Annotated in this window: 44 protein-coding genes (2 of these 44 running past the window's edge); 23 read left to right on the top strand and 21 right to left on the bottom strand. The window is 70.1% G+C overall.

Annotation, left to right across the window (positions count from 1 at the left end; translation table 11 throughout):
* From OG709_RS32680 to OG709_RS32670, 3 genes are all read right to left on the bottom strand, one after another.
* Positions 1-363 carry the beginning of a non-ribosomal peptide synthase/polyketide synthase gene (locus tag OG709_RS32680; RefSeq protein ID WP_329168719.1) on the bottom strand. Its footprint begins 23,580 nt before the window's first position, so 363 of the gene's 23,943 nt are visible here — the first part of the coding sequence; its start codon is at positions 361-363; its stop codon lies off the left edge, out of view.
* Positions 364-467: 104 nt separating this feature from the next.
* Complete coding sequence (locus OG709_RS32675) at positions 468-2,762, bottom strand: ABC transporter ATP-binding protein/permease (protein WP_329168717.1); 2,295 nt, start codon at positions 2,760-2,762, stop codon at positions 468-470.
* A gap of 191 nt (positions 2,763-2,953) precedes the next feature.
* Entirely contained in the window at positions 2,954-3,280 is a 327-nt protein-coding gene (locus OG709_RS32670) for a DUF5132 domain-containing protein (protein WP_250303134.1), read from the bottom strand.
* 580 nt (positions 3,281-3,860) lie between these two features.
* Here OG709_RS32670 and OG709_RS32665 point away from each other — a divergent pair.
* The 6 genes from OG709_RS32665 (at position 3,861) to OG709_RS32640 (ending at position 12,519) form a co-directional block, all read left to right on the top strand.
* Entirely contained in the window at positions 3,861-5,444 is a 1,584-nt protein-coding gene (locus OG709_RS32665; RefSeq protein ID WP_329168715.1) for an ABC transporter substrate-binding protein, read from the top strand.
* 13 nt (positions 5,445-5,457) lie between these two features.
* The gene (locus OG709_RS32660) at positions 5,458-6,426 is read left to right on the top strand and encodes an ABC transporter permease (protein WP_250303132.1); all 969 of its coding nucleotides are present in this window, start codon (positions 5,458-5,460) and stop codon (positions 6,424-6,426) included.
* 2 nt (positions 6,427-6,428) lie between these two features.
* On the top strand, positions 6,429-8,294 hold the full coding sequence (locus OG709_RS32655; RefSeq protein WP_329168713.1) for a dipeptide/oligopeptide/nickel ABC transporter permease/ATP-binding protein: 1,866 nt from the start codon (positions 6,429-6,431) through the stop codon (positions 8,292-8,294).
* Positions 8,291-9,082, top strand: a complete 792-nt coding sequence (locus OG709_RS32650; protein ID WP_250303130.1) for an ABC transporter ATP-binding protein — start codon at positions 8,291-8,293, stop codon at positions 9,080-9,082. Before OG709_RS32655 ends, OG709_RS32650 begins: the two co-directional genes overlap by 4 nt.
* An 842-nt stretch (positions 9,083-9,924) precedes the next feature.
* The gene (locus OG709_RS32645) at positions 9,925-10,959 is read left to right on the top strand and encodes a 3-oxoacyl-ACP synthase III family protein (protein ID WP_329168711.1); all 1,035 of its coding nucleotides are present in this window, start codon (positions 9,925-9,927) and stop codon (positions 10,957-10,959) included.
* A 219-nt stretch (positions 10,960-11,178) separates the two neighbouring features.
* Positions 11,179-12,519 (top strand): glutamine synthetase family protein, encoded by a 1,341-nt coding sequence (locus OG709_RS32640; RefSeq protein WP_329168710.1) that lies wholly within the window; start codon positions 11,179-11,181, stop codon positions 12,517-12,519.
* Between the two features lie 362 nt (positions 12,520-12,881).
* Here the strand turns inward: OG709_RS32640 and OG709_RS32635 are convergent, their stop codons facing one another.
* From OG709_RS32635 to OG709_RS32605, 7 genes are all read right to left on the bottom strand, one after another.
* Positions 12,882-13,427, bottom strand: coding sequence for a GNAT family N-acetyltransferase (locus OG709_RS32635; RefSeq protein ID WP_329168708.1), 546 nt, complete (start codon positions 13,425-13,427; stop codon positions 12,882-12,884).
* Positions 13,424-14,641 carry a type III PLP-dependent enzyme gene (locus OG709_RS32630; RefSeq protein ID WP_329169251.1) on the bottom strand — a complete coding sequence of 406 codons (1,218 nt, stop codon included), beginning with the start codon at positions 14,639-14,641 and terminating at the stop codon, positions 13,424-13,426. The genes OG709_RS32635 and OG709_RS32630 overlap by 4 nt, the downstream gene beginning before the upstream one ends.
* Positions 14,642-15,573: 932 nt before the next feature.
* Complete coding sequence (locus tag OG709_RS32625; RefSeq protein WP_329168706.1) at positions 15,574-16,614, bottom strand: LacI family DNA-binding transcriptional regulator; 1,041 nt, start codon at positions 16,612-16,614, stop codon at positions 15,574-15,576.
* Between the two features lie 22 nt (positions 16,615-16,636).
* Positions 16,637-18,394: a glycoside hydrolase family 36 protein gene (locus tag OG709_RS32620; RefSeq protein ID WP_329168704.1), complete on the bottom strand. Its 1,758-nt coding sequence runs from the start codon at positions 18,392-18,394 to the stop codon at positions 16,637-16,639.
* Between the two features lie 2 nt (positions 18,395-18,396).
* A complete protein-coding gene (locus tag OG709_RS32615; RefSeq protein WP_250303123.1) occupies positions 18,397-19,269 on the bottom strand; it encodes a carbohydrate ABC transporter permease in 873 nt (290 codons plus the stop codon).
* Positions 19,266-20,195 carry a carbohydrate ABC transporter permease gene (locus OG709_RS32610; RefSeq protein ID WP_250303122.1) on the bottom strand — a complete coding sequence of 310 codons (930 nt, stop codon included), beginning with the start codon at positions 20,193-20,195 and terminating at the stop codon, positions 19,266-19,268. Before OG709_RS32610 ends, OG709_RS32615 begins: the two co-directional genes overlap by 4 nt.
* Entirely contained in the window at positions 20,192-21,529 is a 1,338-nt protein-coding gene (locus OG709_RS32605; RefSeq protein ID WP_329168702.1) for an ABC transporter substrate-binding protein, read from the bottom strand. Before OG709_RS32605 ends, OG709_RS32610 begins: the two co-directional genes overlap by 4 nt.
* Before the next feature lie 216 nt (positions 21,530-21,745).
* Here OG709_RS32605 and OG709_RS32600 point away from each other — a divergent pair, with 216 nt between their 5' ends.
* Together OG709_RS32600 and OG709_RS32595 are read left to right on the top strand one after the other, a co-directional pair.
* Positions 21,746-23,701: a hypothetical protein gene (locus OG709_RS32600; RefSeq protein WP_250303120.1), complete on the top strand. Its 1,956-nt coding sequence runs from the start codon at positions 21,746-21,748 to the stop codon at positions 23,699-23,701.
* A gap of 301 nt (positions 23,702-24,002) precedes the next feature.
* Positions 24,003-26,177, top strand: coding sequence for an alpha-galactosidase (locus tag OG709_RS32595; protein ID WP_329168700.1), 2,175 nt, complete (start codon positions 24,003-24,005; stop codon positions 26,175-26,177).
* A gap of 132 nt (positions 26,178-26,309) precedes the next feature.
* Here OG709_RS32595 and OG709_RS32590 read toward each other — a convergent pair whose 3' ends face one another.
* On the bottom strand, positions 26,310-28,559 hold the full coding sequence (locus tag OG709_RS32590; protein ID WP_329168699.1) for a serine/threonine-protein kinase: 2,250 nt from the start codon (positions 28,557-28,559) through the stop codon (positions 26,310-26,312).
* Between the two features lie 246 nt (positions 28,560-28,805).
* A complete protein-coding gene (locus OG709_RS32585) occupies positions 28,806-29,996 on the bottom strand; it encodes an ROK family protein (RefSeq protein ID WP_250303117.1) in 1,191 nt (396 codons plus the stop codon).
* A 129-nt stretch (positions 29,997-30,125) separates the two neighbouring features.
* On the opposite strand from OG709_RS32585, the gene OG709_RS32580 reads away from it, so the two are divergent.
* From OG709_RS32580 to OG709_RS32565, 4 genes are read left to right on the top strand one after another with little or no spacing between them, the layout of a single operon-like run.
* Entirely contained in the window at positions 30,126-31,424 is a 1,299-nt protein-coding gene (locus OG709_RS32580) for an ABC transporter substrate-binding protein (RefSeq protein WP_329168697.1), read from the top strand.
* The gene (locus tag OG709_RS32575; RefSeq protein ID WP_250303115.1) at positions 31,421-32,356 is read left to right on the top strand and encodes a carbohydrate ABC transporter permease; all 936 of its coding nucleotides are present in this window, start codon (positions 31,421-31,423) and stop codon (positions 32,354-32,356) included. The genes OG709_RS32580 and OG709_RS32575 overlap by 4 nt, the downstream gene beginning before the upstream one ends.
* Positions 32,357-32,412: 56 nt before the next feature.
* Positions 32,413-33,231 carry a carbohydrate ABC transporter permease gene (locus OG709_RS32570; protein WP_250303152.1) on the top strand — a complete coding sequence of 273 codons (819 nt, stop codon included), beginning with the start codon at positions 32,413-32,415 and terminating at the stop codon, positions 33,229-33,231.
* Positions 33,228-34,544, top strand: coding sequence for a Gfo/Idh/MocA family oxidoreductase (locus tag OG709_RS32565; RefSeq protein ID WP_266645683.1), 1,317 nt, complete (start codon positions 33,228-33,230; stop codon positions 34,542-34,544). Before OG709_RS32570 ends, OG709_RS32565 begins: the two co-directional genes overlap by 4 nt.
* 26 nt (positions 34,545-34,570) lie before the next feature.
* Here the strand turns inward: OG709_RS32565 and acs are convergent, their stop codons facing one another.
* The 3 genes from acs to OG709_RS32550 all read right to left on the bottom strand — a co-directional run bounded on the left by acs (position 34,571) and on the right by OG709_RS32550 (position 38,073).
* Complete coding sequence (acs, locus tag OG709_RS32560) at positions 34,571-36,532, bottom strand: acetate--CoA ligase (RefSeq protein WP_329168695.1); 1,962 nt, start codon at positions 36,530-36,532, stop codon at positions 34,571-34,573.
* Positions 36,533-36,647: 115 nt separating this feature from the next.
* Positions 36,648-37,295, bottom strand: coding sequence for an acetate uptake transporter (locus OG709_RS32555; RefSeq protein ID WP_250303112.1), 648 nt, complete (start codon positions 37,293-37,295; stop codon positions 36,648-36,650).
* 208 nt (positions 37,296-37,503) lie between these two features.
* Positions 37,504-38,073, bottom strand: coding sequence for a DoxX family protein (locus tag OG709_RS32550; protein ID WP_250303111.1), 570 nt, complete (start codon positions 38,071-38,073; stop codon positions 37,504-37,506).
* Positions 38,074-38,319: 246 nt separating this feature from the next.
* Here OG709_RS32550 and OG709_RS32545 point away from each other — a divergent pair, with 246 nt between their 5' ends.
* Positions 38,320-38,994, top strand: a complete 675-nt coding sequence (locus OG709_RS32545) for an endonuclease V (protein WP_250303110.1) — start codon at positions 38,320-38,322, stop codon at positions 38,992-38,994.
* A 22-nt stretch (positions 38,995-39,016) separates the two neighbouring features.
* Here OG709_RS32545 and OG709_RS32540 read toward each other — a convergent pair whose 3' ends face one another.
* The 4 genes from OG709_RS32540 to OG709_RS32525 are packed head-to-tail and all read right to left on the bottom strand — an operon-like array spanning position 39,017 to position 44,783.
* Positions 39,017-41,038: an ABC transporter ATP-binding protein gene (locus OG709_RS32540; protein WP_329168693.1), complete on the bottom strand. Its 2,022-nt coding sequence runs from the start codon at positions 41,036-41,038 to the stop codon at positions 39,017-39,019.
* A 51-nt stretch (positions 41,039-41,089) separates the two neighbouring features.
* A complete protein-coding gene (locus tag OG709_RS32535; protein ID WP_250303108.1) occupies positions 41,090-41,989 on the bottom strand; it encodes an ABC transporter permease in 900 nt (299 codons plus the stop codon).
* Positions 41,986-42,936 (bottom strand): ABC transporter permease, encoded by a 951-nt coding sequence (locus OG709_RS32530; RefSeq protein WP_250303107.1) that lies wholly within the window; start codon positions 42,934-42,936, stop codon positions 41,986-41,988. Before OG709_RS32530 ends, OG709_RS32535 begins: the two co-directional genes overlap by 4 nt.
* Positions 42,933-44,783, bottom strand: coding sequence for a peptide ABC transporter substrate-binding protein (locus OG709_RS32525; protein WP_250303106.1), 1,851 nt, complete (start codon positions 44,781-44,783; stop codon positions 42,933-42,935). The genes OG709_RS32530 and OG709_RS32525 overlap by 4 nt, the downstream gene beginning before the upstream one ends.
* A gap of 298 nt (positions 44,784-45,081) precedes the next feature.
* On the opposite strand from OG709_RS32525, the gene OG709_RS32520 reads away from it, so the two are divergent.
* The 8 genes from OG709_RS32520 (at position 45,082) to OG709_RS32485 (ending at position 55,800) form a co-directional block, all read left to right on the top strand.
* The gene (locus OG709_RS32520) at positions 45,082-46,227 is read left to right on the top strand and encodes an ROK family transcriptional regulator (protein WP_250303105.1); all 1,146 of its coding nucleotides are present in this window, start codon (positions 45,082-45,084) and stop codon (positions 46,225-46,227) included.
* Positions 46,228-46,329: 102 nt separating this feature from the next.
* Complete coding sequence (locus OG709_RS32515; RefSeq protein WP_266645691.1) at positions 46,330-47,907, top strand: M81 family metallopeptidase; 1,578 nt, start codon at positions 46,330-46,332, stop codon at positions 47,905-47,907.
* A 216-nt stretch (positions 47,908-48,123) separates the two neighbouring features.
* The gene (locus tag OG709_RS32510; protein ID WP_250303103.1) at positions 48,124-49,305 is read left to right on the top strand and encodes a substrate-binding domain-containing protein; all 1,182 of its coding nucleotides are present in this window, start codon (positions 48,124-48,126) and stop codon (positions 49,303-49,305) included.
* A gap of 103 nt (positions 49,306-49,408) precedes the next feature.
* A complete protein-coding gene (locus tag OG709_RS32505; protein WP_250303102.1) occupies positions 49,409-50,755 on the top strand; it encodes an ABC transporter substrate-binding protein in 1,347 nt (448 codons plus the stop codon).
* Between the two features lie 100 nt (positions 50,756-50,855).
* On the top strand, positions 50,856-51,860 hold the full coding sequence (locus OG709_RS32500) for a carbohydrate ABC transporter permease (RefSeq protein WP_250303101.1): 1,005 nt from the start codon (positions 50,856-50,858) through the stop codon (positions 51,858-51,860).
* Positions 51,857-52,732 carry a carbohydrate ABC transporter permease gene (locus OG709_RS32495; RefSeq protein ID WP_266645698.1) on the top strand — a complete coding sequence of 292 codons (876 nt, stop codon included), beginning with the start codon at positions 51,857-51,859 and terminating at the stop codon, positions 52,730-52,732. Before OG709_RS32500 ends, OG709_RS32495 begins: the two co-directional genes overlap by 4 nt.
* A gap of 87 nt (positions 52,733-52,819) precedes the next feature.
* On the top strand, positions 52,820-53,851 hold the full coding sequence (locus OG709_RS32490; protein ID WP_329168690.1) for a hydroxyacid dehydrogenase: 1,032 nt from the start codon (positions 52,820-52,822) through the stop codon (positions 53,849-53,851).
* A 41-nt stretch (positions 53,852-53,892) separates the two neighbouring features.
* Entirely contained in the window at positions 53,893-55,800 is a 1,908-nt protein-coding gene (locus OG709_RS32485) for a DUF2264 domain-containing protein (RefSeq protein ID WP_329168689.1), read from the top strand.
* A 51-nt stretch (positions 55,801-55,851) separates the two neighbouring features.
* Here the strand turns inward: OG709_RS32485 and OG709_RS32480 are convergent, their stop codons facing one another.
* A complete protein-coding gene (locus tag OG709_RS32480; protein WP_329168687.1) occupies positions 55,852-56,364 on the bottom strand; it encodes a MarR family winged helix-turn-helix transcriptional regulator in 513 nt (170 codons plus the stop codon).
* Positions 56,365-56,412: 48 nt separating this feature from the next.
* Between OG709_RS32480 and OG709_RS32475 the strand changes: the two genes are divergently transcribed.
* Positions 56,413-57,156, top strand: a complete 744-nt coding sequence (locus OG709_RS32475; RefSeq protein WP_329168685.1) for a dienelactone hydrolase family protein — start codon at positions 56,413-56,415, stop codon at positions 57,154-57,156.
* Between the two features lie 2 nt (positions 57,157-57,158).
* Complete coding sequence (locus OG709_RS32470) at positions 57,159-57,425, top strand: DUF6295 family protein (RefSeq protein WP_250303095.1); 267 nt, start codon at positions 57,159-57,161, stop codon at positions 57,423-57,425.
* Between the two features lie 142 nt (positions 57,426-57,567).
* On the opposite strand, the gene OG709_RS32465 is transcribed toward OG709_RS32470, so the two are convergent.
* Positions 57,568-57,671: the 3' end of an enoyl-CoA hydratase/isomerase family protein gene (locus OG709_RS32465; RefSeq protein WP_266645704.1), read on the bottom strand. 940 nt of this gene lie beyond the right edge of the window; only the last 104 of its 1,044 coding nucleotides appear in the window; the start codon falls outside the window, past its right edge — the gene reads right to left on this strand; the stop codon is at positions 57,568-57,570.

The raw sequence follows: 57,671 nt of genomic DNA, 5'->3' as shown, positions 1-57,671 counted from the left end.
GAACAGCGGATCACGGGAGAGGTCCAGCGGACGGGCCAGGTCCCGCTCCATCCAGTCCATGGCCGCCGCCCGGGGATCTGGCTCCGTGCCGAGGTCGAGGTGGACGGGCGCCCAGTCCCAGGTCTCGCGGAGGATCTGACGCGGGCCTTCACCGTCGTCGACGAAGGTCACGTGCAGGGCGTCGACCTCGTCGACCACTCGGCGCAGCGCGGCTTCGAACAGCTCCGGGTCGACCGGCCCGTGGATCTCCAGGCATTCACCGACGCGGTAGCCCGGGATCGGTGTCCGGGAGCGCTGCTCGGCGAGCCAGATCTCCCGCTGGGCCGCGGTCAGGGGAAGGACGTCTCCGTCGCGACGGGACATGGGGGTACCTCCAGAAGTATGGGCGGGCATGCGCGCAGGGCGTGCCGGGCCGCGCCGACCACGGTGGTGTCACGCGATCGGCGGGCGGGGCGGCTTTTCTGCGGTCAGGCGGCGAGTTCGCCGGCCTGGAGCTGCCAGAGAGATGCGTAGAGTCCGTGCTGGGCGAGGAGTTCGTCATGGGTGCCCTGTTCGGCGACGATGCCGCCCTTGTCCATGACGTAGATGCGGTCGGCGTGGCGGACCGTGGAGAGGCGGTGGGCGATGACGACCATCGTGCGGTCGGCCGCGAAGCCACGCAGTGTGCGCTGGATGGCGGCCTCGGTCTCGTTGTCCACGGCGGAGGTGGCCTCGTCGAGGACCACGACCGGCGAGTCCTTGAGGATCGCGCGAGCCAGGGCGATCCGCTGCCGCTGGCCGCCGGAGAGCGCGGCACCGCGTTCACCGATCAGAGTGTCGTAGCCGTCCGGAAGCGTCGCGATGAAGGTGTCCGCCTCGGCCATGGCGGCGGCTTGGAGCACTGCCTCGTCCGAGGCTTCGAAGCTGCCGTAGCGGATGTTGTCGGCAATGCTGCCGTCGAAGAGGAACGGGTCCTGGGCGACGAAGCCGATGGCGTGGCGCAAGCTGTGTCGCCGCAGGTCCCGGATGTCCTGTCCGTCGATCAGCACTCTTCCGAACTGGGCGTCCTGGAAGCGCATCAGCAGTCTGGCGATCGTCGTCTTACCGGAGCCGGTGGCGCCCACCAGGGCGGTCACCTGCCCGGCCGGGATGGTCAGCGAGAGGTCCTCCAGTGCCGTCGGTCGGCCGGGGTAGGCGAAGGTGACCCCGTCGAGGACGATCTCGCCCCGCACCTCGGCAAGGTCGAGCGTCCCGTCGCCGCCGTCGGCCTCGACGGGCAGGGCGCGCAGCCTCTGGACCCGGTCGTAGGAGGCGAGGGTGCGCTGGTACTGGTCGGCGATGCCGCCGATCCGGCTCATCCGCATCAACAGCATCTGGGGCAGCCCGATCAGCGGGCTGAACACCTCGAAGCGCAGGGTGCCGTTGAGTACCGAACGACCGCCGATCAGCAGGGTGCCTGCCATCGATGCGGTGGTGCAGGACCGGACGATCTCGGCGTGGCGGATCGTGCTCCGGTCGGTCTGTCGGCTGCTCTCCTGGACCGCTTCGCTCAGCTCGTCGATGCGTTCGGCCTCGTAGTCCTCGGTGCAGAAGCTCTTGACGGTCGCACCGGCTTCGAGCGAGTTGATCACCTGGCTGCCCAGCCCGGCCCGGCACTCGCCGGTGACGGCGTAGTCCGCCGCGGCCTTCTCCTGGTGGTGCAGCGACAGCCAGGCGATGACCGGGATCGGCAGGAACGCGATCCAGGCGATCTGCGGTGCCAGCAGGAGGAACGCCGGCACCAGGAGGGCCAGGCTGGTGCCGAGTTGCAGCACGTCGTTGGCCGGGCCGGCGAAGAAGGCGCCCAGCTGGCCGACGTCGTTGGTGAGCGTGCCGGCCACCCGGCTGGTCCGCTCACCCTCCAGGTGTCCCAGTTCGAGGTGCTGGACGTGTCGGTACGTGCGGCCCCGCCAATCGTGCTCGATGTCCTGGCCGAGTCGGCGCCACTGCAGGTTCGAGGCGTACGAGAGACCCGCCACCGCGGCACAGGCGGCGGCCACCAGCCCGGCCAGGCCCCACAGTTGAGCGGAGGCCGTGGTCAGGCCGAGGCTGACCAGCGGAGCTGCCTCGCCCTTGATGAGGACCAGGCCGGTCCATCCGAGGAAGGTGCCGAGTGCCATCTCCGCAGCCTGGCAGGCGACGGACAGGGAGGCGGCCCGGTAGAGGCGGCGTCGGTGCGGACCGACGATCTCCAGCAAGGGGTGGCGTTCGGCACCGGGCCCGGCCGCGTCCCGGGACGCGTCGACGGTTCCGCGCCATGCCTTGCGGAGGACGACCGCGGTCGCCGCGGCAACCCCGCCCGCGGCCACCAGTTGCCTGCTCAGCGTCGACCCCTTGATCAGTGCGACCCCGGCCGCTACCCCGCCGACGACGGCGAGCACCGGGCGCACGACCAGGCCGCGGTCCGCCCGCGGGGCCGGCGCGGGGGCGTGGCGGACCGGATCCGGACACCCCACTCCGGTCGGTCCCTCCGCGACCCGGGTGACGACCCTGCGGACGATCCGGCCGATGTCCGTGGCGCGCAACCGCGCATCATGCCGGACGAGCACCCCGCCGGTGACCGGGTTGGCCCGGGCCTCGGTGATCCCGGGAATGTGGCGCAGCGCGGCGGCGAGGATCTCGGCCGTCCGCGGTCGTCCCAGGACCAGCTTGACGTCCCAGCGCTGGCGGCCCGGTGCGACCGAGCGTGGGCTCGCACCCAATTCCACGGAGCGGAATCCGGCGACACCCAGTAGCGATGGCATGTGTACGTTCACCTGTTTGCGGAGGTCGCGGAAAACCGCCACGGACACGACGGATTACGGCGACGGAGCGGGAAATTCTGGACAGCAAATCTCTGCGGCCGAACGGCCTGCGAACGGCCGCCACCCGGACGCATTCCGCCGAAATCTATCGGCATACGCGCCTGGCGGCGGCCGTGAGTCCTTACGGACCGTCAGGGCGTCTTTCCGGAGGAACTACCGGTGGTCGCGCGGATCTTCGGGATCCTCGGTTCCCCCTTGCCGCCGTTTCCGGTGGTGTGCTGACCGTCACCGGAGTGACCTTCGGTTTCCGCGGCGGCGATCTGGGCGGCCACCACATCGGCAGCCACTTCGGCCGCGAGGTCGTGGATGTTCTCCCCGGCCTCCTGAGCCGCCTTCTTCACCTCCATCGCGATGCCGACGGATGCTTTGACGACTCCACCCACCAGTGGCTTGAGCAGGCGTTTGGCCAGAGGCGCGACAATGAGGCCGACCAGGAAGGGCGGTACTACAGGCGGCATGATGCTCCATCCTCTCTACGCATACGTATGACAGGGAACCCGGGCACGGCGAACACCGAGCAGCGCACAGCCGGGCGGATATGAAGCATTCCATCTCGAATATCCGGGATTCCTCATCTGACGAATCGAATTCCCGGACACCGGAACGCGCCGTCCGATCCCATGGTCACAGTAGTTGAATCACACCCACCTGGGCCAAATTACTCCCTCCGGGTTCATCCGTCCGAGTGTTTTGGTTCACTCGTCCGAGTGCTTTCATCGTTCCCGCGTAACCCGAGTTATGGCGCATTCGAACACCATTTAGCACGAGTATCTGATTATCTTCTCGAATAAGTGCCACGTCCCCATGCCCACCGCACCTCGGAGGCGCCCCGCCCCTCGCCGCCGGACAGCCGGACCCGGTCCGGACCGCCCGTCGCGAGCCACGCCCGTCCCCCTCGTACGGGTGAATCAGGATCGTCGCCCCAGTCACCCCTGACGGCTCCCGACCATGCCACCAGGCGGCTCGGGACGTTCGAACATGCCTTTCATGTACGTGAGTTGAGCCACCACGACCAAGTCCCGGTGGGACCATGAGGCCATGCTCCGACGCACCCCGCCGGTCGCTCTGGCGGCCGCTCTCACGGCTTCGGCCGTCGCGCTGGGTGGCTGCGGCGGCGTCGCCACCTCCTCGACGACCACCCCTCTGGTAGACCACGGCACCGTCCGGATCGCCGAGTCCAGCGAGACGCCGAGCTTCGATCCGTACTCAGCCTTCGGTGCCTCCCAGGCCCGCTACGCCTACGACTCCCTGGTCAACCTCGCCCCCGACGGCACCCTGGTCACCGGCTTGGCCTCCTCCTGGCAGGCCACGGCCACCACGGCCGCCTTCACCCTCCGCCCGGGTGTCACCTGCTCCGACGGCACTCCGCTCACCGCCTCGGCGGTGGCCCGGGCACTCACTTACGCGGGCGACCCGGCCAACCAGCTCGCCGGCGCCCGGACCGTCCTTCCGAACGTTCCGTTCACCGCGAGCGCCGACGACGGGACCGGCACGGTGTCGGCGACCGCCGCCGCCCCTTTCCCCTTCCTCACCCGCACCATCGGCCTGCTGCCGATCGTCTGCCCCGCCGGCCTCGACCGGCCCGGTTCGCTGGACCGCGCCACCCAGGGAACCGGCCCCTACGTGCTGACCCGCTACACCCCCGGCGGACCGTACGAGTTCACCGTCCGCGACAACTACTCCTGGGGGCCCGCCGGGGCGACGACCGCGGAACTCGGTCTCCCCGCGCGCATCGTCATGTCGGTGGTGCCCCAGACCTCCACGGCGGCGAACCTGCTGCTCACCGGGGACATCGACATCGCGCACGTGAGCGGGCCGGACCGCGCCCGGCTCACCGGCCACGGTCTGGCCACCGCCGACGTGGCGACCGTGGTCGGGCTGACCTTCTTCAACCAGCGCCCCGGCCGGGCACTCGCCGACCGGGCGCTGCGCCGTGCCCTGGTCTCCGCCCTCGATCGCCGGGGCCTCGCCGACGTCGCCGTCGGTGGCACCGGCATCCCCGCCACCGACTTCGGCGCCGAGGGCGCCGTCTGCCACGCCGACCTCGCCGACGCCAACCTGCCCGCGCAGAACGCTGTCGAGGCCCTGCGCGCCGCCGGCTGGACGCGCTCCGCCGACGGCCCGCTGACCAAGAACGGCCAGTCGCTCCGGCTCCGCCTGATCACCAGCCCCGACCTCGGCCCGACCCTGGCCTCCGTCGCCGAGCTGATGGCCCGGGAGTGGACGGCGCTCGGCGTCGAGGTCGACCTGGTCACCGAGACCCTGCCCGCCCTCGTCAACGCCATGTACCAGAGCGCCGACTTCGACGTGGTGGTCGGCAGTACCCCGGGTTTCGCCCTGCCGGTCGGCTTCATCCCCTTCTTCTCCGGCTCCACCCCCGCCCGTGGCCTCAACTTCGCGGGGGTGACCAATCCCGAGTACGACGCCCTGGTCGCCCAGGCTCTCCGGGAGACCGACACAACCGGATGCGCCACCTGGAACCGGGCCGCCGCCGCGCTCTTCCGATCGGCCGAAGCGCTGCCGATCGCCGAAGGCCGGAGCAGCGTGTACGGCTACCGCACCACCTTCGCCACCACCTTCGGCGGCCAGCTCGTTCCCACCAGCATCCGTCTCCACCAGTGATCCGGGGCCCACCATGTCCGTACCCCAGCTGCTGCGGCACCCCTGGACGGTGTTCCTCGGCCGCCGCAGCCTCCGGCTGTTTCTCTCTCTCGGGGTCGTGGTCACCGCGTCATTCGTGATGATCCGCCTCATCCCCGGCGATCCGGTCCGGGCCGCGCTCGGCGTCGACGCCGCCCCCGACCTGGTGGCCGCTCGCAGGCACGCCCTCGGGCTCGACGCGCCCTTCCTGTCCCAGTACCGGCACTACCTCGGCAATCTCCTGCACGGCGACCTCGGTACCTCGCTGGTCACCGGGGCGCCGGTCGCGGAGCTGGTCCGCACCCGGTTGCCGACCACCCTGGAGATCGCCGGCCTCGCTTTCCTGGTCACTCTCGCCGTCGCCCTGCCCGTCGGCCTGCTGGCGGCGGTCCGCACCCGCGACGGCCGCCGCCCGCGCACCGAGCTTGTGTTCATCGCGGTCACCGCCGGCCTGGCCGGAGTGCCGGACTTCGTCCTGGCCGCCGGACTCACCGCGCTGCTGGCCGTCGGCCTCCAACTGCTCCCGGTGGCCGGTGCGGCGGGCGTCGAGTCCTTTGTCCTGCCCGTCCTCGCGCTCTCCCTCGCCCCCACCGCCGTCCTGCTGCGCATCGTCCGGGTGGAGGCGCTGAAGGTGCTGAACGAGGACTACCTGCGCACCGCCCGGAGCAAACGGCTGTCTTCCGCACGCCGCTGCCTCCGGCACGCGGCACCGAACATGGCCCCCGCCGTACTCACCGTCGCCGGGAGCCTGCTGCCTGCCCTGATCGCCGGCACCGTGCTGGTCGAGAAGGTCTTCGCCTGGCCCGGCATCGGCTCCGCCATGGCCCAGTCAGTGGTCGCACAGGACTACCCGGTGGTCCAGGCCATGGTGCTGGTACTGGGCACCGCCGTGCTGCTCGCAGGCCTTCTGGTCGACGTGCTGCTAGCCGTACTCGACCCTCGTTCGGCGATCCGGGAGATGTGATCATGAGCCTTCCATCCGGCCTCCGGCGCTCGCCCATGGCCTGGGCCACCGCGGCCATGCTGGTGTCGCTCGTCGCGCTCGCGCTGGTCGGCCCGCTGCTCTGGGGCGCGGCAGCCGACCGCCCGGACCCCTCGGCCGTGCTCCAGGGCCCCTCTGCGGAACACCTGATCGGCACCGACAGCCTCGGCCGGGACCTGCTCGCCCGGGTCCTGACGGCCACCCGGCCCTCCCTGTTGCTCGCGCTGGCGGCCACCCTGCTCGGTGCGACCGCGGGAGTCCTCATCGGGGCCTGCACCGCCGTCCTCGGCCGGCGCGGTCGTCGGCTGACCGCCGGGCTGATCAACCTCCTGCTCGCCTTCCCGGCGCTCCTCGTCGCGATGTTCCTCGCGGTCGTGTTCGGCGCGGGCGCCGCCGGGGCGGTGCTGGCCCTCGCAGCGGCGGGCGTCCCCGGATTCGCCCGGCTCGCCCAGACCCTCGCCGCAGGCGTCGCGGGCACCGACCACCTGGCCGCGGCCCGGGTCCTCGGCCTGCGCCGCCACCAGTTGCTGTGGCGGCACGTCCTGCCCAACATCGCCGAGCCATTGCTCCTGAGCACCACCACAGCGGCGGGCACCGCCCTGGTCGCGCTCTCCGGGCTGAGTTTCCTCGGTCTGGGCGTCCAACCGCCCGGCTACGACTGGGGGCAGCTGCTCAGCCAGGGGCTCGACCGGATCTACGCCGAGCCGCTGCCCGCGCTCGCCCCGGGCCTGGCGGTTCTCTACGCGGCCCTGGCTTTCCAGCTGCTCGGCGAGGTCCTGGCCGGGAGCGTCGCCCGGCGCGGCCGGGCGCCGCGCACACCCGCGCCGACGCCCGCCCCGAGCGGCCCTGCCGAGGACGGGCTGGTCCTCCAGGTCGAGGACCTCTCCGTCGAACTCCCCACCCCGGGCGGCACGATCCGGCCAGTGCGTGGTGTGTGCCTCTCGCTGCGGCCGGGCGAGGTCGTCGGACTCGTCGGCGAGTCGGGGTCGGGCAAGTCGCTCACCGCGCTCGCCATCGCCGACCTGCTCCCGTACGGCGCCCGGGTGTCCCGGCGCACTCTGCGCCTGCTCGGAGCCGACCTCGCCGCCCTGACGCCGAAGGAGCGGAACCGGCACCTCGCGACGGGCCTGTCGGTGATCTTCCAGAATCCCGCCTCGGCGCTCAACCCGTCCCTGCGGATCGGCACCCAGCTCACCGAGGCCGTCCGGGCCCACCGCGGTGCCAGCCGCGCGCAGGCCGCTGCGGAGGCTGCCGACGCCCTGCGCCGGGTCGCCCTGCCCCCGGCACTGCTGCGCTCACGTCCTCACCAGCTCTCCGGCGGCCAGCGCCAGCGCGTGATGATCGCCTCCGGGCTGATGGTACGGCCGGGACTGATCATCGCCGACGAACCGACCACCGCGCTCGACGTCACCGTGCAGCGGCAGATCACCCGGCTGCTCACCGACCTGCGACGGGACACCTCCGCCGCGATCCTGTTCATCAGCCACGACGTCGCGCTCGTAGGCGAGTTCTGCGAACGGGTCCTGGTGATGTACGCGGGCACCATCGTCGAGAGCCTGCCCGCCGACCGCCTCGCCGACAGCGCCCGGCACCCCTACACCCGGGCCCTGGTCGCATCGGTACCGGACCTCACCGCCGACCGCGGCCGACCGCTGCCGACCGTCGAGGGTGCGCCGCCCGATCCGCTCGCACCCGAACCGGGATGCCCGTTCGAGCCCCGCTGCTCGCTCCGCCAAGACCGCTGCACCGAACAGGCTCCACCACTGGAGGACCTCGATGCCGACCACCGCGTCGCCTGCTGGTATCCGGTACCGGTTGCAGTGGCCCCGGAGACGGTGACCGCGTCATGACCACCCTTCAGGTGACCGACCTCACCGTCCGCCACCCCGTCCCCCGCGACTCCCCAGCCGCCGTGGACGGTGTCTCGCTGGAGATCCCGTCCGGCACCACACTCGGTCTGGTCGGGGAGTCCGGCTCCGGAAAATCCAGTCTGGCCGGCGCAATCGTCGGCCTCGTCCCCGTGCAGGGTGGCCGGGTCCTGATCGACGGCCAGGAGGTCCGCACCCGCACCGTCCGCGACCGGCGTCGACTCGGCCGCCTCGTCCAGGTCGTCCTCCAGGACCCGGACACCGCGCTCGACCCCCGGATGACGGTTCGCCAGACGCTCGTCGAAGCCGCCACGGTCTTCCGCCGGCTCGACCGGGCCGCCGGCGCCGAGCGCGCCGCCGAACTGCTCGGCCTCGTCGGCCTGGACCCCCGGCTCGCCGATCGCCTGCCGCGGCAGCTGTCCGGCGGCCAGCGCCAGCGAGTCGCCCTCGCCCGCTCCCTGTCCGTCGAGCCCGGGCTGCTGATCGCCGATGAGATCACCTCGGCGCTCGACGTATCGGTGCAGGCATCCGTCCTCAACACGATCCGCGAACTCCAGCGACGGCTCGGGCTGTCCATGCTGTTCATCGGCCACAACCTGCCGGCGGTCTGCCACGTTTCCGACGTCGTGGCGGTCATGCGGCACGGCAGGATCGTCGAGACCGCCCCCACCGAGACGATCCTGCGCACACCGAGGCACCCCTACACCCGAACCCTGCTCGCCTCCGTGCCGTCCCTGCGCACATCCCCGCCCGAGGAAAGGCCGTCATGACCGTTAAGCCGCGGCCCGTTCCCTCCGGCGTGTGCACCAGCCGTGACGACGTCGACGTCGACAGGTACCGGACCCGGCTCCGGCGGTAGAAGCGGCTGATCCGTTCTGCCCTCGGCAGCGTCCTGGGTGGCAGCCAACACCGCCTCACCGCCGATGAGATCCCGGGGTATCACCAGCACCAGCGGCAGGTCCCCGAGATCCCCGTCGTACACCACGGTCTCCCAGCCGACTCTCGCCGACCCGGACGGCGACAGCTCGGCGAAGACCGACGCTGCGGCGCAGCCCGGCCCGGCTCCCGGGGCCGCGATGGGCGCCGAACAACTACCGCACCGCCGACAACAGGAAGCCGCGACGCATCCGCGCGAGCTGCCGGCTGCGCGGCGCGAAGGCGACAACCTCGGGGGGGGCGGATCGAGCAGCACGAGACCGGCCACCAGATCCGGCCGACGCCTGGCCGCGGTCGCGACCAGCAACTCCGCCCCGGCCAGCCCTCCGCCCGCCCCCGCCACCAGCACAGCAGGGAATCCGCGACTCGTCCGTCCCGTCCATCCCGTCGCATCGGCCCTCCGCGCAGGTATTCGAAAACCGATCACCCTCAGCATTCGCCCCCCACCCACTCGAAGCACAGAAAGGACTTTCCAACAATGCGATGTCAATCAGTTAAATCTTTCCTCACTCTTAATGATTAAAGAGCGAACTTCAGATCCGTGTCCCGTGAGATGCTGCGGCGGCATTGCAATGCGACGGACCTGGCGGTGCCGGGCATTCGCAAACCGATATCGAGGACGGAAAATGGAAATTCTTCGAGGAACACCGAACGCGCCCGAGCGGAGCGCCGCGGAGTGACCGTCGCCCTGGACCAGACCCTGTTCCACCAGACCGGTACCGGCCTGTCCGTGCCGTTCGCCATCGCCGGAACCGGGATGCACCTGCCGCCGACGGTCGTCACCAATCAGGAGCTCACCCGCACCCTGGACACCAGCGACGAATGGATCACCAGCCGCACCGGTATCCGCGAACGCCGCCGTCTGGCCCCGCGTCTGGCGACCTCCGACATGTGCGTCGCCGCCGCCCAACCGGCCCTGGACGCAGCCGGCATCGAGCCCGCGCGTCTGGACGCGGTCATCGTCGCCACCTATACCTGGGACCAGCCGCTCGTGTCGACCGCGCTGATCGTGAAAGACGCCCTCGGTGCCCACCGCGCTCTGTCCTTGGACGTCACCCAAGCCGCCTGCGCCTCCGGCATCCAGGCCATGCTGATCGCCGCCCACCTCCTGCAGAACCCCTCCATCACCACCATCCTGCTCCTCGCGGCCGACTGCGCTTCCAGGATCACCGATCCCACCGACCGCACCACAGGTGTCTTCTTCGGGGACGCCGCAGCAGCCGTCGTCCTCACCCGTGCCGACACCCCTGGAGCAGGCCTGCTCTCCTACAACCTGGGCTCCCAGCTCTCCTACGACGTCCAGATCCCCGCGGGAGGCTCCCGGCTGCCCGCCAGCACCGCCACCGTCGCCGCCGGAGACCACTACCTGTCCATGGACGGCCGCGCCGTCTGGAACGCTGCAACCACACGCCTGCCCGAGAGCATCATGAGCGCCACCCACCGCGCCGGTGTGCCGGTCGACCAGGTCCGGCACTTCTTCCTGCACCAGGCCAACTTGAACATCCTCACGGAGACCATGGCCGCCCTGGGCGTTCCCCGTGAGCGTGCACCCATCACCATCGACCGACTGGGCAACACCGGATCGGCCGGCCTGTTCACCGCACTGCACACCACCATCGCCGAGGGCTCCCTGCTCCCGGGAGACACCTACGTACTGTCCGGAATCGGCGCAGGCTTCCAGTGGGGAACCCTCTGCCTCCGGCACGCCTGACCGATCCACAGAACTGATAGGCACCCAGGTGGGTTGTCGAACCCCGTCGATCCCGGACGAGGCGAGCCTCCGGAATGCGAACACCCGGGCACAGGAAACGCATCATGTTTCGCGGTCGTTGCCCGTCCCATGTCGCGTCTCTGCTCCGTCCGTTCACGGACGGGTGAACTCCCGGTGATTCCTGACGCACCCGCTGCCGCGAGCACCAGCATGGGCGGCATGACCACCACACACTCCCGGGCCGAACGGGTCGCCCAGGCCCGGGCGACCGAAGCTCAGCTCACTGCCGACGGAATCGACGGGGTAGTGTTCGGCTGGGTCGACAACGCCGGGCTCACCCGGGTGAAGTCCGTCCCGCTCACCCAACTCGAACACGCCGCCGGGTACGGTGTCGGCGCCGTACCGTGCTTCGACGTCTCCCTGGTGGACGACTCCTTCACCACCGCACCTTCGAGTACCGGCCCGATGGGCGACCTGCGGCTCGTCCCCGACCTCGACAGGCTCACCCCGCTCGCCGCACAGCCCGGTTGGGCCTGGGCTCCGGCCGACCGCTATGCCCAGGACGGCACCCCGCATCCCGGCTGCCAGCGTGGCTTCGCCCGCCGGGTCACCGAGGCGGTCGAGCGGCGCGGGCTCTCGGTGCGAGCCGGGATCGAGATCGAGTGGGTGGTGGCAGACGCCGCCGGAGACCCCGCAACAGCCGGGCCCGGGTTCGGGATGACCCGCTTCATCGAGCACTCCGACTACCTTCGGGATGTGCTGCGCGCCCTCACCAAGCAGGGGTTGGCCGTGCTGCAGCTCCACCCCGAGTACGCCGCCGGGCAGTTCGAGGTCTCGGTCGCCGCCGAGGGGCCGGTCGAGGCGGCCGACACCACGATGCTGGTACGCCACACCATCCGGGCCGTCTCCGCCCGGCACGGCCTGCGGGTCTCGTACTCGCCCGTCTTCACCGAGGGCTCGCTCGGCAACGGCGGTCACCTGCACCTCAGCCTCTGGCGACAGGGCCAGAACCTCGGACACGGCGGCCCCGGCCGTCACGGACTGCACCCCGACGCCGAGCAGTTCCTCGCGGGCGTACTGGCCGAGTTGCCCGCCCTGCTCGCTCTCGGCGCGCCCAGCGCCGCCTCCTACCTGCGTCTGGTCCCCTCCCGCTTTGCTGGAGCTTACCGATGCTGGGGCCTGGAGAACCGTGAGGCAGCGCTGCGCCTGATCGCCGGCTCCACCGCCGGGCAGGCCAACGCCGAGTTCAAGTGCTTCGACGCCGCCGCCAACCCCTACCTGGAGATCGGTGGCGTGCTGGCCGCCGGACTCGCCGGTCTCGACGCCGGCCTGCCCCTGCCTCCCGAGACCCGGAGCGACCCCGCCGCTCTCGGCAGCGCCGAGCGCCTCCCTGCGAGCCTGTCGGAGACGACCGACGCGTACGAGAAGTCCGCACTGCTGCGGCAGGCACTCGGCCCCGAACTGTACGAGGCCGTGCTGTCCGTCCGGCGGGCGGAGGCAGAGCTGTTCGCGACGCACACGGATGCGGAGGTCATCGAGGCTGTCCGTTGGAGGTACTGACGGGGCATCATTGTCGCTCTCCAGCTCGCGGGCGCTGATCACCGCGACGGTGGTCGCTCGTCGCGCGTGGTGGACAACGAGGCCCGCTCGGTGTCCGACAACTCGTGCGCTCGGCTCGCTGCCAGGGGACTCCCCCCTGGCAGTGAGCCGGCCAACCAGTCCGCAGGCATTGCGCCGGGTGTCTGCCACGCACTCAGTCCCGTGTCAGCCCGACAGATGGCCCGGCGCACCTGGCTCCCACGGTGCACCTGTGCGGGGAGTAACCGGGAGCCGAGGTGGTGTACTGGAATCCGAGCATGAAGGACAGTGCCCGATGGCCAGTTGGGAGCGGCGGAACACATCGGGGACGGGGAGCATCCGCATCAGCCTACTTCGGCTCCGGATGAGGACTCGAGAGCCGGATCGGTGACAGCGTGTTCCAGCGGCTTCGCCATGTAGACCGCCTCGGCACCGTAGCTCGCGGGCAACCCGATCTCGGGCCGGGCGCGGTAGCCCAGCGTGGTCCACAGCACCTGTGAGCCGTGCACGGCTACCAGAGAGAGCGTCCGGTACCGGGCCGCACGCCCCGTCTCCTCCAGGTGCTGTTGCATCAGGCCGGCCAAGCCCCGACCACGTGCCCGCTCGGCGATCACCAGGTCGTGGAGGTGCAGGTTGCTCCCCTGTGCCGCGCGTTCCTCGGCCAGGCTCAGGTCCGGGCAGCGGAAGAGTGGGTACGGCAGTGCGAGCAGGTAGCCGCCGAAGCCGCCCGCGTCCTCCAGCACGAAACAGGTCGAGGGCGAGGCACGGTGCCGGGAGCGCAGTGCTGCCTCTCCCTCGGACAGGCCGCTCGCCGCGTAGGCGCGTTCCTCCAGCACGACCACCTCATCCCAGTCCTCCTCCCGGAGCAACCGGAGCCGGGTGCCGGTCATGTGCCGCCTCCGTCCGGAGCCGGGCCACCGATGCAGGTGTACGGCAGCGGTGCGAAGCCGTTGAATCCCTGGGTGGTGTAGGCGGCGGCGTACGCACCGCAGGAGTGGACCCAGACCGGGTCGCCGGAGACGATCGTGCGCGGAACCCGCACCATGCCGTCCTGCGCGTACGCGTCGTCGCTGTCGCAGGTCGGGCCGGCAACCACGGCGTTGACGAACTGCCCCCCGGGGCGGGTGGGAAACTCCAGCCGGTACTGCAACTGGTCCATCTCGTAGAGCCCGTTGAACTTTCCGCAGCTGAGGTAGAGCCAGTTCTCACGGATGCCGTCGAGCCGATGGCGGGAGGTGAGCCGGGCGACGTGGGCACGGATCGCACCGTGGTCAGCGACGAGGTGGCGGCCGGGCTCCAGCAGGAAGTCCAGCGGGGCGGCGTTGACGGCGCGCAGCCGTTCCACACCTTCGCGGATCACCGTGAGCATCTTGTCCAGCGGCGGTTCCAGCGGCCGGCCACGCCGGTCGAGGACGCTGAGCGCGGGCAGACCACCACCGAGGTTGATCCGGTCCGGAACGATGCCGTGCCAGTTGAGTGTCTCCAGCAGAGCGGCCAGCGTCTCGATCGCCTCGCCCCATGCTTCGGCTGTCATCTGCTGGGAGCCGACATGTACCGACAGGCCGGAGGGCACCAGCCCGGCGGCCCGGGCGGCACCGAGCACCCGCAGGGCATCCTCGGGCGAGCAGCCGAACTTGTGGCTCAGGCCCCACAGCGCACCATCGCCGGTGGTCGCGATCCGACAGAACACCCGTGAGCCGGGCGCGTGTTCGGCGATCGCGGCGACGTCCTCCCGGCTGTCAGTGGCAAAGTCACGCACGCCCAGCCGATAGGCCTCGGCGATGTTGCGGTCGGACTTGACGGTGTTGCCGTAGTGGATCAGTTCGGGGGCTACCCCGGTGCGCAGCGCCTGGGCGATCTCCTGCGGGCTGGCCGCGTCGAAGCCGGAACCGAGCCGGGCGAGATGGTCGAGCACCTCGTCCACCGGGCATGCTTTCATCGCGAACCGAATAGCAGCACCCGGCAGTTCGGCGCACAGGGCTGCGTACTGGCGACCGATGCCGTCCAGGTCGTAGATGATGGCGTCCTCGGCGGCGGCGGCGAGCGCGTCACGCAGGGCGGAATGGTCGTGCCGGCCGAAGAATGGCGCGGTGGACGCGTGCACGGTGGCCGACGCGGTCAGGGTGCGGTGGCCGGTTCTGCCACGGTCGGCCGTCCGGCGCTGTTCGGCGATCTGACATATGTCGGTGGCCTGAGGCCTCACGTGTGAACTCCCCATCCAACTTGATGATCGATGCCAAGGACTTCCCGGCACCCGAGAGATGAACGAGGCAGTACAAAGCTTGGTTATGACATCGGACATGGATTTCCTCTTCGCCACACTCTGTGCGGTTATGGCGCCTTCGTCTGCTGTGCACCCTGTACGGCCGACGAGTGCCAGACCGTGATCCTCGAAGAGCGCACCCGTAGCGAGGCGAGGACCTGCCCCAGAAGGAGCGGGTGATCTGGCTTCGACCATCGGGGGCTTCGCTGACGGCGGCCGAAGGTCGGGCCAGGACCTCGGCTTAGACCAACTTGCCAGGGCATGGACGGCGGGGGCAGGAGGCCGCGGCCACCCAGGGCACAGACCTCGGCCGCCGCATACCCGCTCGGGTAAAGGGCATGGAAGAGCCCCAGGTCACGGCAAGTGAGTCCTGGGGCTGATCCGAGCCTCCTTCGGGATTCGAACCCGAGACCTACGCCTATTGACCCTCGACGCCGTGACACCCGGTCCAACAAGTGCCGTTCAGTCCACTCACGCATCACTCACGCAATCGCGGCCACTTCCGACAGCGTGCAGCTCGTCCTGGTCGAGCGAGCCCATCGCCCCGCCGCCCGGCGGCGAGCACGATCGGCGGCGGTCCTTGGCCGTGCACGACGGCCGGGTGCAGTTGCTGTTCGACCCGCCAGGGGGGTCGGCGGCTGTTCATGAACGGCTTGCACCCGTCCCGGCGTGACGACGACGCCGGCGCCGAGCGAAGCCGCGCGAGCGCACACAGCCGGCCGGTCACGGCACGGGGTCGAGGGCCGAGCCGGCGATCAGGCGCCGCAAGGGACTCACGTTCCGCGCAGCGTTTCCTCACGACTCCGGCCGACCGCTGTACCGTGCGGCGGCGGCCCGGTCGTGCTCCGGATGACCAGTTCAGGGTCGAAGAGGAGTTCGCCGGTGGGTACGTCGCGACCGCTGACCAGCGACAGGACGCTCCGGCCGACCTCGAGAGCGAGTCGTTCACCCGGCTGGCGAACGGTCGTCAGCGGAGGGTCGACGAATTCGGTGATCATGGAGCCGTCGTATCCGACGACGGAGACGTCGTGGGGCACCGTGTACCCCTGACGGCGAATCCCCCGGATCGCGCCCAACGCCATGTAGTCACTGGCGGCGACGATGGCGGTGGCACCGAGTTGAAGCAGCGCCTGTGCTGCCGCCTGACCGCCCTCGACCGAGTAGGACTGCCGCATCACCCAGCTTTCGGCATCCTTGCTCCCCCGCTGCTCCATCGCATCGAGGAACCCCCGCACTCTCCGGTCGGCCGGGTGGTTGCCCAGCGGACCGGAGGCCATGCCGATGGCACGGTGGCCGAGCCGGTACAGATGATCGACGGCCAGCTCGGCGGCCAGGGCGTCATCGGTGGAGTAGACGGGGGCCGGCACCTTGTCGGCGAACCCCCCGTTGATACCGAGGTAAGGGATGCGCCTGGCGCGCAGCATCCCGTACGCCTCGGTGTCGGCGCCTTCCACCGTGTTGGAGGAGGAGAGGTACACCACCGCGGCGATGCCTTTGTCGATGATCGACGCGATGAAGTCCCGTTCCTGGACGCCACCGGGAAAGGCGGGGCAGAGCACCGTCTTGAGGCCGTGGGGCGCGAGGAACGCCTCGATGCGCTCGGCGAGATCGGCGAAGAAGGGGTTGGAGACATGCTCGGTGATCACTGCGACGAGCTGTCCCTCCACCACGCGCTCGTAGCCGAGTTCCGTCATGGCCGCCTCGACCGCGTCCCTGGTTTTCTTCGCCACTCCCTGGCGACGGTTGATGACCCGGCTGACTGTCGCCTCGCTCACTCCCGCACGGGCCGCGATCTCAACGATGCCGACCTTCATTCTCTCCCTCTCCCGTGACAGGTCACGAGGTCTTCGTCAGCAGAGCCAGACCCATCGTCGGGACCGGAATGCTGTGCAGGCCGGGTACGAGCGACATCTGGGTCCGCTCGATGATACGTCCGTCCGGACCGCGGACATCGACCTCCACCTGTGCTCCCGTGTCCTGCACATCGACGACTACACGGTTCGCGGCCGTGGCGTTGACCAGGACTGTTTCCCGGTGGGTGGCGGGCAGCACGGAAACGGCACGTTCGTCGTGCACGGACAGCACGATCACGCCGTCGGACTCCGACCGGACCAGCGTGTAGAGGCCGTCGGGACGCCCGGGTTCGACTGTCCCGTCGAGCAACTGGGGGCGCAGTCGGCGCCATTGGCCCAGCCAGAAGCGGACCGCGTCAGCCTGCTCCGCGCTGAGTGCGTCGAGGCGGACGGAGACCTGCGGCACCGCGTGCAAGGCGCCGATGAGCTGCCGCGCAGCCGCCTCGACCGGGCCGGAGGTGTCCCACATCAGAGGGTCGGAGTGGACGACACCTCCTACGGCCAGCAGGGAGGTGTCGATCGTGCGGACGCGGTTGGCCGTGGAGTCGGCCGGGCAGTCGAAGGACCTGAGCATGTTGCCGAAAGCCGCCATGCCGGGGCCGACGTAGGGCTGGCGCAACTCCAGCAGCAGGTCGGTGCGTTCGGTGAGCAGCGCGTCGCGCAGTTCGGTGAGCAGGAGCAGCAGGGCCTGCCCGACGTCACCGCGCCCATCGCCGGCGTAGACCATGGCCTCGTTCAGGAAGTCGACCTTGAGGCCGTCCAGGCCGTAGTCACGCACCAGACGCAGGCATGTGCGGACGACGTGGGTACGCACTTCCGGGTGGCGGGGATCGAGGACATGGGCTCCGGGCACACCGGAGTCGGCGGGGGCGAACGGGGCCCATGTCTCGTGGCACTCCGCCTGGGGGCCCAGGAGCAGGGGTGCGACCCAGATCATGTAGCGCAGTCCACTGCGGCGTACGCGTGCGACATGGCCGGCGAAGTCGGGGAACGTGTCGGTGTCCGGGGTCCAGTCCCCCGCTCCCGCATAGCCGCGGCCGGTGCCGAAACGCTGCCAGCCGTCGTCCACGATCAGTGTGCCGAAGCCCATGTCCACGGCGAGTTCGGCCTGCCGCTCGACCTGGGCCGCGTCGATCTGCTGGTTGAAGGCGTACCAGGTGCAGTACAAGGGCAGCCGGGCCGCCTCCGGAACGGGCAGGGGCGCCGGCATCTCCGTCGTGTACCAATCGCGCAGCACGCTCATGGCCGATGCCACCGACGGGCTGCGGGGCACGAAGAGGAAGCGGTGCGGTGCGGCGGAAGGCGGAAGCTGGAGGTGCACCACGTGGGTGTCGTTCTCCTCGGACACTCCGAAGCGCAGCGCGACGTCCGGCACCGGATCGGCGGCGGCGAAGGTGAGGAGGGTGGCGCCGGTGTAGTCGTAGAGGCACCCGGCGGCCAGCCCGTCGATGAGGCTGACCTTGGACCGTCCTTCCCAGTCGGCGACCAGGGTGCGGCTCCAGTTGGCCTTGGGGTGCCAGTATCCGGCGGTGTCACCGAGAGGGACCGACAGCCGTACCTCGACCGCGGTGTCAGGGGCTTCGATCTGCAGCATGCGCAGGCCGCCGGGGACCTCGGACAGGGTCCAGGCGGGTTCCGCGCCGTCGGCGACAACCGCCATCTCCACCGTGTCGAGCAGCGGCACGAAGGGGGCCGGGGCCAGTTCGGCTGTGGTGACGGCCTCGGAGGACAGGGTGCTCACATTCACTCCTTGACGGCTCCGGCGAGCAGGCCGGAGACGAAGTGGCGTTGAAGGGCCAGGAAGACGAGTGCCATGGGGATGGCGGCGATGGCGGTTCCGGTGAGGATGGCGCCGTAGTCGGTGTCGTTCACTCCCTGCAGCGCGGAGAGTGCGACGGGGATCGTGAAGGAGGCGTTGTCGCGGAGGACGATCAGCGGCCAGATGAAGTCGTTCCACTGGAAGAGGAAGAGGAAGATGGCCAGGGCGGCCAGGGATGGCTTCATGGGCGGCAGGACGACCCGCAGGAAGAGCCGGAACTCTCCGCAGCCGTCCATTCGTCCCGAGTCGAGGAGTTCGTCGGGGAGAGCGGCCATCGACTGGCGCATCAGGAAGATCCCGAAGGGCAGTGCCAGGTTGGGCATGATCACGGCCTGGTAGGTGTTGAGCCACTCCCACTCCGCCATCATCTTGAACAGCGGGACCAGGGTGACCTGACTGGGGATGACCAGTCCCAGCATCAGCAGACCGAACATCCAGTTGCTGCCCTTGAAGCGGTACTTGGCGAAGGCGTAACCGGCCAAGGTGCACACGAGGCCCGCACAGACGGTGTAGATGACCGCGATGAGCAGAGAGTTGAGCACGACCTGCCCGAAGGATGCCGTCTCCTGGAGGCTGGAGAGGTTCTCACCCAAGTGGTCACCGGGCACCAGCGGTGGCGGCGAGCCGAAGATCTCGGCGGAGCTGTGGGTGCTGGCGATGACGAGCCAGTAGAAGGGAATGAGCACGGCGGCAAGGGCTATCGCGAGCCCCGAAGTGAGCAGGATGCTGTTGCCTGCGGAACGGCGCCGGGCACGGGCCCTCAAGGGCAGGACGGCACCACTGGAGGGTTGCTTCATGACTTGTCTCCCAGGACCCGGAACTGGATCAGGCCGAGCACTCCGATGAGCACGGCGAGCACGTAGGCGATGGCCGAGGCGTAGCCGAAGTCGAAGTAGGTGAAGGCATTCTGGTACAGGTACACGCCGATGGTGAGCGTGGCGTTGTCCGGACCGCCTCCGGTCAGGATGAACGGCTCGTCGAAGATCTGCAGGGTGCCGATGGTGGAGAGCACCGTGGTCAGCAGGATCGCCGGCCTCAGCCCCGGGAGCGTCACGTGACGGAAGGACTTCCACGCACCCGCGCCGTCGACCGAGGCGGCATCGTAGAGCTCACCCGGGATCGTCTGCAGTCTCGCGAGCAGAATGACCGCGTTGTAGCCGGTGTAGTGCCAGGTCAGTACCAGGCCGAGGGAGATCTGCGCCCACAGCGGGTCGGTGAGCCATGGAACCTCGCCTATGCCGACGTTCGACAGCAGCCAATTGACCAGCCCGTACTGCTGGTTGAGAAGTACGGAGAAGATGACCCCGTAGGCGACGAGGCCGGTGACCATCGGCAGGAAGAATCCGAGACGGAAGATCGCACGCGCCCGCAGGAAGGCGGAGTTGAGTGCGACGGCCAGGCCGGTGGAGAGGGCAAGCATCACCGGCACCTGGATCAACAGGATGGTTCCTGTGTTCTTCAGGGCGGTCCAGAAGAGCGGATCGCGGAACAGGCGCCCGTAGTTGTCGAAGCCGACATAGGTGTCGACCCCGTCGACCGACTTGAAGAGGCTGAGGACGAAGGACCAGCCGATGGGGTAGAGCTTGAACACGGCGAACAGAAGCGCGGCGGGAAACACGAAGGCGTACGGCGCGAGACGGCGCGCGGTCAGACGCGACCGTGGCCTCGGCCCCTTTCCCTGCGGTGCCGGCGCGGGACGTGTCTTGGTGACGGTCGTGGTCATCGGGCCACCTTGCGTGCGGTCTGCGCGGCGAGCTGGTCGGCGGCTCCGCGCAGTTCGGTGGCCGGGTCGGCCCCTCGGAGCAGAACCCTGGTCTGTGCGTCGGTGACCGCCTTGAGCGCCCGCGCGTAGTCGGACGTGTAGTTGAAGGCCGGGGAGTCGGCATTGAGGGCCTTGAGGAAGACCTCGCCCTTGTGCTGACCGCTGAAGAATTTCGACGGTTGATGGAAGACGGGGTCCTCGTACGCCCCCATCAGGGCCGGCGCGATGCCCTTGGCCTTGTAGATCTGGACCTGGGACTGCGGACGGGTGAGGACGAACTCGACGAACTTCCAGGCCGCGGCCTGATGGTGGCTGGTGCCCGAGATGGCGAGGTGGGTGGAGTTCACGGTGGCGGCGTTGGTGCCGCCGCGCCGAACAGCCGGCGGAAGGCGCACACGCCAGAGCCCGGCCTGGTCCGGAACGCTGTCCTCGATGACACCGCCGAACCAGGTCGGCCAGGGCAGTACCGCAGCAGTGCCACTCTTGATCGAGGTGATCAGGGCGTTCCACCCACCGGAGATGTCGTTCACCAAGCCGGCATCGTTCATCTTCTTGATGAGCGTCATGGCTCTGACGGCTTCGGGCGAGCTGACCATGATGTCGCCGTCGAGATTGAAGTACATGGTGCCCTGCAACTGGAGCAGCAGTTGGAAGAGGTTCGCCGAGTCCTGTTGAGAGGCGGGCTTGTCGATACCGAGCAGGTACTTGCCGGTCTTCTTCTTGATCTTCAAGCCCGCCTCGACGACGTCGTCCCAGGTGTCGAGCGCGTCCGCGTCCACACCGGCGTCCTCGAAGACGTCGGCACGGTAGTAGAAGCCTCCCGAATTGGCCTCCCAGGGCAGGGCGTCAACGCGCGAGCCATCCCGTGAGACCGTCCCCCACAGACCGTCGGCGAAGGCTGTCCGGTACTTCCCGGCGCCGAGTCGGCTGAGGTCCGCGAGCTGCCCGGGGAATCGGTCCGTGTACGCGGGAAGGTAGTCGACGCCGATGTGCAGGACGTCCGCGAGCCCAGCGCCGTTCGCCGCCATCGAGGTAGTGATCTTGTCCCAGATGGCCGGATTGCCGATGTCCTGGACCGTGACCTCGATGCCCGGGTACAGCTTGTTGAACTTCGGCACCAGCGCCCGCATCTCAGCGGCCGGCCCTGCCCAGCTCCATACCGTGATGTCACCTTTCGCGGGGTTCCCGGCCGAGCCGGACCTCGCGCCGGACGAGCAACCGGTCAGCCCGCCCAACCCGGCACTCGCGGCGAGAGCCCCGCCAAGCCCCATCACTCTGCGACGACTCACGTTCATGCGCGACCACCTCTGTATGCGGCTCGAACACCCACTCCTCACGACAGAAGAGCGGCCGACGTAGGGAAGTTAGCCATGCGCCACATACGCTTGCAAGACATCTATGAAATTTTTCTGCTTGGTTTTCTTTCAATGTCTGTACGGCGCTTGAAAGCGGGTGGGTTGGAGGGCTAGCTTCCAGGCATCCGTCCTCCACCGCTCTGGAGTGAGTCCGCCATGAGACGCACCCGCCCCACACGCCTCGCGACCATCGCCGCGCTGGCCGTCCTCGCCCCGCTGACGCCCCTGCTCCTCGCGGAACCCGCCACGGCAGCTCCCGCACCCCTCACCATCGAGAACCCCGGCTTCGAGGAGGGAACCGACGGCTGGACCCTCACATCCGGCGCCGGAGTGGCCTCGAACAAGCCTCACGGTGGCTCGAAGCTGGCTTACCTCGACGCGGGACACGGAAAGCAGGTCTCGCAGAAGATCAAGGTGCCCGGTGACGGGACGTACGACTTCTCCGCCTGGATCGCCACCGGTGGCACCGCCGGAACGTTCTTCGCACGCGTCAACGGCAGCACAGCCGCCTCGGTGGTCCTGCCCGAGCGGCCCACCTACGCCCGCTACACCCTCAGCCGGATCTCCCTGAAGCGCGGCGACGAGCTGGAGCTCGCCTTCGGGTCGGGCAACGGATGGATCAACGCCGACGACCTCATGGTCTCGCCCTCCGCACCTGTCGACCCCGTGGTCTCGTCCTCCGATCCAGAGATCGTCGAGATGTTCAACTGGGCGAAGCGCAAGGCCAACAGCTGGGTACAGCAGCCCGGCACGAACGGGCCGCTCAACGTCGACGAGAACAACAGCGCCGGAACCGGTACGGGCACCTACGGCCCCTCCTACTGGGCGGGCTACGCCCATCGCAGCGGCTACTACTCACGCGACATGGCCCACCAGCTCAGCGGCGCCTCGGTCCTCGGCCTGCACGACGCGAACAAGGCCATGCTCAGCGCGTTCGCCGCGTCCGCGACCGAGGAACACGGCTACTACCCGGCCTGGTCCTTCAATTTCGACAACAAGACCAAGCTGTCCATCGACTATCACAGCCCCACGTCCTTCGTCCGCGAAGTGCCGGCCACCTTCGAACTGGTCGAAAAGGCGAACGAGGCGTACCGGTGGAGCGGCGACAGCGCATACGTCGACGACGACATCCTCTGGGACTTCTACCGCCACGCGACGAAGGAGTTCATCGAACTCCACGACGGCGGCAGGCCCAACGGCGTCGCGGAGGGCACGGGCAAGGGCATATTCGCCGGAGCTGCCAGCTACAACGAAGCCGGCGACGAACCGCTCGCCGAAGCGGGCGACGCCATCGGCGCCCAGTACCAGGCGTTCCGGGCGATGTCCGCGCTGGCCCGGAGCAAGGGTGACGGCAGCCTGGCCGAGGAGTTCCGGAAGAAGGCCGACAAGCTCAAGTCGTACTTCAACTCCACCTGGAGCGGCACTGGTTCCGGGGAATCCATGATCCGCGCCTACACCACGGACGGGGAGCCGGTCACGGGCTGGGGCAAGGAGAACAGCTGGTTCATGCCGATGAAGCAGATCATGGAACCGGGTGCGCGCACCGACGCCTACCTCGACTACATCGACCAACAGGCGAGCGGCGAGGGGAAGCCCGACAACATCGAGGCGATCTCCTACCTCCCCGACACCTTCTTCGCCTACGAGCACAGCGACACCGCGTGGAAGTGGATGCGGTACGTCTACGACAAGCGCAACGACCAACACCCCGTCAGCAAGCAGGGTCCCAACGGCGACTATCCCGAGGTCTCCTACACGCTGCTCGGTCAGACCGTCGAGGGGCTCATGGGCGTCGAACCCGACGCCCCGTCCAAGTCCCTCAGCACCCGCTCCCGCATGCCGTCCGGCATGAACTGGCTGCAGATCAAGGACATCAAGGTCGGCGGCAACACGTTCACCCTGCGCCACGACAGGGCGAGCAGGTCGACCCTGACGAACGACACCGGCTCGGACAGTTACACGTGGGAGGCCCAGTTCCCGGGCAAACACCCCGTGATCAAGATCGACGGCAAGAAGCGGGCTGCCCATACCAAGAGGGTGAACGGAAAGACCTACAGCTATGTCAGGGTCTCCGTGGCCCCGAACCAGAGCGTCAGCGCCGAAGTCGCGTAGTGAACCCGCCTCGTCCGTCGGCCACCACCGGGGTGGCCGACAGGTCCCCGGCCACGGAACAGGCCCGGGAAGAGACCGAGCTCGACGCACGCGGGAGTGTACGCACGCGTGGCGCGCCCGATGCAGCGGGAAACACGCGTGAATGCCATGGAGCCGGGTGACTTCTCCGGGGCAGCGAGGCCGCCGCTCATGAGCCGGCCCGCTGTCTCCCACCACATCCGCAAGCTGGAGCGGTCCACGGTCGTACTCTCCGGCAGCGCCCGGAGAAGAACCGCGCACCGCCGTGCAACAAGGGAGAAACGTGACCGACCGCCTCTCCGGAACACCCGTCGTAGTGCACTTGCGCTCAGCGGGATGCTCCTTTCTGCTTGAATGCCCAGCCGAGCAGCTGCCGATCGTCCGTCACTGGGGTGCCGATCTGGGTGCGCTCGACGCGGCCTCGGCACGTTCGACGTGCCTGGCCGGGGCGGCCCAGGGCCGCCTGCCCGGAGAGCTGGACGCCGGGCCGGCCGCCCTGATCCCCGAGCCGTGGACCGGCTGGATGGGCCGCCCCGGGCTGCTGGGCTCCCGTCAGGGACGCAACTGGTCCCCGCGCTTCGCCGTCACCACCGTCCGAGTCGACGGCGTCGAAGCGGCCGGGTACACCGAGGCCGGCGCGACAACCGTGGAGATCACCGCCTTCGACGCCGAGAGCCTCATCCGGCTCGTCCTCGTCGTCGAGATGCTGGAATCCGGTCTGGTCCGGATGCGCGGACGCGTCATCAACGAGGGTGAGGAGTACGAACTCTCGGAACTCTCCCTCTACCTGCCGGTTCCGGCACACGCGGTCGAGCTGCTCGACTTCTCCGGCCGGTGGGGCATGGAACGTCAGGTCCAGCGCCAACCGTTCGGCATCGGAACCCATGCGAGGGAGAACCGCCGGGGCCGCACCGGTCTGGACTCCGCATACGTCCTCCACGCCACCGAGCGCGGCAGCGACTTCGCACACGGTGAGACCTGGGGCGTCCATGTGGCGTGGAGCGGCAACCACCGCCATGTCGCCGAGCACGACAGCACCGGCATCCGGCTCCTCGGCGGCGGCGAGCTCTTCCTGCCGGGCGAGATGCGGCTCGCAGGCGGCGAGGAGTATCTGGGTCCGTGGATCTACGCGGCGTACGGAGACGGCCTCGACCGCGTGGCACACCGCTTCCACGACTACCTGCGCAGCCGCCCGCATCACGTCTCACCGCGCCGGCCCGTCACGCTCAACACCTGGGAAGCCGTCTACTTCGAGCACGACCAGAAGCGGCTCGTCGAACTCGTCCGGCTGGCGGGCGAGATCGGCATCGAACGGTTCGTCCTCGACGACGGCTGGTTCGGCGGGCGCCGCAACTCACGTGCGGGACTCGGCGACTGGACCGTGTCCGCGGATGTGTGGCCGCACGGACTGCACCCGCTGGTGGACGCCGTCCACCAGCACGGGATGGAGTTCGGCATCTGGATGGAACCGGAGATGGTCAATCCGGACTCCGACCTGGCCCGTGCCCACCCGGAGTGGATCATGGCGGCGCGCCGGGAACTCCCCGTCGAGCAGCGCACCCAGCACGTCCTGAACCTCTCCATCCCCGAGTGCTACGACGCGGTGCTCGAACAGATCCTGGCGATCCTGGCGGAGTATCCCGTCGCCTTCGTCAAATGGGACCACAACCGCGACCACGTCGAGGCGGGTGTACAACCCCGCGCGGGAGTCCCCGGCGAGCACGCTCAGACCTCGGCCCTCTACCGGATGCTCCACGAGATCAAGGCAGCCCATCCCGCCCTGGAGATCGAGAGCTGTGCCGCCGGCGGCGGCCGGATCGACCTCGGCATCCTCGAACTGACCGATCGGGTCTGGGTATCGGACGTGAGCGACCCGTTGGAGCGGCAGCGGCTCATGCGCTGGACCGGTCAGCTGCTGCCTCCGGAACTGCTCGGCTCCCACATCGCCTCACCGCACTCGCACACGACGAGCCGGCACCACGATCTCTCCTTCCGCGGCGCCACCGCGTTCTTCGGACACCTCGGCGTCGAGTGGGACCTCGGGGACACGACGCCCGAGGAGCGCGCGGTGCTCGCCCGGTGGATCGCACTCCACCGGAAGCACCGTGACCTGCTCCACACCGGGACCGTGTGGCGCGGCCCGGACCCGGCCCACGGCATCTGGAGTCACGGGGTGGTGGCCAAGGACCGGACACAAGCCCTGTACGAGATCGTGTCACTCACCTGGTGCACGACCGGCGCTCCGCCTCACGCACGCCTCAGCGGTCTTGATCCCCAGCGCCGCTACCGCGTGCGACCGTTGGTCGTCGGTACGCCGCCCGGCGGCTTCTCGCCCCCGGCATGGTGGTCCGAGGAGGGCATCGAGGTACCTGGTGCCGCGCTGACACACATCGGGCTTCAGGTTCCGGTCATGCACCCCGAGCACTCCGTTGTCATCCACGTCGAACAGGTCGGGTGAACGGGGCACCCCGCATGACACACGCGAAGGTCGGCGCCGCACGGCGGCGTCGACCGGGAGCGGGGAGCGACGCGGCACACGTCCATCGGGCCTGCGGTCGGGAGGAAGGCGGCCGGCGGCGGTGTCGCCGGGTCAGCCCGACCGTGGTGGCTTCTGCGCGTCGAAGGCGAAGAGGGAGTTCTTGGCCGCGGCCACGACCACCGCACGCCCCACGACAGTCACCCGCGGGCTTGCGCCCTGCTCGCCCGTCAGACCATCGGCCTGCGGATCCGTCGTCCACAGGGGTTCGCCGTCCTGCGGCGACAGGGCGACCACCCGGCCGGTGGCCGAGCTGAAGTACAGCGCTCCGCCTCCCGACACCGGACCGGACGCGCCTTCCACGTCCGTCTGCCGCGACCACTTCTTCCGGCCGGTCGCGGGGTCGAGCGCCGTGACGAGACCGGTCTGCCCGCTCAGGTAGACGATGCCGCCTGCCATGCCGGGCGTCCCCGCGTAGGTCTGTGACAGCCGGGAGTACGTGACCTTCCGCGAAGCCGGGTCGAACCGCGCCACCCCGTCGTAGCCGACCGTCGCCGTTCCCTCCATGTGTTCCTGGAGGAGTACGAGTTCGTCGTCGGCGACACCCATGGGTACGGCGGGCCCCTTGACCGCGATGGGTTCGCCCAGTGTTCCCGAGGCGCGGTCGAGCGTGTGCAGGGCGGGGTGGCGCACCGCCAGGTCATCGACCTCGGTGGCCGTCGCGCACATCGCGAAGAGCTGTGCGCCCACCGGAACCGGGGCGCACTGCGTGCCCGCGGGGAACGGCGTCGTCCAGGCCACCTTGCCGCTGTGCGCGTCCCGGGCCTCGAACCGGGAGTTGGAGGCGTCGACCGTCACGACGGTGGAGCCGATCACCACGGCGTCCTGACTCCGGCCCGTGACAGCCTGCGACTGAGCGCCGGACGGCACGGACCACAGCTCCCGGCCGTTGTCCGCGTCGATGGCCACCACCTCTTCGGCGGGGCCCTGCGGGTGGTCCTGGGAGGCGAAGCGGTAACCGAGCACCGTGTCGTCGGTCGCGCCCACGAGGTGCATGCCCTGGACGGGGACGCCCGGACTCTTCACCGTCCACACCCGCGAGCCGTCCGAGGCCCTGATACGGGCCGCCACGACGCCGCCGCCCCCGCAGAACAGCGCGTCGCCGCGCGCGACGCAGCGCAGCTCGTCGGGGATGTCCTCGCGACCGCCCAGCACGGTCTTGTGCCACGGTTCGAAACCGGCCGGAAGTACGCCGCTCGGCGCCGCGACGCTGTTGCCCTTGCCGGCGCCGCTGTTCCCCCCGAAGCCTTCGGCCGTCACCGCGGCGACCCCGCCGCCGATCGCTGCCACCGCGACCGCGGCCGCGGCCACGGGACGCCACCGGCGGCGCAGACGGCGGCCGATGGAGGTGGCGGTGTTCCCGGTACCGGGGCCGGCCGGGGCGGTGTCCGGGGCGATCGGCGACAGGGTGTCCCGCGTCGCGAGGTGATGCTGGGTGATCATGTCGCGGGTGCGGCCCGCGCCGGCTCCGACCCCGCCCGTATCGGTCCCGCCGAGGTCGACCGGCAGGTCCCGCAGCAGTACGAGGAGTTCGTCCGCCGAGGGGCGCCCCTCGGGATCCTTCAACAGGCACGGCTCGACGACCGCGCGCAGAGCCCTCGGCACGGCGTCCAGCGCCGGCTCCTCGTGCACCACCTGATACGCCGTCATGTACGGGCTGTCCGCGTCGAAGGGCCCTTGCCCCGTCGCCGCGTACACCAGCAGGGTCCCCAGCGAGAAGACATCGGAGCGCGGCCCCACACCACGCGGCGCCTGCAACTGCTCCGGTGACATGAAGGGCGGCGTACCGATGACCCGCCCTGTCATCGTCAGCGTCTGCTGGTCCACCGCGCGCGAAATGCCGAAGTCGATGACGCGCGGGCCCTCGGGCGAGAGCACGACGTTCGAGGGTTTCAGGTCACGGTGGACGACCCCCACGCGGTGGATGTCGCGCAGCGCCTCCGTCAGACCGATGGCGAGCGTCCGCAGTTCCGCGCCGGTCAACGGGCCCTCGGCGGCGATGCGCTGGGCGAGCGTGAGCCCCTCGATGTAGGCCGTCGCCATCCACGGCTGATCGGCCTCCGGGGCGGCGTCGATCACAGCGGCGGTGAACGCGCCGCTCACCCGCCTCGCCGCCGCCACCTCCTGCCGGAAACGGATGCGGAACTCGTCGTCCGCCGCGAACTGCTGGTGGATCAGTTTGATCGCGACAGGTCGCCCCGAACTCATCCGGCCCAGGAAGACCGTGCCCATGCCGCCCGAGCCGAGCCGCGCCTCAAGCAGATAGCCGCCGATCTCGGCTGGATCACCTCCGCGCAGCGACACTCTTCCCGACCTCTCGTCCCCCGTGCTCCTCTGCCGGCGCGGGTCCTGCGTACCTATCCTGCCCCACAAACTAACCTCCGGGTGATACGGGAGAGCAAGGCGGGTGGTGAACAGGGCCCGCCCCGTCCACTCCGCCCAGCGCTGCTCCCCTGTCGCCCCGCACCCGGACCGGACCTGGACTCTTTCCAGGTCCGGTCCGCCGTGAGGACGACGGCTCAGCCGCAGGACGGGGCGTCAGCGTCAGCGTCAGCCGGGGTGGACGGAAGGGAGTGCGGGGAGGTCGCCCGCCAGCAGGGATCGTTCGACGTGGTCCAGGGCGTGGCGGACCGCGCCCAGGGCGACTGCCTCGTCACCGAGTTCGGAGGTGGCGACGCGGGGCGGGAAGAGGCAGTGGTCCGACAGGTAGCCGCGGACGGGGCCGGCGAGGAGTTCACCCGTGCGGGACAGGCCGCCTCCGATGACCACGATGTCGGGGTCGATGGCGAGGACCATCGCCGCGAGACCGGCGGCGAGTTCGCGGGCGAAGGCATCGACGAGTTCCGCGGCGGCCCGGTCGCCGTCGCGTGCCGCTTCGAACACGCGCTGCGCGGCCTCGGCCGGACGCTCCTCACCCGCGGCCGGGTCGTCGTAGGGGGCGAAGCGCTCGAAGGAGTGCAGCCAGTTCAGGTACGCGAGGTGGCCGATCTCGCCCGCGGCTCCGTGGCTGCCCCTCCGGGGTCTGCCGTCCAGGAGCAGTCCGGTGCTGAGCCGTCGCCCCGCGTGCAGGAGCACCACGTCGTCCGCGTCGCGGGCGGCGCCGCGCCAGCGCTCCCCCAGCGCGCCGAGCCGCATGTCGTTCTCGACCAGGACGGGGCAGGAGAGCCAGCGTCCGACCGCGCTCCGCAGATCGAGTCCTGTCCACTCGGGCAGTACGTGCGAGAGTGCGACGCGGCCCTCGTCGTCGACCACCCCGGTGGTGCCGATGCCCGCCGCGGTCAGCCGCTGTCTGCTGCTCCCGGCCGCGCTCAGGCAGCGGACGGCGTTGCGCCGGACGGCCGCGAGGCGCCCGGTCGCGCCTTCTTCCGGGCTCAGGGACGTGCGGCGTTCGGCGAGGACGGTACCGCGGAGGTCGGTCACGACAGCGAGCGTCTTGTGGGCGCCGATGTCGATCCCGAGAACGCGCCCGGCGTCCGCCCGGAAACGGTAGCGGCGGGCCGGCCGGCCCGCCGACCGCACGTCCTCCGGTTCCGGAAGTTGCTCCTGGGCCCACGAGCCGGCCACCAGGTCGGCGACGATGCTCTCGGTGGGCGGCCGGGTGATGCCGACGCGCCGCGCGAGTTCGGCCACGGTGAGGGGCCGGTCCGCCTGCATCAGCTCGCGCAGCGCCGCCGCCGCGTTCATTCTGCGCAACAACGAGGGATCGCCGCTGGTCCGCGTCATGGGCTTGTCTCTCTCCACTTCATGATCCTTCCTCAACTGCCTGCGAGGACCGGACCATTGACCTGGTCATCACGATGCTGCTACACCTTCCTCGGGCGGAATTAAATTAGCAAGTTTCTTATCCCCTGGTGTACTTGAGGAGCCCTTATGCCCAGAACGACTTCAGCCAGGCGCACGGTCGTCCTGTGTGCCGCGCTGGCCCTCCTGACCGCCGGCTGTACGGCGGGCGGCGGTGCGGGGCAGGCGTCCGACGGCTCGAAGACCATGACGTTCCTGACCTTCGAGACACCCAACCTCGACGCCGCCTACTGGGACGCCGCCATCGCGCGGGCCTCCAAGGCCGTTCCCGGTGTGAAGATCAAGAAGCTGGTGGCCCCCAGCGCCGACCGGAACACCTACGTCAAGCAGCTCGCCGCGTCCGGACAGCTGCCGGACATCATGATCTCCGTCAGCCCGGACGGCCTCGCGCAGTCGGGCAAGCTCGCCGCATGGCCCGCCGCCACGCTCGACGACTACGTGTCGCCGCAGTCCAATCCCATCGGCGGCAAGATCTACCAACTGCCCTACAACACCCAGCCCACGCCCCTCGTCTACTACAACAAGACGCTCTTCCGCGCGGCGGGCATCACCGCGGCGCCCACCACGTACAAGGACTTCCTGGCCGACTGCGCCGCGTTGAAGAAGAAGGGCGTCAACCCGCTCGTCGTCGGGGGCGGCGGCAAGGACACCTGGGCCGACGGCTTCCCCCTGATCGCCGCGGTCGGCACCGACGTCTACGCCAAGGACCCCCACTGGCTCGCCGAACGCCGCGCGGGCAAGCGGAAGTTCACGGACGCCACCTTCACCTCCGCACTGAACAAGGTGAAGAAGCTGGCCGGGAGCGGATACATCGACCGGTCCGGCCTGTCCCGGGACTACGCGTCGACCGAGCAGGCGTTCCGCGACGGCAAGGGCGCCATGTACCCGATGGGCTCCTGGTTCGCCGCCTCCGCGGACAGCAAGAAGCCCCCCTTCGACGTGGGAGTCTTCGCCTGGCCCGGCGACAACGGCGCCGACACCGTCCCCGCGTACACCGGCGGTGGCATCAGCGTCAGTTCCTCGGCCCCCGATGTGAAGCTCGCCCAGAAATGGTCCGCCGCCTTCATGCTGGACAAGCAGAACCTGGACGCCTCGGTCAGGTCCGACGGCTCACTCATCGCGGTCAAGGGATACACCCCGCCGACCACCATGGGCCCCGTGTACAAGGCCACGGTCAAGATCTACCAGGACGCCGCGCGGCGCGGCTCCGTCGTCAATGCCTTCTCCGTCGAGACCGGGGACACCGGTCTGGTGCCGGGCCTCTCGGACAAGTTGTGGGCCGGCACCGCCGAGTTGATCGCCGGACGCACGAGCGCCGGCGCACTCGCCCGACGCCTGGACGGCGAATGGGCGAAGGACGCCGGATGAGCGCCACGGACACCGCCCTGCCCGCGAGCGCGACCGCGCGCACCCGGCCCCGCGGAACGCTGCTGCCGCGACTCGGGACCTTCTCCCTGTTCGCACTGCCGGGCATCGCCCTCTACCTGGCGTTCGTGCTCGTCCCCGTCGTCATGAGTTTCGTCTCCAGCCTCACCGACGAGAACGCGATGCACCCCGTGACCCACTTCGTCGGGCTGTCCAACTACCGGCAGCTGCTGAGCGATCCGTCGTTCCACCGCTCCTTGGGCAACACCGCCCTGCTCACCGCCGCCGTGGTCGTCGTGCCCAACGCCGTGGGCCTGGGGGTCGCCCTGCTGCTCGACCGCGGCAGCCGTCTCTACCGCATGCTGCGTACGGTCTTCTTCACCCCGGTCGTCCTCAGCTCCGTCGTCGTCAGCGTCATCTGGCAGGCGCTGCTCACCGACGACGGAATCATCAACAAGGTGCTGCGGTCCCTCGGCGCGGAGCACCCGCCCGGCTGGCTGTCCGACCCCTCGCTCGCGCTGGGCACGGTCACCTTCATCATGTGCTGGCAGATGCTCGGCTTCTGCGTCGTCGTCCACCTGGCCGGGCTGCAAGGGGTTCCGGCCGAGCTCATGGAGGCGGCGGAGCTCGACGGCGCGGGCCCCGTACGGCGGTTCCGGCACATCACCTGGCCCATGCTCGCCCCCTCGGTGACCATCAACACGGTCATGCTGCTGATCACGGCCTTCAAGACCTACGACCAGGTGCAGGTCCTCACCAACGGCGGTCCCGGCGACGGAACCACCGCGACCGTCGCCTTCACCGTGATCACCACCGCCTTCACCGACAACAGAACCGGATACTCGGCCGCCATGTCCCTCACCATGCTGGTACTCATCGCCGTCGTCTCCGTCGTCGTCCTGCGGGTGCTGCAACGCCGGGAGGTGACCCTGTGACCGCCGTACTCGACCACGTCGCGCACCGGAAGCGCGCCGCCACCGGCGGACCGTCGGTGCACACCTGGCTGCGACCGCTCGTCGCCGTCCTCGTCACCGCCCTGTTCTTCCTGCCGCTGTATCTGGTCCTGGCCAACGTCTTCAAGCCGGGCGATGCCATCAACGCCTCCCCCGCGTCGCTGCCGATCCCCGCTTCCCTGGACAACCTCACCACCGTACTGACCCGCCCGGACCGCCTCTTCTGGTACGGACTGATCAACAGCACCGAGATCACGGCGATTTCGGTGATCGTCCTCACGGTCGTCTCCGCGATGCTCGGCCACTACCTGGCCCGCACACCCGGCCCGCTGTCCAAGATCGTCATGGTGGGGCTGCTCTGCGGCCTGATGGTGCCGCCCGCCGTCATCATGACGCCGATCACCGAAGTACTGCGCACCCTGGGGCTGATGGGCACCGTGCCCGGCGTCGTCGTCATCAACGCCGGCTACTACGTCCCCTTCGGCGTCTTCGTCTTCACCGGCTTCATCAAGACCGTGCCCATCGAGCTGGAGGAAGCCGCCGCCCTGGACGGCGCGAGCCGTCTTCGCATCTTCTGGCAGGTCGTCTTCCCGCTGCTGCGACCCGCCGCCGCGAGCGTGCTCATCTTCCTCGGGACGTGGATCTGGAACGACTTCCTCTCCCCGCTGATCATTCTCGGCCCGGCCTCCGGCACCACCGTCACCGTCGGGGTCTACCGCGCGATCGGCGAGCACCAGTCCGACTACGGCGCCGTGTTCGCCTTCATGTTCCTCGCCTCCATACCGATCCTCTGCTTCTACCTGGCCTTCCAGAAGCACTTCGTCAAGGGCCTCACCGGGGGAGCCACCAAGGGATGACCACCATGCCCGAAGCTCTGCGCTTCACTTCCGCCACCACCCGCACCCAGCGCCTGGACCGGCCGCTCACCATCGCCGTGGCCGGCGCGGGCGGCCGGGGCGCCGGATACGCCGATCTCCTCGCGGCCGACCCCGGCCGGGTTCGGATCACCGCCGTGGCCGAGCCCGACCCGCACCGCCGCGCCCGCTTCGCCGAACGGCACGGGCTGGACGCCGACCACGTCCACGACACCTGGGAGGACCTCGCCGCCCGCCCGCGGCTGGCGGACGCCGTCATCATCGCCGTCCTCGACCACGAACACCTCGACGCCGCCCTCGCGTTCATCGCGCGCGGCTACGACATCCTGCTCGAAAAGCCCATGGCCGTCAGCGACGACGACTGCGTACGCATCGCGGACGAGGCCGAGCGGGCCGGGGTGCTGCTGGGCCTCTGCCACGTCATGCGCTACACCCGCTACACCCGGGCCCTCAAGGCGGAGTTGAGCGCCGGCGCCATCGGGGACCTGGTCTCCGTGCAGCATCTCGAACCCATCGGCTCCTACCACTTCGCGCACTCCTTCGTACGCGGCAACTGGCGGCGCGAGGACGAGACCGGGCCGCTGCTCCTGACCAAGTCCTGCCACGACATCGACTGGCTGGGCGACCTCGTCGGAGCCCCCGCCCGCCGGGTGTCCTCCTTCGGTTCGCTGAGCCACTTCACCGCGGCGAACCGGCCCGAGGGCGCCGCCGAGCGCTGTCTGGACTGCCCGGCGCACGTGGAGAACACCTGCCCCTTCTCCGCAGCGCGCCTGTACCGGGCCGGGCTGCGCGAAGGCGCGGGCCCCAAGCACTACTTCACCTCCACCATCACCCCGCGGATGACCGAGGAAGCCGTCACCGACGCGCTCGCCACCGGCCCGTACGGCCGCTGCGTCTACAGTTGCGACAACGACGTGAACGACCACCAGGTGGTGTCGATCGAGTACGAGGGCGGCGTCACGGTGGCCTTCACGCTCTCCGCGTTCACCCCCCAGGAGAACCGGCGCACCACGCTCTTCGGAACCCGGGGCCAGATCGTCGGCGACGGCAGGTTCATCGAGATCTACGACCACACCACCGAACGCCGCACGGTCATCGACACGTCCCTGGACGCCTCCAACAACACCGAGGGCCACGCCGGCGGTGACCGCGCACTCATCGACGCCTTCGTCGCGGCCCTCGCGGACGGAGATCCCGCCGCGCTGATGACCGGCGCCCGCACCGGGGTCGCCGGTCACCGGCTGGTCTTCGCGGCCGAGCGGGCCCGGCGTACCGGCACGGTCGTCACGCTCTGACCCACCGGCGGCCCGCCCGGCCCCGCTCACTCCTCGGTCGTCGCCGGGAGCTGCTTCCTGATGCTCTCCATCACGGTGTCGTCCGTCAGCGTCGTGACGTCGCCCAGCTCCCGTTCCTCGGCGACGTCCTTCAGCAGGCGGCGCATGATCTTCCCCGATCGTGTCTTCGGCAGTTCGGGGACCACCATGATCTGCCGGGGCCGGGCGATGGGACCGATCTCCCGGGTCACATGGGTCCGGAGCTGCTCCACGGTGCTGTGTGCCTCGCCTTCGCCCTCCGGCCTGTTGCGCAGGATCACGAACGCGACGATGCCCTGCCCGGTGGTCGGATCGGAGGCGCCGACCACCGCGGCTTCGGCCACGTCCGGGTGGGAGACCAGCGCGGATTCGACCTCGGTGGTGGAGATGCGGTGGCCGGAGACGTTCATGACGTCGTCGACCCGGCCGAGCAGCCAGATGTCGCCGTCCTCGTCCTTCTTCGCGCCGTCCCCCGCGAAGTAGACACCCGGGAACCGGGACCAGTAGGTGTCGCGGTAGCGCTGCTCGTCGCCCCAGATGGTCCGGAGCATTCCGGGCCACGGCTGGGTGAGGACCAGATAGCCGCCGGAGCCGTTGGGCACCGGCCGGCCGGTGTCGTCGACCACGTCCGCGGACACGCCCGGCAGCGGGCCCAGGGCGGAGCCGGGCTTGCAGGTGCTGACTCCGGGGAGCGGAGAGAGCATCTGCCCCCCTGTCTCGGTCTGCCACCAGGTGTCGACGACCGGACACCGGTCGCCGCCGATGGTGCGGCGGTACCACATCCACGCCTCGGGGTTGATGGGTTCGCCCACCGAGCCGAGCAGCCGCAGGCTCGACAGGTCGTGCCCGGCGGGGAACTGCTCGCCCCACTTCATGAACGTGCGGATCGCGGTGGGGGCGCAGTAGAGCACCGTCACGCCGTACCGCTCGACGATCTCCCACCAGCGGCCCCGGGTCGGGGTGTCCGGGGTCCCCTCGTACATCACCGAGGTGACGCCGTTGGCGAGCGGCCCGTAGACGATGTACGAGTGCCCGGTGACCCAGCCGATGTCCGCGGCCGTCCAGAACACGTCCTGCTCCGGCTTCATGTCGAAGACGGCCCAGTGGGTCCAGGCCACTTGGGTCAGATAGCCGCCGCTGGTGTGCAGGATGCCCTTCGGCTTGGCCGTCGTTCCCGAGGTGTACATGATGTACAGCGGATGCTCGGCGTCGAACGGCTGCGCCCGGTGCTCGGGCGACTGCCGGTCCACCAGGTCGTGCCACCACACGTCCCGTCCCTCGGTGAAGTCCACGTCCTGTCCGGTCCTGCGGACGACCAGGACGTTGCGGACGTCGGGGCAGCGGGAGACGGCGTCGTCGACAGCCGGTTTCAGGGCCGCGGCCGCGCCCTTGCGGTACCCGCCGTCGGCGGTGATCACGACGCGCGCGTCGCAGTCGAGGATGCGGTCCCGCAACGCGTCCGCGGAGAAGCCGCCGAAGACCACCGTGTGCGGAGCGCCGATGCGGGCGCAGGCGAGCATCGCGACGGCGGTCTCGGGGATCATCGGCATGTAGATCGCGACCCGGTCCCCGGCCCGGACGCCGAGTTCCTCCAGGGCGTTGGCCGCCCGGCACACGGCGTCCTTGAGGTCCGCGTAGGTGAGGGTGCGACGGTCTCCGGGCTCTCCCTCCCAGTGGAAGGCGGGCCTCGAACCGAGCCCGGCCTCGACGTGCCGGTCCACGCAGTTGTGGGCGACGTTGAGCCGGCCTCCGGTGAACCAGCGGGCGAAGGGCGGGTCGCTCCAGTCCAGCACCTGGGTCCACGGCTCGGCCCAGGTCAGCCGGTGCGCCTGGGCCTCCCAGAAGGCCAGCGGGTCGGCGCGCGCCGCGCGGACGTCGGCCGCGGTGACGTTCGCCTGCACCGCCAGGTCCTCGGGAGGCGGGAAACGCCGGTTCTCATGCATCAGGTTGGACAGCGTCTCGTCGCTCATCCGCACTCCTCGATGATCGTTCCGGGGGCCTTGTTCGCCGTGACGTTCCCGCCCTGTGCCGTACTTCCGGGGAAGTACGGCACAGGGCGGGAACGTCACGGACCGGTGGGGCGCCTCATCGGCGCAGGGAACCCACCGGGAGCAGCGTCTTCTTCCAGGTGTTGTTGGTGACGTAGGCGAACGAGGCGTACCAGGCGATCGCCGCGGTGACCAGCCCCGCCCATCCGCCTGCCTTGTCCATCGAGCTCGACTGCCCGAACGCGCCGATCGTCAGCAGGACGAAGGTGACGGTCAGGGCGACGAAGACACCGAGAACGGCCACGTTGACGCGCAGCGCGGCAAGCATCATGTACGCGGTGAAGATCGCCCAGGCCAGGAGGTACACGCCGAGCGCCTGGTAGGCGTGGGTCGGGGACAGGTGCGGCGCGATCCGTGTGATGAACCCGGCGAACGTGAGCCAGAAGGCGCCGTACGAGGCGAACGCGGTGGCCGCGAAGGTGTTGCCCCGCCGGAACTCCCACATACCGGCGAGCAGTTGCACGATCCCGCCGTAGAAGAAAGCGATGGGGAGGACGACCGCCTCGACGGAGACGTTGATCAGTCCTGCGTTGAACACGCTCAGGACGAATGTCGTCATGGCGAACGCGCCCAGGCCCAGGGCTCCCGGGTCGGCGATGTGCGGCGAGTCGGCCACGCGCGTGCCGGCCGCCGGTGTCGCACCGGGCGGAGACTGCGAACCGAGCTCTTCCTTGGTGGCTACCACGACTGCTCCCTCCAGCCGGTGCCGGCCGGTGAGGTCCCGCGGTGAACATGTGAGGCGCACGGGGGCGATCACGAGCGACGGCGGTCCGGCATCCTGCTGTGCGCATATGCGCATCAAGCACTTATACGGCATTTATCAGGCTACGCCTGAGGACCATGAGTGGCGCCTCGAACCGCCACCCGCCGTAAAGCGCATCGGAACAGCCGGGTCAGGCGGTTTCCGCGGCGTTCCCGGGGGCCGTCCCGGCCTCGGTTTCGGCTCGGAGCGTGGCGTCGGCCTGGTCCCTTCGCCGCTTGCCGACCACCGCGGCGCTCGCGAGCGCGCTGCCCGCGAAGGCCAGCGCCAGCATCCAGGGCCGGTCGAACCGGCGGCCGGTGGCGTGGTCGACGGAGTAGCGGCCCGCTCCCGCGAGTCCGATCGCGGCTGCGGTGAAGCCGAGGAACGCGGGGTACTCGTAGCCGCCCGACTGGGCGAAGAACCCGGCGGGCGCGTGCACGGCCACGGCCCCCGCCATCGTGCCCGCGACCGCGGCGCCCGCGGTGGGGGTGGCGAGCCCCAGGGCCAGCATGGCTCCGCCGCCCGCCTCACCCAGACCGGCGGCGACGGCGTTGCGGTGCCCCGGCAGGAATCCCATGTGCTCCATGCCCGCCGCGGTCCCCGACAGGCCGCCGCCGCCGAACCAGCCGAACAGCTTCTGCGACCCGTGCGCCACGAGCACGGCGCCGGTGCCGACCCGCAGGGCGAGCAGTCCCACGTCACGTCGGTTGATACAGGTCATCGCGGTCTCCAGGTGAACGGTTGGCGGTCGGGGCGCGGAGGCGTGCGATTCCACTCTTCGCCCCCGGCCCGCTCCGTCCGCACCGGGAGTGGTCCATCCGGGCGAAGGCGGTGACACGCGTCGCGTCACGGACCCGAGCGCGTCGGCGCACGCGGCCGTCGGTCGGACGGCCCGATGCTGCCGCACCAGAGGTCGGGGAGCAAGGGCGCGAACACGGTCCGTCGCGGCCCTCGTAGGCTGACGCCCATGGAGACACCCGCCGATGAGACGGCCGCCCGCGCGGTCCAGGACGAGCTGCGCACCCGCGTCGTACGGGACGAGCCCGGCCCCCCACCGGGGACCGGGCTCGTCACCGGTGTCGATGTGGCGTACGACGACGAACGGAACGTGGTCGCCGCCGCGGCCGTCGTTCTCGACGCCGCCACGCTGGCGGTCGTCGAGGAGGCCACCGCGGTCGGGGCGGTCGCGTTCCCCTATGTACCGGGGCTGCTCGCGTTCCGGGAGATCCCCACCGTGCTCGCCGCCCTCGATTCGCTGACCTCGGACCCCGGGCTGGTCGTCTGCGACGGCTACGGGCTGGCGCATCCACGGCGCTTCGGCCTGGCCAGCCATCTCGGTGTGCTGACGGGTCTGCCGGTGATCGGCGTCGCGAAGAACCCGTTCACCTTCTCGTACGAGCAACCGGGCGCCCGGCGCGGGGAGTTCACGCCGCTCCTGGCCGACGACGGCGAGGAGGTGGGCCGGGCGCTGCGTACCAGGGAGGGCGTCAAACCGGTCTTCGTCTCGGTCGGACACCGGGTCGGCATCGAGAACGCCTGCGCCCACACCCTGCGGCTCTCCCCCGACTTCCGGCTCCCCGAGTCCACCCGCCGCGCCGACGCGCTCTGCCGCCGGGCGCTGCGGGAGGCGACGGCCGTCTGACCGGCGCCTCCCGTCGGCGGGCTCAGGCCGCCTGCGCGCGCACCAGCGGGAAGTGGCAGGCCACTTGGTGGCCCTCGCCGTCCGGGGTGCTCGCCAGGGGCTCGGTCTCGGCGCAGATGTCCTGGGCGATCGGGCAGCGCGTACGGAACCGGCAGCCAGAGGGCGGGTTCGCCGCAGACGGGGTCTCACCGCCGAGCGGGGACCGGCCGGAGCCGGCCGTCTCGGGGTCCGGGACGTTGACCGTGTCGAGGAGACCGCGGGTGTAGGGGTGCAGCGGGTTCGCGTACACCTCCTCGGCCGGGCCCGACTCGACCAGCTTGCCGAGGTACATCACACCGACCGTGTCGGCGAGGTAGCGGACCACCGCCAGGTCGTGCGAGATGAAGAAGTACGTCAGCTCGCGGTCGCGCTGGAGCTCCCGCATCAGGTTGAGGATCTGTGCCTGGACGGAGACGTCGAGCGCGGAGACCGGTTCGTCGGCGACGATCAGGTCCGGGGAGAGCGTCAGCGCACGGGCGAGGCCGAGCCGCTGGCGCTGGCCGCCGGAGAACTCGTGCGGGTAGCGGTCGACCGCGCCGCGCGGCAGCCCGACGGCGTCCAGGAGTTCACCGACGATCCGGTCCTGTTCGGCGCGGTCGCCGACGCCCTGGATGACGAGCGGTTCGCGCAGGATGGTGCCGATGCGCATACGCGGGTCCATGGCCGCCGCGGAGTCCTGGAACATCAGCTGGATACGGCGGCGGTGCGCGCGGCGCTGGCCCCGGTCCATGGTGGCCAGGTCCTGGCCCTCGAAGACGATCGATCCCGCGGTGGGGTCCTCAAGACCGGCGATCATGCGGCCGATGGTGGTCTTGCCGCAGCCGGACTCGCCGACCATGCCGAAGGTCTCCCCCTTGCGCACGGTCAGGGAGACACCGCCGACGGCGCTGACCGTCCCGTGCTTGCGGGAGAACGGGCCGCCGGTGAGCGGGAAGTCCTTGCGCAGGTCGGTGACTTCCAGCAGCGTGGCGCCCGCGGGCACGACGGCAGTGGTCTCCCGCTTCCCGGCCGCCGCGGCCCCGGCGTTCCGCTCGCCGTCCTCCGGCACCGGGTGGAAGCAGGCGAACCGGTGGTCGCCCTCGGTCAGTTGCGGCTCTTCGGTGCGGCACACCTCGGTCGCGAACGCACAGCGTGCCGCGAACCGGCAGCCGTGCTGCTCGGTGGCGAGGTTGGGCGGCAGACCGGGGATGGTGCGCAGTTCGGTGGCGCCCTCGACGGCCTTCTCGGGCAGGGCCGCGAAGAGGGCCTGGGTGTAGCGGTGCCGGGGGCGGGCGAACAGGTCCCGTACGCCGGACGTCTCGGCGACCTTGCCCGCGTACATCACGGCGACCCGGTCGACGCGGTTGGCGATGACGCCGAGGTCGTGGGTAACCAGGATCATCGCCATGCCCAGGCGGGAGCGCAGCCCGTCGATGAGTTCCAGGATCTGGTGCTGGGTGGTCACGTCGAGTGCGGTGGTGGGCTCGTCGGCGATGAGGAGCTTGGGTTCGCAGACGAGCGCCATGGCGATGGCGACCCGCTGGCGCATACCGCCGGACAGCTGGTGCGGATAGGCCTTCATCCGCTCGGAGGGCTGCGGCATACCGACCAGGCCGAGCATCTCCTCGGCCCGCTCCCATGCCTCGCGCTTGCTGATGGGGCGGTGCAGCAGGAGGGGTTCGGCGACCTGGGCGCCGATGGTCATGGTGGGGTTGAGCGAGGTCAGCGGGTCCTGGAAGACCATGCCGATGGTGTTTCCCCGTACGTCGCGCAGCACGGGTTCACCGGCCGACGCGAGGTCGTGGCCGTCGAAGAGGACCCGCCCGGAGGACACGGCGCCGCCGGGCGGGAGCAGCCCGAGAACGCTGAGCGCGGTCATGGTCTTGCCGCAGCCGGACTCGCCGACCACGCCGAGCGCCTCGCCGGGGGCCAGGTCCAGGCTGACGCCGTCGAGCGCGTGGACGGTGCGGTTACGGGACGCTATGTCGACATGGAGATCGTCGATCCGCAGCAGCGGCTCGGTCATGGGAGTGTCCTCCGGGCAGTGAAGGCAGGAAGCGAAAGCAGGGGGGTGTGGCTACTTCTTCTGGAGCCGTACTTCGAAGGCGTCCCGGAGGCCGTCACCCACGAAGTTGAAAGCGCCTACGACGAGCACGATGGCGATGCCCGGCGGGAAGATCAGCCACCAGTAGCCGTTCTGGGTGTACGTGATGCCCGAGGACAGCATCGAGCCCCAGTCGGCGGCGGGCGGCGGGATGCTGAGGCCGAGGAAGGCCAGGTAGCTGACGTACAGGATGGCGTCGGCGATCTGGAACGTGCAGTTCACGATCACCGTGCCGATGGCGTTCGGCACGATGTGCCGGAACACGGCGCGGGCTCCGCCGCCGCCCATCATCCGCATGGCCTGGACGTACTCGCGGTCGCGCAGCGAGAGTGCCTCGCCGCGGACCAGGCGGGCCGGGGAGAGCCAGGCCACCGCCGCGATGATCACGATGAGGACGCCCTTGCTGGGCGTGATGATCGCGGCGACGACGACCAGCAGGAACATCGCGGGGATGGCGAGCGCGGCGTCCGTGACCCGCATCATCACGGCGTCGACCCAGCCGCCGAAGTACCCGGAGACGGCGCCCCAGAGGGTACCGAAGAGGGTGGCGAGCAGACCGGCGGCGAGGCCGACCTCCAGGGAGGACTGCCCGGCGAGCATCAGCCGGCCGAGCATGTCGTAGCCGAGGTCGGTGGTGCCCAGGAGGTGACCGGAACTGCCGGGTGCCAGGTTGGCCTGCGCCAGGTCGGTGTGGACCTGGTCGGTGGAGTGGATCAGCGGGCCCAGGTAGCAGAACGCGAGGAGCAGGACCAGCACGATCACGCCGGTGAGGGCGAGCTTGTTGCCGGTGAAGACCTGCAGGGTACGGCGGGCCAGTGAGGGCGTGGCGAGGTCGGCGTCCTCGTGGCCGGGGGCTATGACGGCAGTGCTCATGAGACGCTCCGGATCCGGGGGTCGAGGACGGCGTAGACGATGTCGGTGAGGAGCGATCCGACCACGGTGGCGACCCCGATGACGAGCGTCACGCCGAGCAGTACGGGGAAGTCGGAGCCCTGGGCGGCGTTCCAGAAGAGCAGGCCCATACCCGGGTAGTTGAACATCGACTCGACGACGAGGGCGCCGCCGAACAGCGTCGGCAGATACAGGCCGAGAAGGGTCGCGAGCGGGATCAGCGCATTGCGCATCACGTGCTTGGCGAGGATCCGCCGGCTGGACTGCCCCTTGGCCATGGCCGTACGGACGTACTCCTCGGTGAGGTTGTCCAGGGTGGCGGAGCGCATGTAGCGGCTGAACATCGCGATCACGCCGAGCGCCATCGTCACGATGGGCAGCACCATGCCGGAGAACCCGCTGAAGATGCTCGACAGGGACTCGCCCTGCGGTGCCTCGGCCGGGAAGACCGGGACCATCTGGCAGAAGACGATGATGAGGATCAGACCGAGGAAGAAGACCGGCGTCGCGTAGGCGAGGAAGGTCGCACCCGTCAGCAGGTAGTCGGTGATCTTGCCGCGGCGCACCGCCTGGAGCAGGCCGAGCGGGATCGCGATGATCACCGCGAGCGCCGTGGAGAGCGCCGTCAGCAGCAGCGTCTTGGGGAGTCGCTGCATCAGCAGGTCGGAGACGGGCTGGTTGAGCTTGTACGACACACCCAGGTCACCGGAGAGCAGGCGCTTCAGGTACTCCCAGTACTGCATGGGCAGCGCCCGGTCGTAACCCTGGACGTGGTTGAAGTGCTCGATCTGCTGCGGTGTGCCCTTGGGCCCGAGGATGGCGCGCGCCGGTCCGCCGGGGAGCAGGTGCAGCAGGACGAAGACGATGACCGACACCAGGAAGAGTACGACCACCGCCTGGAGAAGGCGCTTGAGGAGAAAGCCGGTCACTGGTCGGCCCCCTTCTTGACGTAGTACCAGTCCTGCGGGGCGAGGGTCACGGTGGGGTTCTGGTCGACGCCGCGCAGATCGTTGCGGATCACCGACACCTGGTAGGCGGGGTTCGGCATCCACATCACCGGGAGCTGCTTGGCGAGGTACTCGCCGTACGCGTGCATGGCGTTCGGGTCGGCGGAGTACTGGACGGCGCGGATGAGCTTGTCGGCCACGGGGTCCGAGTAGTTGCCGAAGTTGGCGGAGGCGCCGGTCGAGAAGAGCTGCTCACCACTGGGGTTGAGCGGGTAGTACCAGCTTCCCGCGGTGCCGAAGAAGGACATGTCCCAGTCGCAGCCGGGCTGACCCGCCTTGCAGGGAACGGAGTTGCCGAGGACCGAGTTCAGCGGCTGCTGGCGCACCTTGAGGTCGATGCCGGCCTTGCTGAGCGAGGACTTCAGCTCCTGCATCATGTTCGTCGACTCGGTGGAGCCGGACTGCGAGAGCAGTGTGAGGTTCAGCGGGGCGTTCTTCGCGATGCCCGCGCCGCACTGGTTGTCGCCGGTGCCGGGGCGGGTGCAGCGGGCCTGGCCGTCGCGGATCGTCCAGCCGTGGTCGACGAGGAGCGTACGGGCGGCCTGCACCGAGTACGGGTACTGGTTCTTCTCCATCGCCGGTGACAGGTACTGCGTCTTCGGCGTGATGGGCACGGGCCCGAGCGTCGGTGTGGCGCTGCCCTGCCAGATGACCTTGCTCATCGCCGTCTGGTCGACGAGGTGCTGCATGGCCTGGCGGATGTAGAGCTGCCGCAGGGCGGGGCCGCCGTGCGAGGAGTTGAAGTTGTAGACGATGTAGGTGGCCGCCCAGCCCTCCCACGGGTCGACGCGGTATCCGCGGTCCTGGAACGTCTTCTTCTGGGCGAGGACGGACGGGGCTATGTAGCCGTAGTCGACGCCACCGGAGCGCAGCACGTTGAACTCGGAGTCAGCGGTGGTGAAGGGCTTGAAGACGACCTTGTCCAGATGGGCCTTGTCGGAACCGGTGTACTTCGGGTTCCGTACGAGGGTGACCTGGCCGGTGTTCTGCCACTCGTCTATCTTCCAGGGCCCGTTGACGGTCTTCCAGAGCGGGTCCTTGGAGTAGGCGCCGAGGCTCTTGGAGTGCTGGGTCAGCCGGGCGAAGATCGCCTTGGCACCCGCGGTCGTGCGGTCCCGGTCGCCGATGGGCCCGCCGTCCTTCTCGGCGTCCCAGGCGGCCTGCGGGAGCGCGCGCATCAGGGTGAGCTGGTTGGCGGTGAACCAGTCGGGGTTGTAGGACCGGTTGAGGTGCAGCCGCACGGTGTGGGCGTCGACGGTCTCGAAGCTCTTGACGTTGTCGGGCATGGCGCCGACGGAGTAGCTGCCCCAGTCGGCCTTGTTGGCCTTGACGAGGTTGAACCAGAACTCGATGTCGCGTGCGGTCACCGGCTTGCCGTCGGACCAGGTGATGTCCTTGCGCAGCGGCACGGTGACCGTCCGGTTGCCGTCGCTGTAGACCGGCTTCTGGCCCAGCGTGTTCGGCCCGGTGGTGGTCAGCGCGCCGTCCTTCTTCACCGCGTCGTAGACGGGCATGAAGAGCAGCGACTGGATCGCGAAGTTGTACGTGGCGCCGTAGCCGGGAGCCCCGATGGGGAAGATCCAGTTCGGGGTGGCGGCCGGGGGCAGGGCCATCGTGGCGGTGCCGCCCTCGACCGGGGTACCACCGGTGGGTCCCATGGCTATCCGGCCGCCGTCCTGCGTACAGCCCGAGAGGGCCATCACGATCGCCGTCCCGGTGACCGCTGCGGCTAGTGCGCGGCGCCGCGCGGGTGAGCGCCTTGGGCGCATGGGTGGGCCTCCATCGAGTTCCGGCTGCGAGCCGACGTGAACATCGGCTGGAGAATGTCTGAAAGTTAGGACGGCAGATGAAACTAAGTCAAGAGCGAAAACGTGACCAAGTGCGCCCCAAGTGCAGCTTTTGATCCTCTTTGTCCGATATTGGGATAGCGAATTGATGAAAAGTTTTCCGTTACCCCTGGCGGAAGTCGCCATCAGATCGCTAACTTTCATCGAGACAGCGCCGACTTACTTTGAAATCTCGAAGCAACTTTCGAAGTAACCGGAGACAGCGATGACGGGGAGAGCAATGACGGACAGCGTGACGAACCAGCACATCCTGCGCATGGTCACGTCCGGTGCCGCCGCCTCACGGGCCGACCTCGTAAGAGAGTTGGGACTGGCGGCCTCGACCGTCTCGCTGCGCGTCCAGGAACTGGTCGCGGCCGGGCTGCTCACCGAATCCGGTGAGGGCGCCTCGCGCGGCGGACGCCGCCCCCGGCTTCTGCGGATCCCGCAGCAGGGCGGTGTGGCCCTCACCGCCGATCTCGGCTCCCACCACGGGAGGCTGGCCGCCGTCGGTGTCGACGGCACCGTGTCGGACGCCGCCGATCACAGCCACGACCTCACGGCCGGACCGGACCAGGCCGTCGACTGGCTGGTGGAACAGCTGGCCGCGCTCGCCGGCCAACAGCGGGCGGCCGGACGCACGGTACGCAGCGTCGGCATCGCCTTCCCCGGCCCGGTCGACGTCGCCACCGGCCGCGTCCTCACCCCTTCCCGGATGCCCGGCTGGCACAACTTCCCGCTCCGCGACGTCCTCGCCGACCGGCTCGGACTGCCCGTCGTCGTCGACAACGACGCGACGCTGATGGCCGTCGGCGAGCACCAGTCGGCACGGCCGGAACTCGATCACCTGGTGGTCGTCAAGGCCGGCCGCGGCATCGGCTGCGGAGTGATCTCGGCGGGCCGCCCGCACCGCGGCGCCAACGGCTGCGCGGGCGACATCAGCCATGTCCGGGTGGACGCCGCGGAGGAACGCCCGTGCAGCTGCGGGAACATCGGCTGCCTGGAGACGGTGGCCAGCGGCGCGGCCGTACTGCGTGAACTCGCCCGCCGCGGCACCCCGGTCGACGGCACCGCCGAACTGCTGCGCCTGGTCACCGACGGAGACCCGCAGGCGACGACCCTGGTACGGGCGGCCGGCCGGCACATCGGCACCGTGCTCGGCGTCGTCGTCAACTTCTTCAACCCGCAGGCGGTCGTCCTCGGCGGCGCCCTGGCCGCGGCCGAGCCCCTGGTGGCCGCGGTCCGCGGTGTCCTCTACGAACGCTGCCTGCCGATGGCCACGGCCGGTCTGGAGATCACCACCACGGTCTCGGGCCGGGACGCGGGCCTGCTGGGCGCGGGACTGACCGCCCTGCGCGACAGCCGGCCGCACGCCGAAAGAACCTGAACCCGGCCCCGCAGACCCTGAACCCGGTCCGCCGCGCCCGAGCCCCATCGGCGCGGCGCCTCGCACCACCGTCCACACCCCGCAACCGGAGAGCAGCACCTCATGACCACCTCCACCCCCACCCGCCGTCTGCGCATCGCCATCGGCGGCATCGGTATCGAGTCCTCCACCTTCTGCCCGCACCGCTCCACCACGGACGACTTCCGCCAGACCCGCGGTCAGGAACTGCTGAACCGCTACAGCTGGACACAGCCGTCCTCGGATCTCGACGCGCTCGTCGAATGGGTCCCCCTCCTGCACGCCACGGCTCTGCCCGGCGGTCCGGTCGAGGCGGAGTCCTACCTCCTGCTCAAGGACGAGCTGATCTCCCGGATCCGCGCGGCGGGCCCCCTCGACGGCATGGTCTACGACCTGCACGGGGCGATGAGCGTCATCGGTCTCACGGACGCCGAAGGTGATCTGACCGAAGCCGTACGGGCCGCGCTGGACGCGGTCGGCACCCCCGAGGACCCGGCGTCGGGCCGCCCGATGATGTCGGCGGCGATGGACCTGCACGGCAACGTCTCGCGCCGTTTCGCTGAGCCGATCGAACTGCTCACCGCGCACCGGCTCGCCCCGCACGAGGACGCCTGGGACACCCGCGAGCGCGCGGCCCGCAAGCTCGTCGAGCGGCTCCAGCTGCCCGCCGGGACCCGCCGCCCGCACCGTGCCTGGGTACAGGTGCCGGTCCTGCTCCCCGGTGAGAAGACCAGCACCCGACTCGAACCCGCCAAGGGCCTCTACGGCCGGCTCGCGGGCATCGAGGCGAAGCCGGGCATCGTCGACGCCGCGATCTGGGTCGGCTACGCCTGGGCCGACGAGCCGCGCTGCAAGGCCGCCATCGTCGTCACCGGCGACGACGCCGCACTCGCCGCCGCGGAGGCCGAGTCGCTGGCCCAGCAGTACTGGGAGGTGCGCCGCGACTTCGAGTTCGTCGGCCCGACGGGTACCGCGGAGGAGTGCATCGCCACGGCCGTCGCCTCCGACCGCCGTCCGTTCCTGATCAGCGACTCGGGCGACAACCCGACGGCGGGCGGCGCGGGCGACCTCGCGTACATGCTCGGCAAGCTGCTGGAGAACGAGCAGATCGCCTCCGGCAAGGTCACTGCCGTACACCCCGGCATCACCGACCCGGCCGCGGTGCGCGCCTGCTTCGAGGCCGGGATCGGCGCCACCGTCACGGTCGGTGTCGGCGGCAAGGTCGACACCAGCCAGGGCGGGCCGCTCGAAATCACCGGCACCGTCACGGGACTTCAGCGGGCGGCCGACAAGGCGGACCGCGCCGAGGGCGGCGCCTACGACCGCGGCTGCGACCTCGCGGCCATCACCGTCGGCGGCCTCACCGTCGTCGTGACCGGACAGCGCAAGCCGTTCCACACGCTCGCCGACTTCACCGGCCCCGCGCAGGGCGGCCTCGGTATCGACCCGCGCACCTTCGATCTGGTCGTCGTCAAGATCGGCTACCTGGAGCCCGAACTGCACGACATGGCGGCGGACTGGCTGCTGGCCCTCACCCCCGGCGGCGTCGACCAGGATCTGCTGCGCCTGGGCCACCACCGGGTGGAGCGCCCGCTGTACCCGTTCGACGAGGACGCGTACGAGAACGAGGGTGGCCCGGACCTGACTCCGGTACTGCTCTGACACAGCGGACGGACGGGCGGCCGGGGGCGGCGGACGAGGACATCGTCCGCCGCCCCCGGCCGCTCTGCATGCCCGGTCGGCCCCCGTCGGTGGGTCGGTCCGCGGGCCGACCCACCGATCACGGTGTGATCGCTATGCTGCGACCGCAAGCGCTCAGCCAAGCGTTCAAACGAACAGCTGGGCGGCGGCTGACCAGACACCCCAGGGGGTCCAGGCATGCGGGAGCCGGTCGAACTCAGGCGTCAGAGAATCCTCTCGGTGGTGCGGTCCCGGGGCGCGGTCAAGGTCAGCACACTCGCCGCGGAGCTGGCCGTCTCGGTCGTGACGGTCCGGCGCGACGTGGAGGAACTGGCCCGCGCGGGGAAGCTGCGGCGCGGGCACGGAGTGGCCCGGCCCGCCGAAGAGGTCGGTGGGCCGGGTCCTTCCGGCGGGCTGCCCGCACCGCGCTCCGGGGACCCGGCCGTGGACGGCGGCGCGGTCGCCCTGGTGGTTCCGGAGCGGCACTCGTACCTCTACGAGACCTTGCACGGCGCACGGAGCGTGCTGGAGGAGTCCGGCATTCGCACCGCGCTGCACATCGCGCCCCGGACACCGGGCGGCGAACGGCCGCTGGTGGAGCGGGCGCTGGCCGCCGGAGCACGCGGGCTGCTGATCGCTCCGCACTGGCGCAGCGCCGCGTCCCAGGAGGCGGACTACGGCTGGCTCGCGGACATGCCGGTGCCGACCGTGCTGATGGAGCGGCGCCCCCGGGCGGGCAGCGCCCTGCACGCGCTGGACTCGGTCTGCTCCGACCACTGGTACGGGGTGTTCCTGGCCGTCGGTCATCTGGTGTCGCTGGGCCACCGCCGGCTGGTGCTCGCGGCCCGCGACGACAGTCCCACCGCGCGCACCATCCGGGCGGCGTTCGCCGAGATCGCCGCGGCCAGTCCCGAGGTGGACGACTGGTCGGTGGTGCTCAGTACGCCGGACGCGGGGCCGGGACCCGGCCCCGCGGAGCAGAGCGATCCGGACGGGGTCGTGTACAGCGCCGTGCCCGCGCCGCACCGGGGCGCCCCGCTCGATCTCGCGGCGCTGCTGCGCGCGCGGGGCGCGACGGGCGCGGTGCTGCACGGCGATGTGGACGCGCTGATGCTGGTGGAGAAGCTGGCGGAGAGCGGGGTGCGGGTGCCGCAGGACTGTTCGGTGGTGGCGTACGACGATGTGGTCGCCGCGCTGGGCAGCACCCCGCTGAGCGCCGTGGCCCCGCCGAAGGCCGAGATCGGCAGAGCGGCGGCGGAGTTGCTGCTGCACCGGCTGTCCGAGCCCGCCGGAAGCCCCGGCCCGGTGCGCAGGACGGAGCTGCTGCCCAGGCTCGTCGTGCGCGGATCGGCGCAGGTGCGGGGCCGGACCGAAGAATAGATCGTTTGACCGCTTTATCTTCCTTCTGATCGCTCTATTGACCCGGGGCGATCAGCCGATCAGGATTCCCCGTGTCTCGAATCAGGAGCCGCGGGAGGCGCCCATGCCTGGTCGACCGAGCCGTCGATCCGTACTCGCCACGATGGCCGCACTGCCGCTGACCGGCGCACTCGGCGCCTGTAGCAGCGGTGGCGGATCCTCGCAGTCAGGTGGCACCAGGAGTACCAGCAAGCGCGCCACCCACCTCACCTTCTGGTCCGCCCTGCGCGGCAGCCAGCAGGTGGTGGACGAGTTCAACCGTACCCACGACCGCATTCAGGTCGACTTCCAGCAGATCCCCTCCGGTAACCAGGGCGGGTACGCCAAGCTCAGCAACGCCGCACGGGCGGGCAACGCGCCGGACGTCGCCACCATCGAGTACCCGCAGGTGCCCGGCTTCGCCATCGACGGCGTGGCCCGCGACATCACCGGACTCATCAGCGACGGGCTGCGGGCCGAACTGCTCCCCCAGGCACTCGGTCTGACGACCTTCGAGAAGCGTGTCTACAGCGTTCCGCTGGACTTCGAGCCCATGGTGATGCACTACCGCAGCGACATCTTCCGGCAGTACGGATTCGATGTGCCGCGCACCTGGGCCGAGTTCGAGGATGCGGCGAGGGCGGTGCGCCGCAGGAACGCCGACCGTAGGCTGACCACCTTCGCCACCGACGGCGCACTGCAGTTCGCCGCGTTCGCCTGTCAGGCCGGTGCCCAGTGGTTCGACACCGCGGGCGGTGCCTGGAACGTCTCGCTGGCCGACCGGCCGAGCCGCCGGGTCGCGGCGTACTGGCAGCGGCTCATCGACCAGGATCTGGTCCACGTGAACACCGTGGACGGCCAGCAGAACGACGCCCGGGTCGACAGCGGTCAGGTCCTCGTCCGGCTCAGCGGCGCCTGGGATGCCGGGGCCCAGATGTCGGCCCACCCCGACCAGAGAGGCAAGTGGGCCATCGCGCCGCTGCCCCAGTGGTCCGACGGCGACCACACGCTCGGGACCCATGGCGGCTCCACCCTCGCCGTCACCCACAGCAGCAGACATCCGGAGGCGGCCCTGGAGTTCATCGAGTGGCAGGTGACCCACCCGGACGCCCTGCGCGCCCGGCTCTCCAGCGGCGCGAGCAGCCAGTATCCGGCCGCCCCCGGGCTGGTCGGCGTCGACCGCAAGGCCTTCGACCGCTCGTACTACAGCGGCCAGGACATCTACACCCTCTTCGACGAGGAGGCCCACAAGGTCCGCGACGGCTGGACCTGGGGGCCGCGGATGACCGCGACCGCCAAGGTCATGCAGGACGGATTCGCCCGGGTCGGCGGCGGTCAGGGCTCCCTGCTCGACGCCGTGCGCGCCGCCCAGCGGGGCACCATGCCGGACCTCAGGGCCCTGGGACTGGCCACCACCGAGCACAGCAGCTGACCCCGGGCCCCTTGCCGCGCAGTCCCCCCTTGCCGCGCAGTCCCCTCGCAGCAACGTCCCCTCGCAGCACCAGAGAGCAGCAGAGAGGCAGGTGACACTCATGACCAGCCCCGCCACCACCCCGGTACCGGCCACCCCGGGCACCGCCGGGCACACGTCGCAGGCGCCGTCGGGCCCCGCACGCGAGCGCCCGGCCCGCAGGTCCTCGCGCCGCCGTGAACTCGGCGCGTGCGGCGTGCTGATGACACCCTTCTTCATTCTCCTCGTGACGATATTCCTGATTCCGGTCGGGACGGCCGTGTGGCTGAGCTTCTTCGGCGACGACGAGCCCGGACTCGGCTTCGGCCCCGAGCGCAAGGTCTTCGTCGGACTGCGCAGCTACACCGCCGTACTCACCGACCCGACCTTCCTCAGCAGCCTGGGCACGATCGTCCTGTACAGCGTGCTCTACATCCCGCTGCTGGTGATCGGCTCGCTGGCGCTGGCGCTGCTGCTGGACTCCGGAGTCGTACGGCTGCGGTCCTGGGCCCAGCTCGGGCTGTTCCTGCCGCACGCGGTGCCCGGCATCATCGCCGCCGTGATCTGGCTGTACCTCTACACGCCCGGCCTGAGCCCGGTGATCGATCTGTTCGGCAAGGCGGACATCACCATCGACTTCCTCGGCCTGCACACCGTGATCCCTTCGATCGTGAACATCGCGTTGTGGAGCAACCTCGGCTACGACGTGGTCGTCTTCTACGCCGCGCTGCAGGCCGTACCCCGCGAGGTCGTCGAGGCGGCCCGCGTGGACGGGGCGGGCCCGGTCCGTACCGCACTCCAGGTCAAGACGCCCCTGGTGCGTTCGTCGGTGGTGATGGTCACGATGTTCACCCTGATCTTCGCGCTCCAGCTGTTCACCGAACCGATGCTGATCAGCCAGGCGACGCCGATGATCAACTCCCGTTTCTCGCCCAGCATGTACATCTACGACGCCGCGTTCACCCGGAACAACTACGGGCTGGCCGCCGCCGCCTCGGTGATCCTGCTGGTCGTCACGATCGCGCTCTCCTACGGAGTCACCCGCTGGACCAACCGCGCCAACACCCCCGAGGAGGACACCCGATGAGCGCGAACGGCGTCATCCGCACCCCGGCGGCCCTGCGGCCACGGCTGCTCGGCCGCTCCGTCGTCAATCTCGTGGTCGGCGTCTCGGTGCTGTACACGGTGCTGCCGGTGCTGTGGCTGGTCCTCGCGTCGGCCAAGGACCGGAGCGCGCTGTCCGGCAGCGGCCTGCTGTCGCCGCACCACTTCTCGTTCCTGCGGAACCTCAGGAACGTGTTCTCGATGGACGGCGGGGAGTACGCGCGGTGGTACGGCAACAGCCTGCTGTACGCGGTCATCGGCGCCGCGCTCGGGGCCCTGGTGAGCATCGCCTGCGGCTACGCCTTCGACAAGTACCGCTTCGCCCACAAGGAGAAGCTGTTCGGTCTCGTCCTCGCCGCCGTCATGGTGCCGCAGACCGTGCTCGCCCTGCCGCTCTATCTGATGGCCTCGGCCACCGGTGTGGTCAATACGTTCTGGTCGGTCTTCGTCCCGGTGCTCTTCAATCCGTTCGGTGTGTACCTCGGCCGGATCTTCAGCCAGGGCTACGTGCCGGACGAGGTGCTCGAAGCGGCGCGGGTCGACGGCGCCGGTGAGCTGACCACGTACTTCCGGGTCGCGCTGCGGATGCTCGGGCCGGGCCTCGTCACCGTCTTCCTCTTCCAGCTCACCGCGATCTGGAACAACTTCTTCCTGCCCATGGTGATGCTCTCCGACCAGGACCTGTACCCGGTCAGTCTCGGCCTCTACACCTGGAACAGCTCGGCCACCGTCTCCCCCGAGTACTACCCGGTGGTGATCATGGGCTCACTGCTCGCGGTGCTGCCGCTGATTCTCGCCTTCGCGCTGCTGCAACGCTTCTGGCGCTCCGGCCTCACTGCGGGCGCCGTCAAGTAGCCGTCAAGTAGCCTTGTTCCGGGGCTGCTTGGACCTGCCGGCGAACCTCACTCTCTCCGATTCCCGTTTGCCCGCACCAGGAGAATGATGCCCAGCACCCCTCCCCCCGCCCGCTCCCTTCCCCGTGCCGCGCTCGCCATGAGCGCCGACGCCGCGGCCTCCGTACTCGGCGCCGAGTCCCTGGCCGCCCTCGCCGGGCTGTGCGATCTCGCCCCGCTGCCCGTCCTGGACGACTTCACCACCCGCCGGGCCCGCACCACCCTCGCGGACGTGGAGCTGCTGATCACCGGGTGGGGCTGCCCGCCCGTCGACGCGGCCGTGTTGAAGGCGGCGCCCCGGCTGCGCGCCGTGGTCCACACGGCGGGGACCGTCCGCGGTCACCTCACCGAGGCGTGCTGGGAGCGCGGCATCCGGGTGTCGTCGGCAGCGGCGGCGAACGCCCTGCCGGTGGCCGAGTACACCGTCGCGATGGTCCTGCTGTCCGGCAAGCACGTACTGGAGCGGTCCCGTGCGTTCCGGGCCGACAAGGTCCGCGGCAACTGGCTCGGTACGTCCACGGAGGTGGGCAACTACGGCCGCACCGTGGGCATTCTGTCCGCCTCGATGATCGGCCGACGCGTCATCGAACTGCTGCTCCCCTACGACCTGCCGCTGCTGCTGCACGATCCGTACGTGTCCGACGCCGAGGCCGACGCGCTGGGTGTCCGGCCGGTCGGCCTCGCCGAACTGTTCGCCCGGAGCGATGTGGTGAGTGTGCACACCCCCCTGCTGCCCGCCACCCGCGGACTCGTCAGCGGTGAACTCCTCGCCGCCATGCGACCGGACAGCGTCCTCATCAACACCTCGCGCGGTGCTGTCGTGGACCAGGACGCGCTCACCGCGCTGCTCCAGCAGAACCGGATCCGGGCGATCCTCGATGTCACGGACCCCGAGGTGCTGCCGTCCGGGCATCCCCTGTGGGAGTGCGACAACGCCCTGATCACGCCGCATCTCGCGGGTTCGCAGGGCAACGAGTGGCGGCGGCTGGCCGATCTCGCGGTCGGCGAGGTCGCCCGGTGGGCGGCCGGTGACGACTTCGCCCACCCCGTGGAACACGAGAGGTTGGCCTTCCTCGCATGACATCTCCGCGCATCACATCTCCGCGCATGGCATCTCCGCGCATGACGCCGCCCCTTGAACTCCCCGCCGACGACCGGGTGCTGAGCCCGCACACCGGCTACACCCGGGCGCACTGGGAAGCAGCGGCGGACGGTCTGCTGCACGCCGCATGGCAGTGGGCCACGCCCGGCCGCGCCCTCCTCAACCTGCCGGGGCGGCCGTCCGTCTCCGGGGTGCGGTCGGACGGCCTCGAAGGGTACGCGCGTACGTTCCTCGCCGCCGCGTTCCGCGTCGCCGGCGCGGCGGGCAAGGACCCGCACGACTGGCTCGGCCGGTACGCGGACGGGCTCGCGGCGGGCACCAGGACACCGGGCCGGGACGACACCGAGTCCTGGCCGCTGATCCAGGACCACACGGTCTTCGGGCAGCCCATGGTCGAGTCCGCTTCCGTCGCCATCGGGCTGCGGCTGACCCGGCCCTGGCTGTGGGACCAGCTGGACTCCGGGGTGCGGGACCGTACGGAGGAGTGGCTGCGCGGCGCACTGCGCCACACCCCCGCCCCGAACAACTGGTACCTGTTTCCCTATTCGGTGGCCGCCTTCCTGGAGTCCGTGGGCCGCGGCGACGCGGAGACGGCCCGCGCGAAGCAGCGGGCGAGGGAGCTGTTGGAGGGCTGGTACCAGGGGCAGGGCTGGTACACGGACGGCGACGGCCGCGCCTTCGACCACTACAACGGCTGGGCCCTGCACCTCTATCCGGTGCTGGACGGCCACCTGTCGGGCGACTCCGAACTGTCCGCGCACTACGGCGCCCGGCTGCGCGAACACCTGGAAAGCTTCTCGCTGCTGTTCGGCGGGGACGGCGCGCCGATCTATTTCGGCCGCTCGCTGACGTACCGCTTCGCCGCGGGCTCGGCGGTCGCGCTGGGGGCGGTCACCGGGCACACCCCGCTGGCGCCCGGTACCTCACGACGGCTGGTCAGCGGGGCGCTGCGCTACTTCCTGGACCGGGGCGCGACCGGCTCCGACGGGCTGTTGAGCCTGGGCTGGCACGGCCCGCACCGCGCGACGCTCCAGCGCTACTCCGGCCCCGCGTCCCCTTACTGGGCATCCAAGGCGTTCGTGTCACTGCTGGCGCCCGACGGTCACCCGCTCTGGACGGCGACCGAGGAGAACGCGCCCAGCGAGGGGCCCGACCGGGTGCGGGCGCTGCCCGCGCCCGGACTGCTGGTGCAGTCGACACGGGCGGACGGAATCGTCCGGCTGCACAACCACGGCAGCGACCATATCCGGCCGCACGAGGGCGAGTCGGGCGTACGGGACGACCCGCTCTACAGCCGCCACGCCTACTCCACGGTGACCGGCCCCACGTCCGAGGAGAACACCGCGGACAACCACCTGGCCGTGGTCGTGTCCGGGGTCCGCAGCGACCGCCGCGCCATCCGTCCGCTGGGTGCCGGTGAGGGCGACGGCTGGGGCTGGGCGGCGTCCTGGCACCGGCCGGTCTTCCCCTCCGGTGCGCCGATGGTGCCGGGGATGCGGGTGGAGAGCCTCACGGTGGCCCGTGGCCGGTACGAACTGCGGGTACACCGGGTGCTCGGCGCCCCGGCCGCGACCGGGCTGGAACAGACGGGCTGGGCGACCGGACCTGACGACACCGGCACCGGCGGCCAGGTGCAGTCCGAGCTCCACGGGCTGTACGGCTGGCAGGCGCGGGACGAGGTGCGGGCCCCGCAGGGCACCGCGTTCACCCGCTGGGCGCTCGTGCCCCGGCTGACCGCGGTCGCGGAGGGCACTGCACTCCTGGTCTGCCTCGCCACGCTGACCGCGGAACCGGGCGCCGCGCCGCTCGCCGACGCGGTGAGCGGAGTGCGGGTGGACGAGGAGAGCGGCACCGTCGAGGTGTCCTGGGCCGGGGACGGGTCCTCGACCCGTATCGCGTTCGAGCCGCTGACCGTCGACCATGGTTAGGGGCCGCGGATCGAAGCCGGACAGCCCTCGGGGTTGTCCGGCCGGCCCCGGTCAGACCTGGCGTGCCACCCTCTCCAACAGGGGCAGAGCCGCGGCCAGTTGCTTCCGCTCGGCAGGGGTGAGTTCCTCGGAGAGGGCCCGGGTCAGCCGGCGCGCCTGATCGCGGCGAGCCCCGTGCAGGGCCTCCGCACCGGCTTCGGTCAGCGAGACGACGACCCGGCGGCCGTCGTCCGGGTCCGGGTCGCGGACGACCAGTCCGCGCTCCTGGAGTGCGGAGACGATCGTGCAGACGGACTGGGCACGGATGCCCTCGCCCGCCGCGAGGGTGCCGGGTGTCGCCGGGCCCTCGCGGTCGAGCCGTACGAGTACGGAGGTCTGGGACAGGGTGAGTTCGTCCCCCGGCCCCGTCTGTCTGAGGCGTCGGACCAGCGGGCCGAGGCAGGCACGCAGATCCGCCGCCATGCGCGACACGTCGCCGGGGACGGCGTCGCCGGAGGCCACGTCGCCGGAGGCCACGTCGCCGGAGGCCACGTCGCCGGAGGCCGCTGAACGGGGAATCACCATACCCATCAGCATAAACTGTTCAGTTCAGCCTTATGGTATAGCTGTCTCATGAACGACTCACTTACCGCGGAAACCATTCGGTTCCCCGGTCACGACGGCGACGAGATCGAGGCCTACCTGGCCCGCCCGCAGGGCGAAACGCGGCGCGGTGGCGTCGTCGTCATCCATCACATGCCCGGCTACGACCGGGGCAGCAAGGAAATGGTGCGCCGGTTCGCCGAGCTGGGTTACGACGCGATCTGCCCGAATCTCTTCTACCGCGAGGCGCCCGGCGCCGCACCGGACGACGCGGCAGCGGCAGGCCGCGCGGCGGGCGGTGTGCCGGATGCCCGTCTCATCGGCGACGTCGCAGCCGCAGCGGCGCAGTTGCGGGCGCTGCCCACGTCCAACGGGAAGACCGGCGTGATCGGCCACTGCTCGGGAGGCCGGCAGAGTGTGCTCGCGGCCTGCCACCTCGATCTCGACGCCGCGGTGGACTGCTACGGCGCGTTCGTCACCGGCACTCCGCCGGAGGGCTTCCCCCTCAAGGTCAGCAATATCGTCGACCAACTCCCCGGCCTGAGGGCGCCGTTGCTCGGGCTGTTCGGGGCGGACGACAGTTTCCCCGGCCCCGAGCAGGTGGCCGAACTGGAGCAGATCCTGACCGCCCACGGCAAGGACTTCGAGTTCCACAGCTACGCGGGGGCCGGTCACGCGTTCTTCTCGACGGACCGCCCCTCGTACAACGTGGCCGCGGCCAACGACGGCTGGGAGCGGATCGCCGCCTTCTTCGACAAGCACCTGGGGGCCTGAGCATGTGCACCTACACGACGGTCAAGGGTGAGGTCGACGGCAGCGCCAAGGGGCCGAACGGCTCCTGGTTCCATGTCTCGGACGTGACGGTGTACTTCGACCACCCGGTGCACGCGATGGCCGAGCACACGCTCAACATCGATCTCACCGATCCGGCGAAGGGGCCGTCCGCCCGGGTCGCGCTGGAGCTGTCCGCGGAGTCCGCGCGAACGCTGGTCGCCGCCGTCCAGGAGGCCCTGGCAGCGGTACCTCCGGCGCTCACCGCCTGAACGTGACGGCGCCGGGGCAACGGGCCGGACCCGATGCCCCGACGCCGATGCCCCGATGCCGATGCCCCGATGCCGATGCCCCGACGCCACTGTGCCGGGCCGGAATCCGGCTGCCCGCCGCCGGGCCCGTTGCCCACCGCGCTCACGGCGTGCGCAGCGAGAGCTCCCCCGCGCCGAGCGGTGCGAAGAACCGGGCCACCCGGTCCTCGGTGATCTCCGCGAGGCTCGCGGGGGACCACTGCGGGT

It is taken from the genome of Streptomyces sp. NBC_01267, assembly GCF_036241575.1.
Classification (GTDB): Bacteria; Actinomycetota; Actinomycetes; order Streptomycetales; family Streptomycetaceae; genus Streptomyces.
The sequence above is the reverse complement of the archived record's forward strand: the minus strand, read 5'-3'. Positions and strand labels throughout refer to the sequence as shown.

Bases quoted from the DNA above. Each gene is read 5' to 3' on its own strand.
- OG709_RS32675 (WP_329168717.1), bottom strand. From the start codon at position 2,762: ATGCCATCGCTACTGGGTGTCGCCGGATTCCGCTCCGTGGAATTGGGT.
- OG709_RS32670 (WP_250303134.1), bottom strand. From the start codon at position 3,280: ATGCCGCCTGTAGTACCGCCCTTCCTGGTCGGCCTCATTGTCGCGCCT.
- OG709_RS32665 (WP_329168715.1), top strand. From the start codon at position 3,861: ATGCTCCGACGCACCCCGCCGGTCGCTCTGGCGGCCGCTCTCACGGCT.
- OG709_RS32660 (WP_250303132.1), top strand. From the start codon at position 5,458: ATGTCCGTACCCCAGCTGCTGCGGCACCCCTGGACGGTGTTCCTCGGC.
- OG709_RS32655 (WP_329168713.1), top strand. From the start codon at position 6,429: ATGAGCCTTCCATCCGGCCTCCGGCGCTCGCCCATGGCCTGGGCCACC.
- OG709_RS32650 (WP_250303130.1), top strand. From the start codon at position 8,291: ATGACCACCCTTCAGGTGACCGACCTCACCGTCCGCCACCCCGTCCCC.
- OG709_RS32640 (WP_329168710.1), top strand. From the start codon at position 11,179: ATGACCACCACACACTCCCGGGCCGAACGGGTCGCCCAGGCCCGGGCG.
- OG709_RS32635 (WP_329168708.1), bottom strand. From the start codon at position 13,427: ATGACCGGCACCCGGCTCCGGTTGCTCCGGGAGGAGGACTGGGATGAG.
- OG709_RS32625 (WP_329168706.1), bottom strand. From the start codon at position 16,614: ATGAAGGTCGGCATCGTTGAGATCGCGGCCCGTGCGGGAGTGAGCGAG.
- OG709_RS32615 (WP_250303123.1), bottom strand. From the start codon at position 19,269: ATGAAGCAACCCTCCAGTGGTGCCGTCCTGCCCTTGAGGGCCCGTGCC.
- OG709_RS32610 (WP_250303122.1), bottom strand. From the start codon at position 20,195: ATGACCACGACCGTCACCAAGACACGTCCCGCGCCGGCACCGCAGGGA.
- OG709_RS32605 (WP_329168702.1), bottom strand. From the start codon at position 21,529: ATGAACGTGAGTCGTCGCAGAGTGATGGGGCTTGGCGGGGCTCTCGCC.
- OG709_RS32600 (WP_250303120.1), top strand. From the start codon at position 21,746: ATGAGACGCACCCGCCCCACACGCCTCGCGACCATCGCCGCGCTGGCC.
- OG709_RS32580 (WP_329168697.1), top strand. From the start codon at position 30,126: ATGCCCAGAACGACTTCAGCCAGGCGCACGGTCGTCCTGTGTGCCGCG.
- OG709_RS32575 (WP_250303115.1), top strand. From the start codon at position 31,421: ATGAGCGCCACGGACACCGCCCTGCCCGCGAGCGCGACCGCGCGCACC.
- OG709_RS32565 (WP_266645683.1), top strand. From the start codon at position 33,228: ATGACCACCATGCCCGAAGCTCTGCGCTTCACTTCCGCCACCACCCGC.
- acs (WP_329168695.1), bottom strand. From the start codon at position 36,532: ATGAGCGACGAGACGCTGTCCAACCTGATGCATGAGAACCGGCGTTTC.
- OG709_RS32550 (WP_250303111.1), bottom strand. From the start codon at position 38,073: ATGACCTGTATCAACCGACGTGACGTGGGACTGCTCGCCCTGCGGGTC.
- OG709_RS32545 (WP_250303110.1), top strand. From the start codon at position 38,320: ATGGAGACACCCGCCGATGAGACGGCCGCCCGCGCGGTCCAGGACGAG.
- OG709_RS32540 (WP_329168693.1), bottom strand. From the start codon at position 41,038: ATGACCGAGCCGCTGCTGCGGATCGACGATCTCCATGTCGACATAGCG.
- OG709_RS32535 (WP_250303108.1), bottom strand. From the start codon at position 41,989: ATGAGCACTGCCGTCATAGCCCCCGGCCACGAGGACGCCGACCTCGCC.
- OG709_RS32525 (WP_250303106.1), bottom strand. From the start codon at position 44,783: ATGCGCCCAAGGCGCTCACCCGCGCGGCGCCGCGCACTAGCCGCAGCG.
- OG709_RS32520 (WP_250303105.1), top strand. From the start codon at position 45,082: ATGACGGACAGCGTGACGAACCAGCACATCCTGCGCATGGTCACGTCC.
- OG709_RS32515 (WP_266645691.1), top strand. From the start codon at position 46,330: ATGACCACCTCCACCCCCACCCGCCGTCTGCGCATCGCCATCGGCGGC.
- OG709_RS32510 (WP_250303103.1), top strand. From the start codon at position 48,124: ATGCGGGAGCCGGTCGAACTCAGGCGTCAGAGAATCCTCTCGGTGGTG.
- OG709_RS32505 (WP_250303102.1), top strand. From the start codon at position 49,409: ATGCCTGGTCGACCGAGCCGTCGATCCGTACTCGCCACGATGGCCGCA.
- OG709_RS32500 (WP_250303101.1), top strand. From the start codon at position 50,856: ATGACCAGCCCCGCCACCACCCCGGTACCGGCCACCCCGGGCACCGCC.
- OG709_RS32495 (WP_266645698.1), top strand. From the start codon at position 51,857: ATGAGCGCGAACGGCGTCATCCGCACCCCGGCGGCCCTGCGGCCACGG.
- OG709_RS32490 (WP_329168690.1), top strand. From the start codon at position 52,820: ATGCCCAGCACCCCTCCCCCCGCCCGCTCCCTTCCCCGTGCCGCGCTC.
- OG709_RS32485 (WP_329168689.1), top strand. From the start codon at position 53,893: ATGACGCCGCCCCTTGAACTCCCCGCCGACGACCGGGTGCTGAGCCCG.
- OG709_RS32480 (WP_329168687.1), bottom strand. From the start codon at position 56,364: ATGGTGATTCCCCGTTCAGCGGCCTCCGGCGACGTGGCCTCCGGCGAC.
- OG709_RS32475 (WP_329168685.1), top strand. From the start codon at position 56,413: ATGAACGACTCACTTACCGCGGAAACCATTCGGTTCCCCGGTCACGAC.
- OG709_RS32470 (WP_250303095.1), top strand. From the start codon at position 57,159: ATGTGCACCTACACGACGGTCAAGGGTGAGGTCGACGGCAGCGCCAAG.